Source organism: Vreelandella zhaodongensis (assembly GCF_013415115.1).
Lineage (GTDB): Bacteria > Pseudomonadota > Gammaproteobacteria > Pseudomonadales > Halomonadaceae > Vreelandella > Vreelandella zhaodongensis.
In genome coordinates, this window is sequence record NZ_JACCDD010000003.1 from 1 (window position 1) to 57,671 (window position 57,671).

The following is a 57,671-nucleotide window of genomic DNA, read 5'->3' on the forward strand; positions in this document are numbered from 1 at the left end:
TCTTTTAAACTCTCTTAACTTCCTGACAAACCGAAGGTTTTTACCTTCAATCACCGCTGGTAACGCTGTGCGTCCCCGGCAGCGGATGCGTACTTTACGGATTTGCTGCCGTCTTGGCAAGAGGGCTTGTAAAAAAAATCCAAAAAAAAGCGGCAGGTGTTGTTCATAGAACAAGCCTGCCGCAAACCACCGATCAGAATGCCTGACCAGAGAGTGCTCAGTTGCCGATACAGATTTATCTGTATCTCCGGAATTTCAAAAGCGAGATATCAGCAAATTAAATCTCAAAGCCCAAGCCAAAATCTTCACTCGATATTGCCATGAGGCTTCCCGCACCTGCTTGAATCATTTGCGCATGCGCTTTGGTGCGCGGTAGCAGACGCTGATAATAAAAACGGGCCGTATTCAATTTAGCGCTATAAAACGCTTTGTCATCGCCTTCTAACGTCACAGATGCCTGCTTAGCAGCGCGGGCGAAAAGGTAAGCTAACGTGACATAGCCGGAGTACATTAAGTAATCGACGCTAGCCGCCCCTACTTCTTCACGATCCTGCATCGCTTTCATACCCACACCCATGGTCAGCTCGCCCCACTCAGCATTCAGCTTCGCCAGCGGCTCAACAAACTCTTTTAGCGCAGGGTTATCAGCTTCTGTCTTGCAGAACTTATGAATCTCTTTGGTGAACACTTTTAGCGACTCACCCTGGCTCATCAGCACCTTCCGGCCAAGCAGGTCTAGCGCCTGAATACCCGTAGTACCTTCATAGAGGCGGGTGATACGCGCATCGCGCACCAGCTGCTCCATCCCCCACTCTTTAATAAAGCCGTGCCCACCAAAAATCTGCACGCCCTCATTGGTGCACTCAAAACCAACTTCAGTGAGGAACGCTTTCACGATAGGCGTTAATAGGCCGAGCAAAGTTTCAGCCCGCTCCTTCTCTTCGCCTGGCTTACCGTGCTCAACAATGTCAAGCATCTGAGCGGTGTATAGCACCAGCATACGACCACCCTCGGCAAATGCCTTCTGGGTCAGCAGCATACGGCGTACATCCGGATGCACAATAATCGGGTCTGCTGGCTTCTCAGGCGCCTGAGCACCGGAAAGCGAACGCATTTGCAGACGATCACGGGCGTAGCTCAGCGAGTTTTGGAAACTGGCTTCAATTAAACCTAGCCCTTGAATACCTACCCCAAGGCGTGCTGCGTTCATCATCGTGAACATGCACGCCAAACCTTTATTAGGTGCCCCAACCAAATAGCCCGTCGCGCCATCAAAGTTCATGACGCAGGTAGCATTACCATGGATGCCCATTTTGTGTTCGAGCGAGCCGCACGTGACGCCATTTCGGTCGCCTGGGTTACCTTGAGCATCGGGCATAAACTTGGGCACAACAAATAGAGAAATACCTTTCGAGCCCTCAGGAGCGTCAGGCAGCTTTGCCAACACAAGATGAACAATATTCTCAGCTAAATCATGATCACCGGCAGAGATAAAGATTTTGGTACCGGTAATGGTATAAGCGCCGCTTTCATCAGGCACTGCGCGGGTCTTGATCAATCCAAGGTCTGTGCCGCAGTGTGGTTCGGTGAGACACATGGTGCCTGTCCAAACGCCCTCTACCAGTTTGGTAAGATAGGCTTCTTTCTGCTCGTCAGTGCCATGATGCCGCAGTGCATCGGCAGCGCCATGGGAGAGCCCTGGGTACATACCCCATGCTAAGTTAGTTGCGCAGATCATCTCAGAGAGCATCATCGCCAATGAATGGGGAAGCCCCTGGCCACCCTGTTCAGGATCTGCCGCTAAACTTGGCCAGCCACCTTCTACATATTGCTGATAGGCTTCTTTAAAGCCTTTAGGCGCTTTAACGTCCCCACCTTCCAGTAAACACCCCTCTTCGTCACCGCTTTGGTTAATCGGCAACAATACATCGCGGGCGAAGCGCGCCCCCTCCTCCAGAATCGCGTTCACCACGTCTGGGGATGCCTCATCACCGTTTGGTAGCGCTGCGTAATGACTGGGATAATCAAACATTTCGTCCATAACGAAACGCATATCACGTAGAGGGGCTTGATAGCTGGGCATGTCACTTCTCCTAAACAAGGGGCTGAAAGCGGTTTAAGTTTACAAAACAACTTTCAAACACATGTTTGAAAACTAGCGCGCACCCACCCTATAGTCAAGCGGTCGTTTGAATATATCATCTAAAACCGCTACAACTTTGGTCGAAACCTATCTAGGCAGTTGATTTATAACATAAAAAAACCTGCCAACGAAAACGCTAGCAGGTCATCAGAGGATACTTATTTCCCAACCAATCACTGCATTCGAATGCCACCATCAAGCCGAATCACTTCACCGTTCAACATGGGGTTGGTGATAATCTGCTCTACCAACTGGGCAAACTCACCAGGCTTACCCAACCGCTTGGGAAAAGGCACCGCAGCGGCTAAGGCTTGGGCTGCTTCATCAGGAATTTCGCTCATCATGGGCGTTTCAAAGACCCCCGGCGCAATCGCCATAACGCGAATAGCATGGCGCGAAAGCTCTCTAGCCGCGGGCAAGCTCATTCCCACGACGCCTGCTTTCGACGCACTGTAAGCACACTGCCCCACCTGCCCATCGAATGCAGCTATAGAAGCCGTATTAATGATCACGCCTCGCTCACCACTTTCGTTGGGGGTATTTTTAGCCATGGCGGCTGCCGCCAATCGCATCACATTGAACGTGCCCACTAGATTGATATTGATCGTTTTCGCATAGCTTTCCAGATCTGCGGGATTGCCGTTACGATCAACCAGCTTGGCCACGCTCACTACACCAGCGCAGTGAATAACCCCCGAAAGGCCGCTTTCACCTCCTAGCACAATCGCTTCGTCAATCGCCTGCTGCATTTGCTCAGCAGAGGTAATATCAGCGATACAGGCCGCCGCACGGTCACCTAAGCGCTTGGCATGGTCTGCCACGCTATTATTCATATCGCACAGCACAACATTACCACCAGCAGCCACTAGACGTTCTGCTGTTGCCGCGCCTAACCCTGAAGCAGCTCCTGTAATTAAAAACGTACAATCCTTTACCTGCATTTCAACTTTCCTTTAATTATTTGTCGTTGCGTGCTTGCTCAGTTGCTTGGGCACGAAGTTTGAAGCGCTGGATCTTACCGCTAGGCGTTTTTGGCAGCTCATCGACAAACTCAATGGCTCTGGGAAACGCATGGGTAGAAAGACGTTCACGCACTTGCTGGCGGATTTCATCAGCAAGTGCCTCACTCGCCTCATACCCTTCACGTAGCACGATGTAAGATTTAATAATTTCACCGCGGATCTCGTCCGGCTGACCAACCGCGGCAGACTCAGCAACCGCGGGGTGCGTCATCACGCTGTTTTCAACGTCCGTGGGGCCAACCCGGTAACCCGCCGTGGTGATAATGTCGTCATCGCGTCCGGCAAACTGAAACGAGCCGTCTTCATTGCGGATAACCACATCGCCAGTCAGGTAGTAACCGTTCACAAAGGGATCTTTTTCCTGCCAGGTATACCCCTGGAAGAAGTGGGCGGGTGAGTTTTTAATGTCAACCGCAAGCACCCCTGGCTCACCGGGCGGCAGCTCGTTATATTCTGCGTCCAAAATGGCTAAGCGGTAGCCCGGCATTGGTACCCCCATCGCACCCACATGCTTGGGATGATCAAGGGAGTGATGGTTATTACAGGTCATGCCAGTTTCTGTTTGACCATAGTGATCCATCACCGGACAACCCAGCGATTTCTCAACCCAAGTCACTACTTCTGTATTGAGAGGCTCACCTGCTGAGCTTGCCGCGCGAAGCTCCAGCGTTTGGTGGGCATCATCGAACAGCCCTGACGCTTTCATTAGGCGATACGCCGTGGGCGCAGCAGCGAAGTTAGTAATATGGTGGCGCTTCATAAACGCCAAGGCACCTTCTGCACTGAAACCTGCCTCGCAGAAGTGTGTGGTAACACCGAGCAGTAGCGGCCCAGCAATCGCGTAATAAAGCCCGTATGCCCAACCGGGGTCAGCCATATTCCAAAAGCGGTCATCGTCACGAAGATCGACCGCCAGCTCCATATAGAGAGCAAACGCTGTCATACCGGAAAGCGGCACTGCCACTCCCTTTGGCTTGCCCACCGTGCCCGAAGTAAACATCTGGAGAAAGGGTTTTTCAGGGGAAAGCCGGGGTGGCTTTTCGCGCATTGACGTATGCGTCAATGCAGCCTGCCAATCATGATCATCAGGGTGCTCTCCAGTGGAGCCTCCGACTGCTAAAACGGGCGGGCACTGGCTCAGTCCATCAAATTTATAGCGGTTAGCGTGATCGGTAATAACCAGCTTGGTATCAGCGCGCCCCAGACGATAATCCACCGCATCGGGGCCAAACGCGGTAAATAACGGCTGGTAGACCGCACCAATTCGCCAAGTAGCAAGCACGGCAACTAGCAACGCTGTTGAGCGCGGCAACATGCAGGCAATACGATCTCCTTCGCCAAGCCCTTGGGCCTTAAACCAGCCAGCAAGTTTGCCACTCTGTTCGTCCAGCTCTGCATACGTCAGCGTATGGGTTTGCCCATTGATGTCTTCCTGCACGAGCGCAAGCACATCACCTCGCCCCTGGCGCACATGACGACCGCAGCATGCTTCAAAGGCATTGAAACAACCATCCTGGTGGTCATCCAACCGGGCAATCATGGTGTCAACCGTAAAGTCTTCCAGGAAGGTCGAATATGTTGGTAGTGACGCTGATGTTGCTGTCATGGTGGCTCTCTTATGTTGTTAGTCGTGAGCAGTGGTACGCAAACAGACAGGCCAGGGTTCCGATCTTACGTTTTATTATTGTCCGTTTACGTTAACGGAAACCTTGTAGTTGAACTAACGCTAAAAGCATTTACGCGGGAGCGCAAGCAATCAGCGTCGTAAATGGATTAGACGTTGGTCGAGCGAGGAGGTTAACGAGCCATAATCATTGCGACCAGCTCATCGGCTAGATCATCGGGTGTACGTGGCCCACTGGGGTCGTACCAGCGCACCGTCCAATTCAGCGCACCCAATATGAACCGCGACACCAGGAAGCGGTCTCCGTGAATAAGCTCTGCTGCCAGCGCATCGTCGATCACGTCTACCCACAGTGCTTCATAGGCATCTCGCAGGTGGCGTAAGTGGGCACTCGCATCAGGATCTAATCGCCGCCATTCAAATAACGCAACCACATGGGCATTGCGATCAGCAAACAGCGTTTCCAAATGCGCCCGTGCCATAGCATGTAGCCGCGCCTCAGGATCATCATCGCATTTTTGAAGCGCTGCTTTCGCGATAGAGAGAGCATTCTGGGTACCCTCCTCTATCACCGCGGCCAAGATCTCCTGCTTATCTTTAAAGTGATGGAACAAGCTGCCAGACTTGATACCCATTTCTTGCGCCAGCATACGCACCGTGGTGCGATCAAAGCCTTCTTGGACGAATAGCTGAGCCGCTAAACGCGTCAATTCCTTGCGGCGAGGGGAAGCATTCATTACATTCATGTCATTTACACTAGCGCTTGCTTGGTTACTTAGGAGAAAACCACAGCCCCGCCAGCGGGTCAACGCATCACTAAGCTCTCAGCAAGATAATCACAATAAATCCGTCAGGAGACGCACAAATGAGTAATGCCACCGAGGTTGTATTTTTATCCGCTACCCGTACGCCAATGGGCGGCATGATGGGCAGCCTTTCCAGCATGACAGCCCCCGAACTTGCGGCCGTTGCAATCCGCGCAGCCATAGAGCGAGCCAGTATCGAGGCCTCTGCTATCGAAGAAGGCATCATGGGGTGTGTACTACCCGCTGGCGTAAAACAAGGGCCAGCCCGCCAGGCCATGCGTCAGGCTGGCATTCCCGATGCCAATGGTGCTACCACCATCAATAAATTGTGTGGTTCTGGCATGAAAGCCACCATGCTAGCCCACGATTTGATCAAAGCGGGGACAGGCGAAATTCTGCTCGCAGGCGGCATGGAATCGATGTCTAATGCTCCACACGTACTCACTAAAGCACGCGGCGGCTACCGTTTAGGTCATGGTGAACTGAAAGATCACATGTTCCTTGACGGCTTAGAAGATGCCGAAACTGGCAAGTTGATGGGCGTTTTCGCCCAGGATGTTGCGTCAGAACGTGGCTACACGCGCGAGCGCTTGGACGACTTTGCCATTGCCTCCCTAGAGCGCGCCATGAACGCCACCAATAACGGCCACTTAACGGCTGAAATGGCACCGGTAACAGTAACCACTCGCCAAGGAGAAACGCTGGTCGAGCATGACGAACAGCCCTTCCAAGCCAAACTAGATAAAATCCGCCAGTTGCGCCCAGCGTTTGCCAAAGATGGCACCATTACTGCCGCCAACGCCAGCTCAATTTCCGACGGCGCTTCAGCGCTTATTTTGGCCAGCCATGAAGCCGCGAAGCGTCATGGTGTAAAGCCGCTAGCGAAAATGCTCGGCCATACCACCCACTCCCGCCATCCAAGCGAATTCACCATTGCGCCAGTAGGTGCGATTGAAAAACTAATGAAAAAGCTTGGCTGGGGCGTTAACGACGTTGACCTCTTTGAGATTAACGAAGCATTCGCGGTCGTCACACTAATGGCGATGGATGACTTAGGACTGCCTCACAATAAGGTGAACGTATTTGGCGGTGCTTGTGCCCAAGGGCATCCGATTGGCTCAACAGGTTCGCGGGTGATTGCGACACTTATCCATGCTTTACGCACCAAAGGCGGCAAACGCGGTATTGCCAGCCTGTGTATTGGTGGTGGCGAAGCCACCGCCGTGGCGGTTGAGCTCATCGATTAATACACACATCAATACGCCCACGCCTTGTGCCTAATTGCAGGCACAAGGCGCACAATAGATATTGTGCCCTCTCCTAACGGCTTGTACCGCGCACTTACTCATCAAAGATGACCTAGCAGAAGCATGCTTTAGGTTGGCTCTCACCACTAGATATATACGGAAAAACATATATTATTAAGCATCAGTAATCACTCCTTCGATGCAAAAGGAACACCACCAATGGCATTGCTTGACGATTTACCTCACGTGGACAGCAGCCTGTTTAAAGCCCCCAATCATGCAACATTGATGCTTCCTCCTAGCAACCAGCCAGCGCCCAAGATTCTGCTGCTCTATGGCTCCCTGCGTGAACGTTCATTCAGCCGATTAGCGGTTGAAGAAGCCGCTCGGCTACTCAATGCCATGGGCGCCAGCACAACGATTTTTGACCCAAGGGGCTTACCTCTACCTGATGCGGAAGATGCGAGCCACCCAAAGGTAGATGAGCTGCGTACACTGGCACAGTGGGCCGATGGCATGGTGTGGTGCTCGCCTGAGCGCCATGGTGCGATGACCGGCATTATGAAAGCACAAATTGACTGGATCCCTCTTGCGCTAGGCGGTGTTCGCCCTACCCAAGGTAAAACCCTTGCCGTGATGCAGGTATGCGGCGGCTCCCAGTCATTCAACACGGTAAATCAGCTGCGCATTTTAGGCCGCTGGATGCGCATGGTGACGATCCCCAACCAGTCATCGGTGCCTAAGGCTTTTATGGAGTTCGATGACAACGGCCGCATGAAACCGTCACCCTTTTATGACCGCATTATTGATGTCATGGAAGAGCTGGTGAAATTCACCCTGCTGGTTCGTGAGCGTAGCGATCTGCTCACCGACCGCTACTCTGAACGTAAAGAGAGTGCCGAAGAAGTCTCCAAACGCGTCAATCAACGCGCTATTTGATCAGGGAGTGGTTTTATGCCAACCGAGAACAACGCTTCCCCCACCAGCGCCGATATGGGACTGTTTGAACGCTACCTTTCCGTATGGGTAGCGATTGCCATTGTTGCCGGGATTGCACTTGGGCAGTTCGCCCCTGCCGTGCCAGAGGTGTTATCACGGTTTGAGTATGCCCAAGTCTCCATTCCCATTGCCGTCTTAATCTGGGCGATGATTTTTCCCATGATGGCGCAGATTGACTTCAGCGCTATTGCAGGAGTGCGCCGCCAGCCAAAGGGACTGACCATAACCACCACAGTCAACTGGCTGATTAAACCCTTCACGATGTTTGCTTTGGCCTGGTTGTTTTTCATGGTGATTTTTCGGCCCTTTATTCCTGAGGAACTGGCCAGTCAATATCTAGCGGGTGCCATATTATTAGGGGCAGCACCCTGCACCGCGATGGTATTTGTATGGAGCTACCTCACCCGTGGCGATGCGGCCTACACCCTCGTTCAGGTGGCTTTGAATGATCTGATCATGCTGTTTGCCTTTGCACCGCTGGTGGTTTTTTTACTCGGCATCTCGAATATCCAGGTACCGTGGGACACGGTTATTTTATCCGTGGTGCTGTACATTGTGATTCCACTTGCGGCGGGCTATTTCACCCGTAAAACACTGATCGCCAAGTATGGCACCGAGTGGTACGACAACGTGTTTATGAAGCGTGTCGGCCCTATCACGCCCATCGGGTTAATCGTTACCCTGGTGCTGTTATTCGCCTTCCAGGGTGACGTCATTCTGAATAATCCGCTGCATATTGTACTAATCGCCATTCCGCTGATTATCCAAACGTTTTTAATCTTCTTTATCGCCTATGGCTGGGCCAAAGCGTGGCGTGTGCCGCACAACATAGCTGCTCCTGGTGCAATGATCGGTGCCAGCAACTTTTTTGAACTGGCGGTCGCAGCGGCCATTGCCCTGTTTGGCTTACAGTCAGGCGCTGCTCTCGCCACGGTAGTTGGTGTTTTAGTTGAAGTACCACTTATGCTCGCGCTAGTACGTATTGCTAACAAAACACGTCAGCATTTTCCTGAAAACGCATAACAAAGAGATACTCGGATGGCACATTACTTAGTTTTTCTCGGTTCAACTCGAACCTCCACACCGCCCGCCCCCGCCCGCTTAGGCGAGCGGGTATCCCAAACGTGCAAACGTCTACTTAGCTCACTACCCGATACAACGGCAGAGGTTATAGACCCGCTAACGTTAGATCTTAACGGCCCTTTTAAGCCGCACTTTGCTTACGCAAAAAAAACGGTTCCCGATGATCTTGAAGCCCTTGCTGGCAAAATTGAACAAGCCGATGGCTACGTGATGGTCAGCCCTGAATACAACCACTCCATGAGCCCGGCACTAAGCCATTTGCTGAATCATTTTGGCGCGTCACTGTTTGCCTTTAAGCCCAGCGCCATCGTGACTTACTCCATGGGGCAATGGGGAGGCGCACGCGCCGCCGTTAGCATGCGCGCATTTCTCTCTGAGCTGGGGTGCCTGCCAGTGTCCGCCATGATTCATATACCCAAAGCCCAAGAAGCACTGAACGAAGATGGACAATTTGCCCAGGAGCAAGAACGCTGGGAAAGCTATTTTGGGCGCACGCTGGGCCAATTAACGTGGTGGGCAGAAGCGGCCAAGGCTCACAAAGCCGAGCAAGACCCTACAACGCTATCACCTGCGTTTAATAAATCGCCTGCTCAGCGTAATGCACCTAAAAATGATGATACTTTTTGAACGGCCATCAACAGAGCTGCATAAGAGAGGTTGAATTGACCAACATGATCCACATAGATAATGCTGCGATCGCTTTTGTTCAACAACAAGGAGGCGTTGTAACCGTGAGGTTATCGCCTAAGCACGGCTGCTGTGGTGGCCTTGCTAGCGTGGCGGTCGCGGAAACACAGGCCCCAAATAATCCGGAAGCTTTTCAACGACAGGTTTATCAAGGGATTACATTATGGGTCGCGCCTGAGTTGGCTGCTCAAGGGCTGCGCATCGGCGTGGAAGGCTGGTGGAAGTTGCGCCATCTTTATGTGGATGGTGCAGCGTTATCAGCAGGCTAGAAACTAGCCTTTAAGCAACCTGCTTTGGCAACGCTAGTGCCATCACGGAACTGGCTGCCACTAAGGCCGCCGATACCCAAAGACAGGCGCTCAACCCGTAAGCCATATACAACCAGCCTGACAGCAGCGTTCCCACCAAACGCCCCATGGCATTGGCCATATAGTAAAAGCCAACATCCATTGAGACGCCATCAGCACGGGCATAATGAACAATCAGGTAACTGTGCCAGCTAGAGTTAATCGCAAACAGCACACCAAACGCCAAAAGCCCAACCACCAGCCAACCCACCTGCGCCAGTGGTAACAACGCCAGTACAATCGCCAGAATCGCCAGGGCAGCTGCCCAGCCTGCGGTTAGCGCGCGGGCATCCCCTTTAATCAACCGAGTCAGCTTAGGCGCCTGGGTTTGTACCCCGCCATAGCCAATAATCCACGCCGCTAGTAACCCGCCTACCGTCCAGTGAGTCCAACCATGCTGGTCATATAAAAACACCGGCAACGCCACTACGAACCAGACATCCCTTGATGCAAATAGGCAAAAGCGCGCCGCTGAAAGCACATTAATCGCGCGGGACTTGGAGAAAATTTCCGAAAACTTAGGCTTTACCTTCTGGCGCCCTAAATCTGCCTTCAAGCGCCAAAAAGAGAGCAAGAGCACCCCACTAAGCATCACCGCCATGGCAATCACCGCACCACGGAAGCCAATCAGCGTTAGCAACACCCCGCCAATAAAAAAGCCGAGGCCTTTCAATGCATTTTTAGAGCCGGTCAGCATCGCAACCCAACGGTAAAGCGCGCTATTGGCGTTGGCGCTGTCTGTAGGCACCAGTACTTTAACCGCACTTTTAGCGCTCATTTTGTTTAGGTCTTTGGCGACCCCAGACAACGCCTGAGCCGCCATGACCCAAACAACCGTAAGCATTCCTGCGGGCACCATCAGCATGGCAAGGGCGATAATTTGCAGCCCCAGCCCCACATTCATCGTGCGGTTCAAGCCTAGCCGCGCACCGAGCCAGCCGCCTATCAGGTTAGTTACCACGCCAAATGCTTCGTAGAACAGAAACAGCATGGCGATTTGCAGCGGCGAGTAGCCCAGCTGGTGAAAATACATCACTACCAACATGCGCAGCGCGCCGTCAGTAATGGTAAATGCCCAGTAGTTGCCGGTAATCAGCATGTATTGGCGCACCTCGAAAGGCAGCGCTCGAACCCGGCTCAGCAGGGAATCACTCACCCCCATCGGCTCCACCCACTTTCATAGCGAGTTCAGCGGTACGGTTGGCATAGCCCCACTCGTTGTCATACCAGGCGTAAAGCTTAAGCTGGGTGCCGTTGACCACCATGGTGGAAAGCGCATCGATAATGGAACTGCGTGGGTCGGTGCGATAATCAATGGACACCAGCGGGCGTTCTTCGTAACCCAATATCCCGGCAAGTTCTCCCTCCGCGGCCGCTTTCAGCGCTTGATTGACCTCTTCCACTGTGACATCACGCTTAAGCTCAAACACCATATCGGTGAGTGATGCGTTGGCCAGCGGTACGCGAATGGCATGACCATTTAGCTTTCCCTCCAATTCAGGGAAAATTGCAGTGATCGCTTTCGCGGAACCGGTCGTTGTCGGAATCAAGCTCATGCCGCAGGCACGGGCACGACGCAGGTCTTTATGCGGCGTATCCAGAATAGTTTGAGTGTTGGTAATGTCGTGTACTGTGGTCATCGAGCCATGACGAATGCCGAAGGTTTCCTGAACCACTTTCACCACCGGTGCCAAGCAGTTAGTGGTACAACTTGCCGCGGTCACGATTCGGTGCTGAGCAGGATCGTAGAGATGATCATTAACGCCTACCACCACGTTCAGTACGCTGGCATCTTTGATTGGTGCACTTACCACCACCCGCGCAACCCCTTGGTCAAGGTATGCTTGAAGTGTGGCGGTGTCTTTCATTTTACCCGAGCATTCAATGACCACGTCACACGCTGACCAGTCACTGTCGGCAATCGCTTTATTAGCGCTAAATGCGACGGCGTGACCATCCAAAACAATCGCATCCTCGAAAGCACTAACCCCATTACCAGGCGACCAGTGACCATGTACCGAATCAAACTCAAGCAGGTGGGCAAACGTTGCCGCATCGCCGCCAGGGTCGTTAATACGTACAAACTCTACCGCCCCTGCTTCCACTTCAGCCCATAGGCTGCGCAGTGCCAGCCTACCAATACGACCAAACCCGTTAATACCGATACGTAATGCCATTTTACCCCCCTCTCTGCCCATTCATTAAAAACATATGAAAAATCATATAAACAAAGTCAAAAAAAGATTTTGACGAAACACCAGGGGCATTAAGTTCAGCCCCAGTGTTTTACTGTCTAACTCGCTCTAACTAATATGACCTAACTAATTTCCAAGCCTACCCATAGCGCCCAGTGATGTAGTCATGAGTTCGCTGGTTTTGAGGATTCGTAAATATCGTGTCGGTACTATCGACTTCTATCAGGTCTCCCATGTGGAAAAATGCCGTACGGTCAGCAACACGGGCTGCCTGCTGCATATTGTGGGTGACCATCACAATGGTGTAGCTCTCGCTCAGCTCGTCGATCAACTGTTCAACCTTGCCTGTTGCAATTGGATCAAGTGCCGAGCAAGGCTCATCCATCAGTATAATATCTGGACTTACCGCTATCGTTCTGGCGATACACAAACGCTGCTGTTGCCCGCCTGAAAGCCCCGTACCCGGTTGATCCAGGCGGTCTTTCACCTCTTCCCATAGACCTGCACGACGCAAGCTACTTTCTACAATGTCATCTAGCTCTGCTTTCCGCTTGGCCAACCCATGAAGGCGCGGTCCGTAAGCAATATTCTCGTAGATCGATTTCGGGAAAGGGTTAGGCTTCTGGAACACAATGCCTACCTGAGCACGCAGTAATACAACATCACGATCAGGGGCATAGATATCCTTTTGATCTAAAGTAATCTCTCCTTCAACGCGGCAAATATCAATCGTGTCATTCATACGATTCAAACAACGTAAGAACGTCGACTTACCGCAGCCTGAAGGACCAATGAACGCCAGCACTTCATTTTCATAGATATCAATGTCAATGCCGTTAATGGCCTGAGTATCGCCGTAAAAAACTTTGACATCTTTGGCACGCATCTTGACGTTGTTAGTCGCTTTACTAGTACGGCTCTCACCGCCGCCAACGCTCACCATGGAGGAAGGCATATTGGTCTTTGCTGAAGTATTCACTTACCACCTCGTCTCGAATTTTTTACGCAACCAAATCGCTAACGCGTTAAGGCTCAGCATTAGTGCCAGTAGTACAATGATGGCTGCTGAAGTGCGAGCTTCGAAGAAATTACGCAGCTCATTGCCCTGCCATAGATATATTTGCACTGGCAGAGCAGCTGATTGCTCAAACGGCGTACTAGGCACATTCGCGACAAACGCGTTCATACCGATTAACAACAGAGGAGCGGTTTCACCTAGCGCTTGAGCCACGCCTAATATTGACCCTGTTAAGATGCCAGGTAGTGCGATAGGCAACACATGGTGAAATACTGTTTGCACCTTCGATGCACCAATGCCTAACGCGGCTTGACGGATTGACGGTGGAATGGACCTAAGCGACGCGCGGGTTGCAATGATAATGGTCGGAAGGGTCATTAGCGTGAGCACTAACCCCCCAACTAACGGCGCAGATAGCGGTAGCCCCAGATAGCCAATAAAAATAGAGGCTCCTAATAAACCAAATACGATGGACGGCACAGCCGCCAAGTTATTGATATTAATTTCAATAATATCAGTTAAGCGATTTTTCGGAGCAAACTCTTCTAAATAAACTGCACTGGCAACACCAAGTGGCACTGAGAGCGCAATCACGATCACCATCATAAATAATGATCCCATGAACGCACCTGCAAGACCTGCAGAAGCGGGGGCACTACGGGAGTCAGTATTTAAAAACAGTGACGTGCTGAAAGCATTGCGAATCACTCCTGCATCGTAAAGCTGATCAGCCCATGCCCGCGTTTGCGCACTCAACTGCTGGCGTGCATCGGCCAAATCACGATCTATATTGCCTTTAATCCATACATCTACATTAGCGCTCGCCAGCATTTTAACTTCGATTGTTTGGCCAAGCAGTGATGGATCCTCTACAAACTTATTACGCAGTGTAAAACGCTCATTGGAGGAAAGCAGCGCACGCAGGTCTCTCAACTGGCGCGGCTCTATCTCCTCATCAAGCGTCTCTTGTAGCGCGGCATCAATGAGCGACTGCCAGTTTACTAACCCTACCTGGGTCTGCCAGGCAGCAAAGCGCTGATTAAATTCGGCCTGGCTCTCTCCACTAGCCTGCTGGGGTTTGTCTTCTACCTGAATAACCTCAGGGTCAAAGTAAAGCTCCATATAGAAAGTTGCTTGCCAAAATGCGGGCAAGCCGCGCATTAGGATACTGGCAAACAAAGTAGCAACCAACGTCATGCCGACAATCACCGCAGCTAAACCTAGGCGGCGAAAACGTCTCTCTTTGCGGTGCCGTGTCGACAGCGATTTTTCAATCGTCATAAGCCGATGCTGGCGACGCTGCTCAATCGTTATAGACATAGTCGCTTACTCGTATTGCTGGCGGTATTTACGCACTATAACCAGTGCAATGACATTTAAACCTAACGTGATGACGAATAACGTGAGACCCAAGGCAAATGCCACTAACGATTGTGGACTGGCAAAATCCATATCCCCGGTGAGCTGATTGACAATTGTCACCGTAATCGTTGATATCGCTTCAAAGGGATTTGCATGCAGCACGGGATTATTACCTGCAGCGAGCACCACAATCATGGTTTCACCGATAGCTCGACTTGCCGCTAGCAAAAAAGCACCCACAATGCCGGGCAACGCTGCGGGCAAAACAACCTGACGGATCGTTTCCGACTTGGTGGCACCTAGCCCCAACGCCCCATCACGCAGCGACTTGGGCACTTGAGTAATAATGTCGTCAGAAAGGGATGAGACAAAAGGAATAATCATGATTCCCATCACTAAACCTGCGGTCAACGCGCTAGTTGTACGGATGTTGATACCAACGAGATCGCCAACGCTGGATAAAAATGGCCCAATAACGATCAATGCAAAGAAGCCATAAACGATGGTCGGAATACCCGCCAAAATTTCAATAATGGGCTTCGCCACGTTGCGCAACCAGGAGGGCGCATACTCTGCCATGTAAATAGCCGTCATTAACCCAACTGGGATAGCAATTAGCAGCGCAATGGCGCTAACCATCATTGTGCCCCAAAGCAAAGGCAGCAAACCGAACTCACCCTGCGCATCGGTTCCAGAGGTGCTAAAACGAGGATTCCAGGTAGTGCCCAGAAAGAACTCAGCGGGACTAATAAAGCTGAAAAACTTTAGGGCCTCTCCAAGCATCGATAGCACAATACCTACCGTTGTGAAGATTGCTACAGCAGAACTAGCCGCCAATGCGATCGTAATGACTCGTTCTACTTGGTTACGCGCGCGCCACTGAGGGGAGATATTGCGCCGCGCGAATACCAAACCAGTGACAGCACAAACAGCCATCAGCGCAACTAAACTTAAATTCTCAAACGTTTGTAGCCTTGCCATATGAGCCGCAGCAGCAAGTTCTTCTGGTGTTCCACCGCCAGATACGCTTCGCTCATTTGCCAGTGCCGTCACTCGTCGCAAGAATGTCGCTAACTCGCGGTCACTCATGCCAGCGACCAAGTCAATGGGCAACTGCTGCGTTACCAGCATATCGATCAATTGAGGCGCTAAAAAAGACCATAATAAAAACAAAGTGAGCGCTGGCAAGCCACACCACAGCGCCACAAGCGCTCCGTAATAACCAGGACGCGAATGCATTCTTACATCATGCTCTGCCGCCACTGCGCGACTGCGAGTCAGCCCGAGATGGTATGCCAAGGCCATTATCAGCAGCAGTGTGGCTATCAAGGCAAGGTTGCTCATTATTTCTCCGCCTTCGATTTCCTGCATTTAAACGCCAGCATCAAGCACTTGATGCTGGCGAGTTCATTCAACTAACGAGGCCTTGCGGCAAATAAGCTTGTGGCTTACTCAGGGCTAACGACCGTGCGTGCTTGGAACTGCTCAAGCACTTGGCCGCGCTCTTCTTCATCCATTGGAATCAAGCCAGCATCTTCTAATAGACTTCCATAGCCAGACACCATCTCGTTCAAGAAGAACTCGGTGTACTCAGCTAAACCTGGGATAACATCCAGATGCTCGCCCTTCACATAGAAAAACAGTGGACGAGAAACGGGGTACTCACCAGAACCAATGGTTTCTAAGCTAGGACTTACACCATCGACAGTGGCAACTTGTAAACGGTCGCGGTTTTGATCGTAAAAGCTCAAGCCAAATACACCTACGGCATCTGCTTGAGCATCAAGGCGGGCTAGCGTCTCGGTATAGTCACCAGCAATTTCCACAATCCGACCATCACCGCGCAGATTATTACAGGCATCACCTTCAACTTCGGCAACGCTTTCACAGCCAATGTGGATCACTTTTTCTTCAAAAACTTCGCGAGTACCGTGGTTTGAGGCAGGAATGACCAGCACAATTTCTTGGTCAGGGAGGCTACTGTCAACGTCAGACCAGCGAGTGTAGGGGTTATCAACCAACTCACCATCAACAACTACCTGTGCAGCGGCAGCTTTAAACACATATTCGGGCGTTAACTCAAATTCAGCACGATCAATACGCGAAGCGAATACAATGCCGTCATAACCGAACATCACTTCAAGTATTTCACTCACGCCGTTTTCGTTGCAGTTGGCAACCTCGCCACCACGAATAGCACGTGAAGAGTTGGCGATATCGATGGTGTTTTCACCCACTCCCTGGCAGAACTGACGCAAACCACCACCTGAGCCACCAGAACCAACAACAGGGGTATTGAACTGGGAGTAAGTGTTACCAAACTCTTCTGCAACGATGCTAGAAAATGGCAGCACCGTAGAAGAACCAGCGATTTGAACCGTTTCACGCGCAGTTGCGGCAGTGGAAACACTTGCTGATAGAGCAGCAGCTATCGCAACACCTAACGCCTTTTTTGATACGTTCATCGTCATATTCCCCTCTGATTTAAAATCCGTTAAGTATTCACTTCTCGGACAATTAGGCCTGATGACCTGTCACAACGCAGAGTTTGCACACAGACGATTGCAGAAATATGACAGCGTGAAATTTTTGATAATTTTAAGCAGAAGTACTATGCCAAGCGCTCGATCGCTACAGTGCATGCAACACCACAAAGCAATTCATCTTTTAGCCAAGCCATGAGTAGGCTCAGGTTAGCGATAAGCACGAAATATGAGGGCTGTCTATTAGGGCCATCACGGCGCTAACGGGTCTTGGGTTAGTTGACGTACACCAATATTGCCAAGCAACGCGGCCGCCAGCATTGTCAGCACCATTGGCCATAGGTGCTCAACTTCAAAGAGTCCCACCATTAAACCTGCGAGCGCACCACAACTAAACTGAATACCGCCCAATAACGCAGTCGCTGTGGCACTCATATGGCCAAAATGATCCAACAACGAAGAGATGGCATTCGGTGTGATCAAGCCAATCATACCGGTGAACAGCATAACCAATGGCACCACCACATAAAGCGATGCAATATTCAATGCAGTGGCCAGCACCAAACCAATCGCCGCTACCAGCTGAATCGATAGACCTAATCGTAGATTTTGCTGAGGTGAGCGATGGCGTAGCAAGTGGATATTCACCCGATTAGACAGCGCAATCATGATGACGTTGACGCCAAACACCACGGGATAAATACCGGGTGAAAGTGAAAAGTAGTCTAAATAGAGAAAAGGCGATGCCGTTACAAATGCAAACAACCCAGCAAACGATGCCGCTACCGCGCAGATATACCCCATTCCTTCACGGTGACGTAACACGCTTGCGTAATTGCGCACTACTTGACGCGGTGAGGCCGCAGGTAAGCTAGTATCGCGAGTTTCCGGTAACAGGGTACCCAGCAACCAGAGCAAAAACGCTGCATAGACTGCCAGGAACACAAAAATCAGCCACCATCCGGCAATGTATAGCAGTAAACTTCCCACCGCTGGAGCCACTAATGGCGCAATCATCATGATCATCGCCATTGTCGACATAACTCTGGCAGCCTCTCGCCCGCTAAAGCAGTCGCGCACAATTGCCGCCGAGTTGACGACACAGGCACCACCTCCCAGCGCTTGAATAAACCGCCAAACCAACAGTGACGTGAGGCTATCGACGGTGGTAATCATCAGGCTGGCAAGCATAAATACCACCAAACCACCGAGCAAAACGGGCTTACGACCAATCCTGTCCGATAGCGGCCCAAAGCACAGCTGACCTATTGCGAACCCAAATAAAAACATACTGATAGAGAGTTCAGTATGATGGATACTCGCGTTGATACTTTCTGCCAGTATCCCCATCGCAGGTAAGTAGGCATCTATCGCGAAAGGTGCAAGCGCTGTATTGGCCGCCACCAATAGCGCCACCCGACGAGGATTAAGTTCCATAAGCATCCTTGAAATGGACGTTGGACAGCGGACGACACCGCCAAATAGATAGGCCGCTAATTATAATCGATTTTAAATCGTTTGTCGGTCTCTGTTCGCCGCGCGATGCCCTTGCTAAAGTAGCCCAATGACAACTATCTCAGTGATAACAAGGAGCGATGCATGGCCACCAGCCTACTGACCCAGTTAAAAGAAATGACCACGGTTGTCGCTGATACCGGCGACCTTGAGGCTATTCGCCGCTTTCAGCCACAGGATGCCACTACGAACCCATCACTAATCTTGCAGGCTGCCCAGCAGCAAGAGCGTCGGGCAAAACTCGCTAGCATCGCTAGGGATAGCACTGACCTTGAAGAAGCAGTCGATCGCGTCGCTGTAGATATCGGCAGTGAAATCAGCAAACTGGTACCCGGTTATGTCTCAACAGAGGTGAGCGCCCGGTTATCGTTTGATCGAGATGCAACCATTGCCAAAGCACACTCATTGATTGAGCGATACGCTGAGCACGGCGTTGGCGCTGAGCGCATTTTGATCAAAATGGCATCGACCTGGGAAGGTATCCAAGCCGCTCGTCAGCTTGAGCGCGACGGTATTCGCACTAACTTAACGCTGTTATTTGGCTTTGCCCAGGCGCAGGCCTGTGCGGATGCAGGTGCCACGCTTATTTCACCGTTCGTGGGCCGAATTCTTGACTGGCATAAAGCAAAAGACCCTAGCGCTGATTTTAGCGGTGCAAACGACCCAGGCGTGCAGTCAGTTAAACGTATTTATGACTACTACAAAGGTCATGGCTACCCCACTATCGTGATGGGAGCAAGCTTCAGAAACATCGGAGAAATTCAGGCATTAGCAGGCTGCGATCGACTAACGATTTCGCCAGCGCTGTTAAACGAGCTCGACGAACTGCAGGGGGACCTTCCGCAACAGCTAACACCAATGGGCACCAGCAGCTCGGCAGATGCAGCGTTGACACAGCCAGATTTCCGCTGGGCCATGAATGAAGACGAGATGGCCACTGACAAACTTGCAGAAGGTATTCGCAAGTTTATGGCCGACCAACGCAAGCTCGAAGAGTTGCTCAGCACGCTACGCAACGACTAACGTGCACAGTCTCAAAAGCCCTCTAGGAATCACATCCGTAGAGGGCTTTTATAATGGAGACATCTCAATACAACGCGTTAGTGAGTCGTCGAATTTTGTGCTTCTAGCATCTCCACCAACGGCTGAAACTGCTCGCGGTTATGCTCATTCATATGCATCAAAATTCGGTGAGCTTCTAAAATGCGCTCACGTAAATCTTCTTCGTCCGCTGGCTCGGCAGGGACGTCTTCTAATGCCGAACTCAATTTCGACGTTTGCTGCAGTGGTGCTTCCATCAGGGTAAAAAAACGTGCGAACCCCATAACATCTAGCATCTGCCGAACATCTGGGTTGTCAGCAATAATCGTAGGTGGGTGTTCCAACCGCCCTTTTACAGCCATCGCTACTTTGGCAAGAAAGCCAAGCGCTGTTGAATCGACGTTAGTCGCTTCACGCAGGTCTATCATTACCGCGGTTAGCCCAGGTGTTTCAGCAAGGCGCTGAGCTTGAGTATCAAGCGTGGCGCAAAGCGTTAGGCGCACATCGCCACATAATTTTAAAACAAAAACACCGGAATCGAACGCCGCTTTAATGCGGCCCTCTTCAATCAGCATGACCAAATCCGCTCACCATCATGATTGTCAGGTCATCGGGTAAAGCATCGCGGTCTTGGTTCGCCTCATCATCCGCGTCGCCTTCGATAAGAAGCGAGTTGGTGTTGGCTAGCCGGTCGCGCAACTGCTCAAGCGTGACACTTTCGCTTACTAGTTGCTCAAGTTCCTTGAGCCGCGTGTCGAGCGTCTTACCCGGCAAGCATTCCAATACACCGTCTGAACACAGCCACAAATGAAAATTGGCCGGTAAAGCACAGCTGAGCGAAGGATACTCTACATCAGGAAAAAGACCTACTGGCATTCCTTCACCTTCTAAGCGCACTAGCTTACCATCAGCGACCAATAGAGGCATAGGAAGCTGCGCACCGAGCGAATAGTGCAGTGTATGCGCCTCATGGTCAATGACACCAACAAACAAGGTCGCGTGCTTACCAATATCAGTATCTTGTAACTCTCGATTTAAAGCAGCCAACCAGTTAGGTGCCAAGCGCTCAGGCGCTTGGCCATCCCACTCATTGAGCCACCGGTTGCAAAGATACTTGAGCAGCACTGTCACAAACGCAGACGACGCACCGTGACCAGAGACATCAGCGAAATAGAACGCGCTATAGCGATCGTTAAAGCGCTGATAGTCGAGAAAATCTCCCGATAAATACAGCGAAGGCGCAAACCAGTAATCGTAGTACACACCGCTGATTACTTTAGGGTGAGCAGGCAGCAAACGTCGCTGAATGTGCCCACCACTCTGCTGATCCATGCGCAACAGAGCCAAATGAGTCTCTAAGCTTTCGTTGAGCTCAGCCAAACGCTCTCGATCACGATCACGCTCTTGGGCAAGCCTATGTAGCTCAATGGCTTTACGAATCATCCTACGCAGCAGCTCAACATGACGCAGCGGATGCACAATATAGTCCACCAACCCAACATCGACTGCCTCTATTAGATCAGCATCTTGCCGAGAGTCACTAACCACCAGTGTGGGAAGATGATGCGTGAGTTGCGTCCATTGCTGTCGCGGCACGGCCCTGGCATGGGCAACAATGAGCGCAGTATCATCGGGAAGATCCACGATATCTTCAGCTGCAAACACCGACAAGCCATGGCATGTGATTGCCTCTGCAAGCGCATCACGTTCCGGCCCCGGCTCATCGATTACCGCGATCAACTGCTTGGAATGATCCATATTAAGCCTCAATCGGCGAAATCGTCGTCACCAAAATCGGTATCGTCGAAGTCAAAATCATCCATGGCAAACGGGTCGTCCCCAAGCTCACCGTCATTAATTTCAAACTGACGACGTTGTAAGTAGGCATCACGGATAAACCGGTAACGGTCACCACGAATCAGCTCTTCTTGAGAAAGCAATCCTGCACGAATATGCACAATATCTAACGCTGCCAAGCCCGCCCGCCACGCTTGATCATCGATATAGGTAATGGGATGAGCAGCAATATCAACCGGCAGCCCGGTTGCGTCCCTCAGTGTGCTAGGGCCAAGTAATGGTAACACCAGATACCGAGAATCTTCCCAACCCCACACGGCCAGCGTTTGTCCGAAGTCTTCTTTATCAGCAGTAATTTCCATTAGCGTGGCATAGTCCAGCAGACCGCCTACGCCTACGGTGGAGTTAATCAAGAATCGTGAGGTGGCCAATCCTGCGTTAGCAGGCTTACCCTGAAGCAAACTATTTATAGCCGTGCGCACTTCGCCCAGGTTGGAAAAAAAGTTGCCAACGCCAGTTCTTACCGGGGCAGGCGTCACTGTTTGATACCCTCTAGCAACTGGCTTCAGTGTATAGCGATCGACGACGTCATTAAACGTAAAGACGCGGCGGTTGAAGCCTTCCCAAGGATCTTCAGGGTGGGCTTCCTGTTCAGCAACATTCGCCCCCGTGCTAGCACACCCCCCCAGGCTGAAAACAATGAGCAGCAACAGAGGTAATATCTTGGAACGCGCACTGAAGGCGTCTTTTTGCTTTACTAAGAACCTACGCATGATACTTCCTCTGTGAACCTGGGTGACACTTGCTTTCAACGAAACACTTCAAAAACAACAACGTATAGAGCAACCTAAAAAAGTGACAGCTATTGACGGCGCACCACGACACTACCTGCGCTGTAGCCTGCGCCAAATGAGCAAATGACACCAATATCCCCCTCCACTAAGTTCTCTCTGTGGAGGTGAAACGCGATGATCGAACCAGCTGAGCTAGTATTAGCGTAACGATCAAGAATAATTGGCGCTTGTGTTTTACTCGGCTCAGCACCCAGCACTTTCCTCGCAATCAGATCATTCATATGCTGATTAGCCTGATGCAACCACATACGCTTCAAATCACTGCCAGACAGCTCCAAGGAGGCGAGGTGGTTCAGAATCAACTGAGCTACCATCGGACAAACCTCACGGAATACCCGGCGCCCCTCTTGTACAAACAGTTTATCTAACGCCAGAGGATCGCTATCCGTGACGCGATTTAAAAAGCCAGCGTTATTACGAATAGCATTAGAGAACTTGGTCACCAAGCGGGTTCCCAGCACTTCGAATCGCTCTTCAGCGACAGCGCAATCACTGTTTTCAAGCACCATCGCGGTACATGCATCGCCAAAAATAAAGTGGCTGTCGCGATCTGTAAAGTTAAGGTGCGCTGAACAGATTTCGGGGTTTACTATCAACGCCCGCTTTACGCTACCAGACGCAATCGCATTAGCTGCGGTTTCCAGAGCAAACGTGGCAGAGCTACAGGCGACGTTCATATCAAACCCGTAGCCGCCTGTGCCAAGCGCTTGCTGCACTTCTACCGCCAAAGCGGGGTATGCACGCTCCAGGTTCGAGCACGCCACAATGACCAGCTCAATATCACCTGGATCAACTTTGGCGTTAGCCAGCGCTTGGTGCGCAGCCTGGGTAGCCATTTCGCACTGAATCGACGGTTCATCGTTACCACGCAAAGGCAGTTTAGGCCGCATACGCGCTGGGTCAAGAATTCCCGATGCGTCTAATACATAGCGGCTTTTAATACCTGAGGCTTTTTCAATAAACTCACTACTGGAATGCGCGAGTGGCACTCGCTCACCACGCGCGATTTCTTCAGCATAGTCAGCATTTTGAGTATCTACCCATGCATTAAATGCTTCCACCAACGACGCGTTATCAATGGCGTGTTCCGGCGTGAAGAGTCCTGTACCGGTAATCACCACATGTGTCATGCCTTTCTCCTTTTAACGGCTTGCAGAAGTCGTTGGCTACCAAATCGATATTGCCATCTTAACCATCGCCTTCGGATGCGAGCTTATCATCGTATAACAGCAAGCGTTAAACGCTAGCAATCTCTTCCCAGCGCTTTTCAAGGCGCTTCACGGAAACCGGCATTTTAGTGCCCAACTGCTGAGCAAATAGCGAGACCCTTAGTTCATGGATCCACCAGCCAAAAGCCACCAGCTCAGGGTCTTCCGCAGCGCCTCGACGTTCGCTTTTACGGCGTGCATCAAAGCGCGCTTCCAATGATTGGATATCATGCATCATCATTTGATCCCGCCCCCGCTCCCGCGCGGCTTTTTCAAGCCGGATTAACGCTGCTTCTGTATACCGAGGATACTCCGTTAACCACTCTCCCGCATCGCGAATAAAACCAGGGTAGACCAAGCGCTGCATCTGCGCGCTAACGTCGCTGTAAACAAGTGCTAACGCAAAGTTGAGCTTACCTTTCAAAACTTTAGTGACGGCTAAATGGCCTTTCAGGGCGGCCTCTACAGTCGTTAAAAGCGTTTTCGCATACTCCAGCAAGTTAGCCTCCGATGCCTCTAGGCGCTCCCTAAGAGCTTTTTCAGAGCGCGGAAGAGGATGTTGTGCCACCACCTGGGTAAATACCGCTAGCAGCAAGTCGTCGACTAATGCCTGTTTACTGCCAACCTTGGCAAACAGCAGTGCGCACTTCTCAACACCGGGCAGGCGCTTAATCGCTTTCACTTGTTCTGGCTGATGTGCGATCGCCAAACGGGCCACGCCATCTTGGTGCGCGACCGCTGCTTTTGCAGGATGATCAAAAAGGGCCACTTTAAAACGAGCCCCCTCTGTCACCAGGGCTGGATAAGCCTCGACTCGGATGCCTGCCTGCGTCGTGACACGCGACTCAGGTAGCGGCTCACTGGGCAAGCCTTCAAGCGCGGGAGCTTGACTGGCCTGATCTGCCAAGACTTGAACACCGGCACTGGCAGCTGCTTCAAAACGCCTTTCCAGTGCACGTACATCGCGCCCTTGTCCTAGCGTCTTACCGGCGTGATCCACCACCCGCACGTTCATGAGTAAATGGGGGGCTAACAGATCTAGCCGCCAGTCGTCAGGATGTACTCGGGTGCCCGTACGCCGCCGAATAAACTCAGCCAATGCTTCGGTGAGCGGGCGTTGGTCAGGCACCAGAGTTTCCAGCGCAGCATCGACCCAATCGGGAATAGGCACCACCTGCCGACGAATGCTTTTCGGCAGGGATTTAAGTAGTGCAATGCACTTTTCACGCAATAATCCTGGCACCAGCCACTCAAGTGCATATACCGGCAGTTGGGGCAACATGGCAGCAGGTACGGTCAGCGTTACGCCATCGTCTTCAGCATCAGGATCAAAGTGATAGCTCACCGGATAAGCAACGCCTGCTAGCGTGAGATGGTCTGGGTACTGCGCCTGAGTAACATCGTTGGCGTCCCGCGTCTTAAGTGCGTCGATATCGAACTTTAGTAGGTCGGGAGACTCACGTTCGACCTGCTTACGCCAGTGTTCAAACCCTTTGCCATTAACAATATCGTGAGGAATTCGTTCGTCATAAAAAGCAAACAGCGTCTCTTCATCGACCAGAATATCGCGCCGCCGCACACGGTCCTCTAGCGCTTCGACCTCTTCAATCAGCACTCGGTTGTGGGCAAAAAACTCACCTTTGGTCTGAAACTCACCTTCTACTAGCGCACGGCGAATAAACAGCTCACGAGACTCTTGAGGCGCAATCGGACCGTAATGCACTCGGCGGCGAGCTACAATAGGCAGTCCAAACAGCGTTACTTGCTCAAACGCGACCACCTGGGCACGCTTCATTTCCCAGTGAGGCTCACTGTAGCTGCTTTTCACTAAGTGCTGCGCTTGAGGCTCAATCCACTGGGGGTCAATTTTCGCCACCGTGCGGGCAAACAGTTTCGTCGTTTCAATTAGCTCAAATGCCATTACCCACTTCGGCGTTTTTTTCGCCAACCCTGAACCTGGGTGAATCATAAACTTACGGTTACGCGCGCCCAGGTATTCACGGTTTTCTAATAGCGTACCCAAATTAGACAGCAGCCCCGATAGCAGCGCTTGGTGCAACTTACCAGACGTTTTGCGGCGCATTTGCTTGGCCTGCTCTTCGCTCTCATCTTCATCCTTGACTGGCGGTGCGGGTACGTTGATATCCATATCACGCAGCAGCTGACGCAACTGACGGAACGTGTCATGCCACTCACGCATGCGTAGGTAGTTAATATAGTGCTCGCGGCACCAGCGACGCAGCTGGTTACCGGAGAGAGCCTCGCGGGCATTTTCAATACCGTGCCACAGGTTAAGTAGCGCGACAAAATCAGAGTCAGGGTCATGCCAGCGCTGATGCGCCTGATCCGCCGCCTGGCGTTTGTCGGCAGGTCGATCCCTAGGGTCCTGAATTGCCAGCGCTGAGACCACAATCAGCACATCCCGCAGGCTGCCCCGCTCGGCACCTGCTAGCACCATGCGCGCCAGACGTGGGTCGATAGGTAGCTTGGCAAGCTTGCGACCCAGCGGGCTAAGGCGCTGCTGCTCATCTACCGCCCCCAGTTCGAACAGCAAGCGAAAGCCATCTTTTACAAAGCGGCTATCGGGCGGATCAACAAAAGGAAAAGCTTCTATACTGCCAAGCTTTAGCGCCAGCATGGAGAGGATGACCGACGCTAAATTCGTACGCTGAATTTCTGGGTCGGTAAACGCTGGCCGCGCCAGGAAACCTTCTTCATCATAAAGACGAATGCACACCCCTTCTGCGACACGCCCACAGCGACCTTTACGTTGGTTGGCACTGGCTTGGCTAATCGGCTCAATCGGTAGCCGCTGTATTTTCGCACGGTAGCTATAACGGCTGATGCGTACCAAGCCTGGGTCAATCACGTAGCGAATTCCCGGCACCGTGAGCGAGGTTTCAGCAACGTTAGTGGCCAACACAATTCGCCGCCCTCGGTGGGAAGCGAAGACACGATTTTGCTCTTCGTTGGAAAGCCGAGCATAGAGTGGCAATATTTCGGTGCCGGGTAAGTCAGCCCGTCGCAGCGTATCAGCCGTCTCACGGATCTCCCGCTCACCCGGTAAAAACACCAGCACATCGCGAGGGCCATGCAGCCAGCCTTTCTCACGTTCAATGGTTTCGATTTCGCGCACGGCATGCAAAATACCTTCTTGCAGTGTGCGGTCATCTTCATCCTCTTCACTGCGCGCCAGTGGGCGATAATGAACATCCACAGGAAACGTGCGGCCAGACACCTCCACCACCGGCGCAGGTCTCTTAGCACTGCCAAAGTGGGCAGCAAAGCGATCCACATCGATGGTGGCTGAGGTAATAATAACTTTTAAATCAGGACGTTTCGGCAGCAGACGCTTTAAATAACCCAGCAAAAAGTCGATATTCAGGCTACGCTCATGGGCTTCATCAATAATCAGCGTGTCGTAACGCAGTAGCAAGGGGTCATGCTGAGTTTCCGCCAGCAGAATGCCATCTGTCATCAGCTTCACAAGTGTATTGGGCGAGCTTTGATCATTAAAACGTACTTGATAGCCGACCTGCTCACCCAGCGGCACACTCATCTCTTCTGCCAACCGCCCAGCCACACTGCGCGCCGCTAAACGACGGGGTTGGGTATGGCCAATAAGCCCTTTACGACCACGGCCAAGCTCTAAACAAATCTTAGGCAGCTGGGTGGTTTTCCCAGACCCAGTCTCCCCCGCCACGACCACTACCTGGTGGTCGCGGATAGCCTTTAGGATATCCTCACGCCGCTCCACCACGGGCAACTCAGCAGGATAATCCAGCGCCACCTTTAATGCTTCTCGGTTGGCAAGCAACTGCTTCGCTTTCTCAAGGTCACGCTGCACCTGCCGGACACCGTGGTCAATCGGCTTACTGTCTCGTTGACGCCGCTTAAGGCCTGCCACGCGACGCGCTAGCTGCTGTGCATCACGCAGCATGACATGGCCTATCTCCTCATCTAATACGGTGAGTGGATCAGCGGTTTGGGCGTCAGCATGGGAAGTTTGCGTGTCGGTGGTCACGTTAGGCTCGGTTTCCATCTCAGAATAAAATCGGCCCACTCCATGAGTGGGCCGACTATTGTAACGCCTTCGATAACAGGACGCCTAACAGCCGCCTGATAGCGAGCTCATCAAGCGCTTATGCGTTATTTGTTTCCTCATCGCGGAGCTGCCGACGCAGCACCTTGCCAACATTGGTTTTAGGAAGCTCATCCCGAAACTCGACGAACTTAGGCACTTTGTAACCCGTTAGCTCTTTTTTGCACCACTGGCGCAGCGTCTCCGCATCTAACTCACTGTTTTTGGAAACAACAAATAGTTTGATCGCTTCTCCGGCATCTTCATCAGGTACTCCAACCGCCGCAGCTTCCAGAATATCTGGATGGGCTGCTACCACATCCTCAACTTCATTTGGGTACACATTAAAACCAGACACCAGAATCATATCTTTTTTACGGTCAACGATTTTGATGTAGCCATCGTCCTGCAACACGGCAATATCGCCCGTATGGAACCAGCCGTTTTCATCAATAGAATTGCGGGTTTCATCATCGCGTTGCCAATAGCCCTTCATTACCTGCGGACCTTGAACGCACAACTCACCTGGCTCTCCCATTGCAACATCATTGCCGTCAGCATCAATCACCTTTACGGAGGTACCCGCAACTGGCTTGCCAATGGTGCCAAGCTGAATAGCATTGGTCGGGTTGAAGCTAACAATAGGCGACGTTTCTGTTAACCCATAGCCTTCTGCAATTGGGCAACCCGTTGTCTCTTCCCAACGCTGAGCCGCCGCTTTAGTCAGTGCCATACCGCCGGAAATGGTCAGTTTCAGCTTGGAAAAATCGAGCTGTTTGAAGTCGTCTCGATTGCACAGTGCGTTAAACAGCGTGTTGAGACCAATAAACCCTGTAAACGGCAACCCTTTAAGCTCTTTGACAAAGCTAGGTAAGTCGCGGGGGTTGGTAATCAGCAGCGAATGGTTACCTGTTTCCATTAAGAACAAGCAGTTAACCGTAAACGTATAGATGTGATAAACCGGTAACGGTGCGACTACCAGCTCTTCACCATCGGTTAAGTGCTCGCCAATGGCCGCGCGCGCCTGGAGCATATTGGCCACTAAGTTGCGGTGGGTCAGCATGGCACCTTTCGGCAAACCCGTAGTACCACCGGTGTACTGGAGCGCGGCTAAATCATCCATGGTGCGACTCACTTCGTTATGGCTCAGCGAAGCACCTTTTTTTAGAACGTCGCGGAAGCTAACGGCGCTAGGTAACGAGTAGGCCGGCACCATCTTTTTAACATGCTTCACAACCGCGTTAATTAGCCAGCGCTTGGGCACATCATGCAGGTCGGCAAGCTGCGTGACCATCACATGCTTAATCTCTGTTTTATCCAATACTTTTTCGAGCTTATCGGCCATGTTGGCCAAAATCAAAATAGCCTTAGCGTTTGAGTCTTTAAACTGGTGTGCCATCTCCCGCTCGGTGTACAGCGGGTTTGTGTTAACGACCACCAAACCTGCGCGCAACGCACCAAATACCGCAACCGGAAACTGCAGCACATTAGGTAGCTGAATAGCGATACGATCGCCGGGCACCAAATCGGTTTCGTGCTGCAACCAAGCAGCAAAATCGGCAGATAGACGATCGAGTTCAGCAAACGTAATCGTTTTTCCCATGCAGGTAAACGCTGGTTTATTTGCGAAACGTTTTACCGCTGAGTGAAAAACATCCGTAACTGAGTTGTATTGATCCAAGCCTTCAAGGGCTGGGCCACGTAAAATATGGGTATTGGCGTGTTCGCTCATGGGCAATCTCCGCTATCCGTGTCGATATTAGATCGACCTTGTTATTGTCGCGAGGCTAAGGAAGCAACGATATACGACGAACAGCGCGCTGTAAAACGATCGATTGAAACTTACGTTTCAACTTTAGCTTACAACGGTTAATGCCTTCAGCTATTCATCCTTGATCGCTCGTCAAAAATACTGACTACTGACTGTAGCGGCTAACTCCACGACTTGCCTAAGAAATCTCTGATGAACTGTTGCGTTTGACCATACTGCGTTAATCAGAGGCCTCCCCGTTACGACCATAACGCGCTTTAATTTCTCCCTCTCGCCATACCAATAACTCACCGGGCACCATGCGTTGCCAAGCCTCATTTTGGGTAAGCGGCTCGGTGGCGATAACAGAGACAATATCGTTAGGCGTTGTGTGTTCGATGAAATTAACCGTCATCTCAGCATCAGAAAGCTCAGCCTCACCAAAGGGGGCGCGACGGGTAATATGCGCCAGTTTGGTTGAACAGTAGCTATATAGATAAACACCATCTGATAACAAGAGATTAAAAACGCCTAATCCCCGCAGCTGCTCACACAACCCATGCAGCCGTTCCCACAACGATTCTGGAGAGGCTGGTGGCGTGGGAAAGCATCGGCGTAGCTCTCCCATCAACCAGCAGAAGGCGTGTTCACTGTCAGTATTACCCACGGGTATATAAACCCCTAGCGGTAGCGGCTGCCAATCACTGAGCTGACCATTATGGGCATAACACCAAGGGCGCCCCCACATCTCACGAGTAAACGGGTGAGTATTTGCTAGACGCACTCCGCCAACATTGGCCTGGCGAATATGGCTAATCACCACATTCGACTTGATGGGGTAGTCGCAAATTAAGCGAGCGATCGGTGAATTTACCGATGGGTGAGGGTCGCGAAATTCGCGATAACCTCCCTCCTCGTAAAACGCGATGCCCCACCCATCGCGGTGGGGCCCGGTGCCCCCACCGCGATGTAAAAAGCCGGAAAAGCTAAAGCAAATATCGGTAGGTACGTTGGCGCTCATGCCTAGTAACTCACACATTGCCCGACTCCCTAGCAGCGCCTTGAACACGCATCAATTAATAACCGGCTCTCGACGACGCGTGGGCTGGGGGTCTTCTTCTACGTCGCGGCCTTGATCTGACTCCTCAACGAACTGAGGCCTACGCCACCACCACAGTGCAATACCAACACACGCCCCAAGCGCGACGCCGAGCATCAGCCACAGCAGGCCGCCACGTAATGCGTTCGTGCTATGCTCTAAAAAAGCCACCGCAGACACCATGGCAGCGGGTGCCCAGCCGGTATAAAACTCGCCCTCTTCTACCAATGGTAAGCGATACCCAGCTGGTACCCACATTGCTCCAGCGATACTCCAAGTCAGCAGCAGGCGCGCCAGACGTGGCAAAAATGCCAGGGCAAAGTAAACCGCTACCAGCACAAGTAACGAAAGTCCGTAATAACTTAACCACAGCAGTGACATTGAGTCTTCAAACAGCATAATACCCCTCATGTGGGTGTAACCACCCGACGTTGATTTCCCGTTATGGTACCTGTCAATTTATGAAAGCACAGCCTGGTATGCACGAAGGCTCACCCATAGCGCACTATTATCGCGCTAATGACCCTGAATGGCACTGGTTAGAAGCACGTGATGCGCCTGATGTGAACCAATTTTTAAAAGCCGCTAACCGTGAGCACGCCAATTGGTTTGCACCATTACTACCGCTGGCCGAAACGCTTTACCAAAGCCACTTGGCACGCCGCGAACTAGCCGTTAAAAGTCTTAAGACAGCGTTAGACCACTTTACGTTCTGGAGCGACACCGCCGCCGAGGATGATTACCCCTGCTGGTGGCGTCACCCGAACGACCAGCCCGATGCTCATGAGTGCTTTCTTGACGTGCGTGACCGTGCCGCCGATCAGCCCTTTTATGACATGGGCGATATGGCACTTTCTCCTAATGAACAGTGGCTTGCCTGGACAGAAGATACCCAGGGTGACGAACGCTTCACACTGTGGTTAAAAGCGTTACCCGACGGAAAACCGCAGCAATTACTTAGCGATATTGGCGCCGGCATATGTTGGGCAGAGGATGAGACAACAGGCGGCGCTACGCTGCTATTTACACGTTTTGATGACACCCAGCGCCCAGATTCTATCTGGCGTGTGTGGATATCATTTTCAGCGCCCGAGCGTTTTACTGAGCCAACATTAGTCATGCGCGAGAACGACCAAGAGTTTTGGCTGGGTATCGGCAAAACGCGCTCTAAGGCTTGGTTATTCATTGAAAGTGGCTCAAAAGACACAACGGAAATTCATGCCCTGCCCGCCGCCCAGCCAGATGCCACACCGATGTGTCTGCATGCGCGCCAACCCGGCGTTGAAGTCAGCATTGACCATCGCCCGGGCGCATTTTATCGCCTGCAAAACGCCGCAGGCCCTCATTTCCAACTCGATTATATAAGTGACGCTCATCATCGCGACACTACTACCCACTGGCAGCCGCTGATTGCTCACCGTGAGGACACCACCTTAGAAGGCGTCGATGCATTTGCATGGGGCTTGATAGTGGCTGAGCGAAGCCATCGCGATGCCCAGGTCTTGCTTCGTCGCCTAGTGCTGGATAAAGACCATACCCCCACCTTAGATAAGCATATCGAACTGCCCGAAACGCCTTGTTCACAACTGCTGGAAGACTCGCCGCATTTCGATGCCAAAAGTGTTCAGCTGCGCGAAGAGTCGCTCACCCGTCCTCCTCACTGGTATTCACTGGATCTGGAAAGCGGCGAGCGTAAATTGCTAAAACAAGTGCCCGTTTACGGACAGCTTTCACCTGAACAGCTCACCAGCCGTCGGATATGGGCCACCAGTGTCGACGGAGAACAGATCCCTGTGTCAGTGGTCATGCGTGCTGATTTAGCCGACCAACCTCTACCCACCTTACTCTATGGCTACGGCGCGTATGGAGAAGCTCTCGATCCATGGTTTTCGATTGCTCGGCTTGAACTACTAGAGCGCGGCGCAGCGTTTGCTGTCGCCCACGTTCGGGGTGGCGGCGAACGCGGCGAGCCGTGGTATCTAAACGGCAAAATGGCGCATAAAGAGAACAGCTTTCACGACTTTTTAGCCGCCAGGGATGCGTTGGTGGAAACAGGCATAAGCCAGCACCAACGCATTGTTGCCTGCGGGGCAAGCGCCGGAGGCATGTTGGTGGGTACGTGTGTTAATCGTGCACCCGACGCTTTCTGTGCTGCGGTGCTGGATGTACCGTTTCTAGATGTACTGCGTACCATGCTAAATCCCGAGTTACCCCTTACCACCGCCGAATATAGCGAATGGGGCAATCCAGAAGATCCAGAAGTCGCCGAGCGGATACGTGACTACTCCCCCCTCGATAACATTCGCCCACAACGCTATCCGGCACTATGGATCGAGGGCAGTTGGTTCGATACTCGCGTCAGTTACTGGGAACCTGCCAAGTTTTATGCTCGGGTTACCCAGGCGCAGCAAGGCGACTCCCCTGTGCTGCTGCATACCGACATGAGCAGCGGCCACGGCGGCGCATCCGGCCGATTTAAAGCCTGGCGAGACACTGCCCGTCAGGATGCATTTATTTTGTGGGCTCTCGGTTTAGCCCCCATAAGCAAGACAAACCAGCAGCAATAGCTTTTTTCTCACCGTATTAAAAGGCTCACACGTTACGTTTAAGCAGTGCTCACGCGCTGCTTTTTTTGGCAAAAAACTTATTTATGGAAACACTTTCCATAAATAAGTTTTTACGCTATATTACCCGTAAGTTTTATAGACAAAAGTCTCAATCACACCCAGGAGCCCACCATGAGTTACCAGGAAAAATTTCTAACCATTTGGGACACCCCGCTGAAAGCGACGGACTCTTCCCAGCAACCAGCCAAGCTTGAAGCTGCAAACAAGCCGCACCCCTCTGCGCTTAAAGAAGTGTTTTTAACCATTTGGGATAGCACGAAAAGCAAAACCGCCAGCTAATGTTCTTACCATTAGCCAGCGGTCATTAAGCACGCCTGGAAGAGCTACTGTGGGATTCAGGACATCGGCAGCACGGCAATAATATGCTCTTCCAACAGGCGCTCAGGCACTTCATCCTGGGAAACCGCAAAATTTCTTACGCTGACACCCTTCCGGTGAACACGCTCAGCATCATTGCTTAGCAAAGGATGCCACCCCGCTAGCTTGCGCCCTTCGGCAACACGCCGGTAGCCACATGTATGGGGCAACCAAGTAAACTCTTTGACCAGCTCAGGGGTTAGCTGGGTGCAGTCAGGCACGCTATCAAAGCGATTTTCGTAGTCACTACACTGACAACTGCCGATATCCAGCAGACGGCAGGCAACATTAAGAATAGCTAACTCTTGTGTTTCATCATCGTGAAGCTTCAATAGGCAACATTGACCACAACCATCACACAGCGCTTCCCACTCCTGGGGTGTTAACTCTTCCAGTGAGTACCTTTCCCAGAAACGCTCACGCATGGCGGTGTCCATTGTTGATTCTCTCTTTTTTGAACATATTCACGGTTTGATCCTGCTAGTCGAAAGACCTTCGCTCTCAGCAGCCCCTCCGCCACTGGTTAGCGTGTCACGACACTCTTCCCATAGCGCAGTAAAATCGACTTCTAAACACGGGTAGTCTTCATACAGCCAGGGAACTAATTCGGCCAAACGGTTGGGCCCTGTTAGCCGTTTTCCGACCCCAGCCACCGCACGGCAGGTAAAGTCGAAATCAGCGTAGCGCCGTAGCCAATCATGCTCAACCAGCAGCGGCATCATGGTCGACAGTCGCTGCGGTGCCGGCCAAACACGTAGTAAGTGATAGCAACGTTCGATTAACTGATGTTGCTGCTCCCCCGCCTGCTGCCGGGCAAGAAAGTGATCCCACACAATATCTAGCGCGATCCCCGCATAGCGTCGCTGAGCCTTTGGCGCTCGCTGCTTAGCTTTTAGAACGCTAGGGTGACGATCCACCCAGGCATCCACCCGACGATGATGGCGAATACCGCTAGCAACCGCTGGTGACCATGCCGTTAAATCTTGCCCCTTCACACCATCAGCAATTAAGTTGCCGTAGAGAAACTCATCACTGCCGGGATGAGCCAGCCAGGCATGGGCAAGAAAGTTCATGACACGCTCACTTCCGCTCAGCGGCTTGTGCGCGATGTACATCCAACAAATAAGCTTCCTTAGCGGGCGGCATTTGCAGATAAAACCCTTGTTCTTGAATCGCTGTCATCACATCGGCAGCGTTAACTCGCGCCAGCTTTTTATCGGCTGTCAATATCATCGTCAGCACTGGCACCGGCTTACCAAAGGTGTCCATCAACGCGTCGGGCACCGATGACATCCCCTTCTGCTTGTCTATGTAGAGATACATTTCATCTTTACGTGAGCTTTTTAAAATCTCACAAAGCAGTTTCTCGCTCATTGCGATGAATCCTCAAGCGCCTGGTAAATGTCTTGCGTTAAACAGATATCACGCCAGCCATTGAGTGGGGTTAATGGCTGATTGGCTAACCGCTGCATGACAAGCGCCTCAATATCACGACGTCGCAACAGCATTTCAGGCGCTATTTGCAAAGCGTCCGCCTTCTCTGCCACCACCTTTTTAAGTGCCTTAAAGCGCCGTTTAAACGTAGGATGCATAGGGTCTGGCCAGCGCGCAGGCAAGTCGGCTTCAGGGCAGTGCTGGGCTTGTTTCACTAAAGCCAATAGCGCATCGCCTTCTTTTTTGACCAGCACGGGTTTAACCCCCTCAACCTCCGCAAGCTCATAGCGATTTTGGGGCATTTTTTCCGCTACCGCGAACAGCAGCTTATCGCTAACCAACCAGTTACGCGGCAAATCGCGGCGACGGGTTTCCCCTTCGCGCCAAATAGTCATTAGGCGGTAGGCTTCTAGCTGGCGAGGCTCAAGGCGCCACAGCTGACGCTGGCGGGTATACCACTGGCCGTCGCTTTCAACACTGCGGCCCGCCTGCTCGATCAAGCTAGCGCACTCGTCGTCAAGCCATTCGCGTCGCCCTAGTTCCGCTAACTTTTCAGCCTGTAACGCCCATACCTTAAGCAGGTAAATAACATCTAAAGCGGCATACTGACACTGGGAAGGCCTCAGCGGACGCTCCAGCCAGTTAGAACGCGTCTCCTCTTTGGGCAACGTCTCGCCAACCCAGTGCTCCACTAGCTTTTGATAGCCCATACCAGGGTTTTCACCCAAAAATGCCTGTGCCACCTGGGTATCCACAAGCGGTGCTGGCAGTACGCCTGCCCAGTGCTGGAAGACTTCGAGGTCTTCACTACAGGCATGTAATAGCTTTATCGCACTGTTTTGCAATAAATTGCGAAATGCTTCGGTGCAAGGCGTGCTCAATGGATCGACTAAATAGGCCATTTCACCGGTGGTGAACTGAATGAGCGCGGGCACCGGAAAAAAGGTGTTCTCGCGAAAAAACTCAGTGTCTAAGGCAATCACACTGGCACCTGCAACTTGCTCGCAGGCCGCATCCAGAGCCTCGGCACTATCAATCCATTGATATAAAGAAGGAGCTAAAGAGGACAAAGCAATCTTCCGGGTTGGCACAATCGCAAAAGCGCTTGCGTTTTTGGTAAGGGTCAATCGCTGGCGAAGGGCTGGCGACCGTTAAAGGCGCGGCTTAGCGTGCCACCATCCACGTACTCAAGCTCTCCCCCCATGGGAACACCATAAGCAAGACGAGAAAACGTGACGCCATAGTGAGCAAGCTGAGCGGCGATGAAGTGGGCAGTGGCCTCGCCCTCTACCGTGGGGTTTGTCGCAAGCACTACTTCACGAATATTGCCTTCTGCAATACGGCTTTCGAGCAAATCCAGACCGATAGCATCAGGGCCAATACCATCTAACGGCGAGAGATGGCCATGCAGAACGAAATAGCGCCCCTGAAAACCACCCGCCTCTTCAATGGCAATCTGATCAGCAGGCGACTCCACAACACACAGCAGCGCATCATCACGGCGCGGGCTTTCACACAGCGCACAAATATCAGCCTCAGTGAGCGTACGACAGCGCTGACAATAACCCACCTCTTCAATGGCTCGCTGGATGATTGCCGCCAGTCGCTGCCCACCAGGGCGCTCACGCTCTAACAGGTGCATTGCCATGCGTTGGGCTGTTTTAGGCCCAACGCCAGGTAATACACGAAAAGCTTCCATCAACTGCTCGACAAGCGGGGAAAAGCGCATCGGTTAGAACGGCATCTTAAAGCCAGGCGGCAAGTTCAAGCCGGCCGTTGCTTCTTGCATTTTCGCCTTGGAGTTCGCTTCTACTTTACGCACTGCGTCATTCACGGCAGCCGCGAGCAGGTCTTCCAGAAGCTCTTTGTCTTCCTCAAGAACGCTAGGATCAATGGTGACGTCGGTGACATCGTGGCGACCATTCATGGTAATTTTGACCATACCGGCACCCGCTTCACCCTGCACTTCCGCCTTCGCAGCTTCTTCTTGAACCTGCTGCATTTTCTCCTGCATTTCTTGGGCTTGCTTCATGATGTTGCCCATTCCACCTTTAAACATGCGGGTATCTCCTTAACGATCAAAATTAATAAAAGGGTGCTGCTGGTCAACCATCAGCCGCTAGGAACGTGATTCGGGCGTTGGTTTGACGCTTGACTCAATGAGCGTAGCTCCAAATGCCTGCTGTAGCTTCTGAATATTGGGGTCACGATGTAATAGATCAACGGCCTCCGCATGACGCTCTTGCTGCAGCCGCTCCTCCTGCTGGCGAGGTGTTTCCAGTGCAGTCGAAAGCTCGGCTGTCATAAACTCAATCCGCCGTGGCATGCCATAACTCGTTAACGCACGCGCTATGCGCTCATTATGCACATCAGCCTGCATCGCCGCTTGATTGGGGTCTAGCCGCAATACAACCGTATGCCCATCGTCACTTTCGAGCTGGCAATGCGCCGCCAAGCTGCGGGTCAGCCCGCCTAACCCAAGGGCATTGAAGCACGCAAGCCACCCGGCATGATCTAGCCAACCAGCAGGTGCGCTTGAGCTGTCCACAACATGCACTGGCGCCTCAGAAGAAATGGGCTCTGGCTCTGGCTCTGGCTCTGGCTCTAGCTCTGGCTCTGGCTCTGGCTCTGGCTCTGGCTCTGGCTCTGGCGAGAGCATAGCCGCACTCTCCACCTCATCAAGCGACCACGGCGGTGCCTGTTGCTCGGATGAGGCATCTAGCGCGCTGGATGCCTCATTCGTGACTGGCTCAGCATTTTCCTGCACAGCGGCTGGTTCAGGTGCATTGACCTGATTGATCGGCGGCGCAGGCTCAGGCTTTTTTGCTGTTGACTCATTAGAAACAGGTGCATGAGACACCGCTTCTTGAGAAGCAGCGTTACTGGAAGTTTCACGGCGCAGCGGAAGTGGTGTCGCTGAAGGCTTGGGCACCCCCTGCGGGCGGAACGCCAACATACGCAACAGGGTCATTTCCAGGGCGCTACGCAGGTCAGGCGCATGCACCATGTCGCCGCGGCCTTGAATGCCGATCTGGTAATAGAGCTGAATATCCTCGGCGGTAAAACGGCTAGCCAGCTGTTGAATCAGTTGACGATCACCGTGGCTGTTATCTACGGCATCAGGCACCATCTGAGCCACTGCCAAGCGGTGTAAAACCGCGGTCAGCTCATCCAGCACCGCGGCAAAATCAGGCCCCTGTTCAGAAAGCTGTGCGACCTCGGCTAGCAGTTGTTGAACATCCACATCCGCCAGTGCCTCCACCAGCGCCAGCACGTGACGATGATCCAATGTGCCGAGCATGGCAGCGACATCTGCATGGCGAACTGCGCCCTGGCCAAAGGCAATGGCTTGATCGGTTAGGCTCATTGCATCACGCATGGAGCCTTCTGCGGCCTTACCTAACAGCCATAAAGCGCTCTCGTCGTATGCGACACCTTCCTCACCCAGCACATAGGTTAGGTGCTCCACCACCCGCTCAGGAGGCATATGCTTAAGCGTGAACTGTAGGCAGCGTGACAGCACGGTAGCCGGTAGCTTCTGCGGATCCGTGGTCGCAAGCAAGAATTTCACATGAGGCGGAGGCTCTTCCAAGGTTTTCAACAGCGCATTAAAGCTACTGGTCGACAACATGTGCACCTCGTCAATCAGGTACACTTTATAGCGCCCTTGCGTCGGGGCGTACTGCACGTTGTCGAGCAGTTCACGTGTGTCTTCCACCTTGGTACGCGAGGCAGCGTCGACTTCGATCAAGTCAACAAAGCGACCTTCGTCAATCGCTTGACAGCTATCGCACTGACCACAGGGGGTAGAGGTAATACCTTCGTCACCACGGCCATTAGCGGTACAGTTAAGGCATTTCGCTAGGATACGCGCAAGGGTCGTTTTACCCACGCCGCGAGTACCCGTAAATAGGTAAGCATGATGCAGTCTGCCCTGGTCAAGGGCATTCACTAAGGCGCGTTGAACATGGGCCTGGCCCACGAGCTCGTGGAATGTACGCGGCCGCCATTTGCGGGCCAGAACCTGATAGCTCATTGAGCAATACTTCCTTTGGCGGGCTTAACTGTCGAGGCGAAATAAAACACCATTCTAGCGGCTGCGCTGCAGCCCGCCAACCGCCCAGCCCAAGAGACCAAGCGGTGTGGGGCAATAAGCGATTTATGCGTTGTCGCCGCTCTCCGCTGCGCCAGCACGCTGAGCGGCTTCTTTAATCAGCTTTTCAAGCTCGCCGCTTTGGTGCATCTCAATCACGATGTCGCAGCCGCCAACCAGCTCGCCTTCTACCCACAGCTGCGGGAACGTTGGCCAATTAGCAATTTTTGGCAGCTCGGCGCGGATATCTGGGTTGTCCAACACGTTAACAAAGGCAAAACGCTCGCCGCAGGCCATAAGCGCCTGGACTGTTTGCGCAGAGAAACCGCATTGCGGCAATTGGGGCGTGCCTTTCATGTAGATAAGAATAGGATTTTCGCTAATTTGACGCTGAATATTTTCGGCAGTCGTGCTCATGATGTGCTCCTAAAACAAGTGATGTTATCTAGCCAGTTTACGCAATTCATTAACTAGCTTTAACCCTACAACCGAAGATTACTGCGTATTGCTGTGTAAACGAATACTTGAGCAAACTACTCGGCCTTACCGTGTGGAGCAACATTCTACGCATGCCGAGTGCGTTGCGCATCCCCTGCCGCATCGCTAGGATAGTGTTTTTGCGCGGAGAGATATCATCATGGCGACACGCCATTTCCTAACCTTGCTGGATTTAACCCCAGATGAGCTGGCGTACCTGATTCAGCGTGCCATTAAGATCAAAACCGAGCTGAAGGCTAACGGCCCTGTTTATACGCCGCTGCCTAATCGCACGCTAGCGATGATTTTTGAGAAATCATCCACCCGCACACGGGTGTCGTTTGAAACTGGCATGGCACAGTTCGGCGGTCACGCGCTCTTTCTCTCCCCCCGCGACACTCAGTTAGGACGCGGCGAACCGATTGAAGACACCGCCCGCGTGCTGTCCGAAATGGTCGATGCTGTGATGATCCGCACCTTTTCACACGCAGGTTTGGAAGCCTACGCCAGCGCTAGCAGCGTGCCCGTCATTAACGCCTTAAGTGACGATTATCACCCCTGCCAACTGCTGGCAGACGTGATGACCTGGACCGAGCTGCGCGGCAGCGTAAAAGGACGTACAGCCGTTTGGGTTGGGGATGGCAATAACATGTGCCACTCCTGGATTAACGCCGCACGCCAATTTGGCTTTCAACTCCGCGTTTGCTGCCCGAAAGGTTATGAACCTCGTGCCGACATTATGGAAGCCGCTGGAGATTGCATCACACTACTTCACGACCCCCACGAGGCCGCCAAAGGCGCCGACTTGATCACGACGGATGTATGGGCATCCATGGGGCAGGAAGAAGAGCAGGCCAAGCGCGAAGCAGACTTTGCAGGCTTCCAGGTTACCGAAGCGATGCTTGATAGCGCACAACCTGATGTGCTTTTCCTGCACTGCTTGCCTGCTCACCGCGGTGAAGAGATTAGCCACTCTCTGCTCGACGACCCCCGTGCCGTCGTATGGCAAGAAGCGGGTAACCGCCTGCACGCCCAAAAAGCCTTAATTGAGTTTTTACTGCTTGGTAAAATCGCTGAGGAATAGCGCCGGAGAGTGCAAGTTTTTAATTGACGCACAATTGGCATAAAAAAACGCCTCGTTACTAGTAACGGGGCGTTTTTATGAATTCTATCTATGTAAATATAATATCTATGTAAATATAAATGGTGGAGCCTAGCGGGATCGAACCGCTGACCTCAACACTGCCAGTGTTGCGCTCTCCCAGCTGAGCTAAGGCCCCACAAGCCGCTCTCTTCCTACAAGCAGCGCCGAGATACTACGCCAGCCGTTTGCTTGGCGTCAAGCTAATGATGAACAAGCATCAACTAAATTCTCCTTTGATAACAGCTGTGGCACTCTATAGCGAGTAACGTTATAGCTAGCAATGTGGCCTTCGCCCACAACCACGATGATTACATGCAGGAGCCTGCGCCTTGATCAAAGTTTTAATCGCCGATGATCATCACCTGGTGAGGACCAGCATCGCCCACCTGTTAAACGAAGAGTGCGATATCAAAATCGTAGGCGAGGTTGACGATGGCGAAAGCGCAGTCGCGCAATGCCGTCGTTTGAAGCCTGACATTGTCGTGATGGATATTCGCATGCCAGGCATTGGCGGGCTGGAAGCAACACGACGCATTCATAGAACTATGGAAGACGTCAAAGTGCTCATTCTGACCGCTCATATGGAAGATAGCGCGCTACGACTCATGCTAGAAGCCGGCGCCTCAGGGTTTCTTAGTAAAGGAGCCGACACAGCGGAAATGACCGACGCTATCCGACAAGTGTTCCATGGCGGGCGCTTTGTCAGTAAAGAGATCGCCCAGCGGTTAGCGCTCTCACATTTTACCGACGAAAATAACCCGTTTAGCCACCTGTCACATCGCGAACTGCAGATTGCTCTTATGATCGTTAACTGCCAACGCGTCCAAGTGATCTCAGACCGTTTGCACCTTAGTCCAAAAACAGTGAATACCTACCGCTACCGGCTGTTTGAAAAGCTACAAGTTGCCACCGATGTAGAGCTTACCCACCTAGCCCTGCGCCATGGTTTAGTCGAGGGCTTTGACGCCATCATGGGATAGACCTACCATCGCTGCTTCTGCCGTCTAGAAGCGCCGATGCCCAGCTATGACTTTTGATGCCAAGCAGTTTTTAAGCTCCGTCAGTACCTCACCCGGCGTTTACAGAATGCTGGATGAGCAGCGCAACACCCTGTATGTTGGTAAAGCCAAGCGCTTAAAGGCGCGACTTGCCAGCTACTTCCGTGGACAGCTTAATACCAAAACCCAAGCGATGGTGGCACGGATTGCCGACATTCAAATCACCGTTACCCGCAGTGAAACCGAAGCACTGTTGCTAGAACAGACACTGATCAAAGAGCTGCGCCCGCCTTACAACATTCTGTTAAGAGACGACAAATCCTACCCGTTCGTGTTTGTAACCGACCGACACCCCTACCCCGCGCTTGAGTACAAGCGGGCGCGACAGCGTAAGGGAGATGGGCGCTACTTAGGCCCCTACCCGAGCAGCGGCGCTGTTAAAGAAAGCTTGACGCTAATGCAGAAAATTTTCCGCATACGCAACTGCGAAGACAGCGTATTCGCTCACCGCTCTCGGCCATGTTTGCAATACCAAATTCAGCGCTGTAGCGCGCCTTGTGTCGACTACATTTCAGCAGCGGACTACCGCCGTGATGTCGAGCATGCAGTGATGTGTTTGGAAGGTAAAAGTGAGCACGTCACCCAGCTTCTTAGCGAAGAGATGGAAACCGCCAGCCACGCACTGAATTTTGAAGAAGCAGCAAGGCTGCGCGACCAGATACAGCAGTTACGCCAGCTTCAGCAGCGTCAGTTTGTCGATAATGAGAGTGGCGATGCCGACGTTTTTGCGCTTGCCCAACGCCCAGGCGCACTAGGCATATCCATACTTAGCGTACGCGATGGCCGGTTACTGGGCGCTCGCCATCACACGCCTAAAAACGACCTGGACTTACCCCCAGAGATGCTGCTGACGGAGGTCGTTAGCCAGTACTATTTCGGACAGCCTCACAATGTGCCAAGCGAAGTGATTACCAGCCATCCACTTGATGACAGCGCGCTGATTGCTGAAGCACTCTCTCAACAAGCAGGTAAGCGCATCCGCGTGACCAGCCAAGTTCGAGGCCATCGCGCTCAGTGGCAGCACCTGGCCATGACCAATGCAGAACAACAGCTTGCATCGCAGCTTGCCAACAAAACACAGCTCACCCAGCGCTTTGAAGCGCTCCAAAAAGCGCTCGCTTTGGAAAAAATACCCGAACGCCTTGAGTGTTTTGACATTAGTCACAGCCATGGAGAAGCAACCGTCGCTTCCTGCGTAGTGTTTGATCATCAAGGCCCACGAAAAAGCGATTACCGTCATTTTCGGATTGAAGGCGTTGCCGCTGGCGATGACTATGCCGCTATGCAACAGGCGTTAACGCGTCGCTTGAAGCGCGTAAAGAGCGGCGAAGCCGTGGCTCCTGACATATTGATCGTCGATGGTGGCAAGGGGCAGCTGAACATGGCTCGCGGCGTATTAACTGAGCTGGAAGTTTCCAATATAATTTTGCTGGGCGTTGCCAAAGGCACTACTCGCAAAGCAGGGCTAGAAACGCTTTTTTTGGAAACGACCGACAATCCACTTCCCCTGGATCCTGCCTCTCCTGCGCTGCATCTAATTCAGCACATTCGCGATGAGTCACACCGCTTTGCCATTGCAGGCCACCGAGCTCAGCGTGATAAGGCACGCCGAACCTCAACGCTACAAGACATACCCGGCATCGGGCCTAAAAGACGCCGCGAACTCTTACGTTTCTTCGGCGGCTTGCAGGGTGTGCAGAAAGCCAGCCGTGATGAGCTTGCGCGTGTTCCTGGTATTAATGCGTCGCTCGCCGAAACAATTTACCAATCTCTGAATGGATAAACCTGCTGTTAACATGGATGCTAGGCACCAAGGGAGATAGAATGTCCCCCACGACACTCTGTCTCCCATGATTCTCCGGCAAGGATCGCGCCCTGCGATGAACATACCCAACATACTGACTCTGGCAAGAATCGCCTTCATCCCGCTACTGGTAGTGCTTTTTTATCTGCCATTTAGCTGGAGCATGCCTGTCGCTGCAGGCTTATTCGCCCTGGCATCCATCACCGACTGGCTGGATGGCTACCTAGCCCGCCGCTGGGATCAATCAACACCATTTGGGGCTTTTCTAGACCCTGTGGCAGATAAGCTGATGGTCGCCGTTGCGCTGGCCCTGCTGATTGAGCGCTTTGACACATGGGTATTAACGCTACCTGCCCTGGTCATTATTGGCCGCGAAATTGTTATTTCTGCGCTGCGTGAGTGGATGGCAGAGATGGGCAAACGTGGCACGGTCGCGGTGTCATGGATCGGCAAGCTAAAAACGACCTTACAAATGGTCGCCTTGCTCATACTGCTCGCCTTCCCACCTGGGCATCAATTAGCGCTACTGGGTATTGCGGTGCTTTACGCCGCAGCGATGCTTACGCTTTGGTCAATGGCACAGTACCTAAAAGCGGCATGGCCACATTTAAGTCGTTCAATGTGAGTTGCTCGCTACGCGACTGAACCTGAAGAGAAATTCATTAATTGACAAGCTCGTAGCGATGCGTATAATTCGCCCTCGAGTCAAGCGGGAATAGCTCAGTGGTAGAGCATCGCCTTGCCAAGGCGAGGGTCGGGAGTTCGAATCTCCTTTCCCGCTCCAATGACTTGTTAGGCTGGATGGCAGAGTGGTTATGCAGCGGACTGCAACTCCGTGTACGCCGGTTCGATTCCGACTCCAGCCTCCATTTTAAGTGTGGCGACGAATAGCACTATTCTTTCGATACACTGCCCGGATGGCGAAATTGGTAGACGCAAGAGACTTAAAATCTCTCGGAGGCAACTCCGTGCCGGTTCAAGTCCGGCTCCGGGCACCATATCCTGTATTGCCTTTCCTGTTTGTTACTGCAGACAGAGCTCGTTAGAGTTAACTCTTACAGACGCTCACCCCAATCAAACTCCCCCGATTACCTCTAACTCGATCAAACGAACTCCCTTGTGCGTATCGACTTTTGTTCGCATTAGTCTATGTTTGCTCAAATCTATGTTTGCTTAAATCTATGTTTGCTTAAATCTATGTTTATTCAAATCTCTGAATATTTTTGATATGTCCATACGCCTTTATCTATCCGCATTGACAGCGATTTTTTGATTGCACTCATCGCCAAGTGACAGCGGTCACGCTATGATGCCTCCCTTTGTTGTCTACAGCGTATGCTGTCTAAAGCGTTTAGCACCTACCGCGTTTGAATGTGAAAAGAGGAACCGGCCCCATGAGCACGCCAACATCCGACGTACTTATCATCGGCGGCGGCGTCGCCGGCTTAACGTTAGCCCTTGAAGTTGCTGACCACCTGTCGGTAACGCTAGTACGGCCAGCTCTAGATGACCAAGGAGCCAGTCGCTGGGCGCAGGGTGGAATAGCAGCCGTACTCTCGCCTGAAGACGATCTAGACGCTCATGTACGAGATACCCTCATTGCCGGCGACGGCCTATGTGATGAAGACGCTGTCCGCTTTACCGTCACTCATGGCCCCGATGCCATTCAGTGGCTAATCGATAACGGCGTACCATTCACTCCAGACCCAGACCCCAGTGCTAGTTATCCCTACCATTTAACACGCGAGGGGGGGCACAACGCGCGACGTATTATTCATGCCGATGACGCGACTGGTCGCGCGGTGGTCGACACGCTCTACCAAAAAGTTAGCGCCCACCCCAATATTATTCAGCGTAGCGACTTAACCATCCTGCACCTCATCAGCGATACCGCAGGCCACTGTGTTGGCGCGAGAGGCGTCGATCAACAGCATCATCAACAGGCACTTTTTGCGAAGCACACTGTTCTGGCAACAGGTGGTGCCAGTGGCCTTTATCGCCACACCACCACTCCCTCCCCCAGCAGTGGAGAGGGCATGATAATGGCCGCTGAACTGGGTGCCAATCTCATGAATCTTGAGTTTCAGCAGTTTCACCCCACCTGCCTGTTTGACCCAGAAGGGCCCGCTTTTTTAATTAGCGAAGCCGTGCGAGGAGAAGGCGGTTATCTACTCAATGAGGCTGGACACCGCTTCATGCCCGACATTGACCCTCGCGCTGAGCTAGCGCCTCGCGATGTCGTTGCCCGGGCCATTGATGCTCAAATCCAGCAAAGCACCCAAGGACATGTCTGGCTGGATATCAGCCACCTTAGAGAAACCGCTATTCGCAGCCACTTCCCCACCATTCTGGCTCACTGCATCTCTCGGGGAATTGATATTACGCGCCAGCCGATCCCAGTGGTTCCCGCAGCCCACTATAGCTGCGGCGGCGTTGCCACTGACCATCATGGCGCCACCCATGTCCCCAACCTCTATGCGATTGGTGAAACCGCTTACACTGGCCTACATGGCGCAAACCGTATGGCCAGCAACTCGCTACTGGAGTGCCTGGTCTACGCAAGAAGTTGTGCAAAGTATTTGTTGTCGCAGGCAAAGCATCCGCAGGCACAAGCCGAGGGCCTGCCGAGCACGCTTCTCGACGCAACACAGTCGCCAGAGCAGCAAAAGCACTCACTATCTTTAGCAGCCTTAAACAAGATACGTAGCGAGATGCGTTCCGTTATGAGCCAATATGTCTCTATCGTGCGTAGCCATCAGGGGCTATGCACCGCACGGGACAAATTGACCGAGCTTGAAACACAGCTTGATGAACTAGATGGAAGGCGGATACATCCAGAAAGCGTACGCCTACAACAAGCGCTCTGGCTTGCTCAGTTGACGGTTCTAGCTGCACTTCAAAGGAAAGAGTCGCGCGGGCTGCACTACACTACCGATTGGCCAGAGCGCCAGCACAATGCAACCGCCTCGCTGTTGTCGCTTAGCCAGTTATCGCCCAGGGCGATGGCATAAACGCCTCAACGCTCTTTGGCTCTGACTTGGCAAACTATCTGGCCACAGCCAAAGCCGTTGCGGCCCTATATAAAGCCCTATTAGCCATGGGCCGATGTAATCCGCATTAACAGGCTGCTCGTTGCCAAGTTCACCGCTTTGAGATAACCACTGGGCACTTATTTGATGATCACTTTTTGAGACGACTAACGCCCCCGTAGGCTGCTGACGATACTCTCGGCGCAACAGCAAAGCGGCGGCTCCCGCGATCAATATCGCCAACAGAGGGCTTAATAGCCACGCCGCAGTGGCGCATAAACTTAGCGCCAACGCAGCATGAAAGGCACATTGAATCTTAGAGCGTGCGATAAGCAGAGTTATCGGTATTTTCTGCATGTTCAACTATCATCTGCACAATGCGCTTTAATGATGGCTCCTCGGGCCATTCACGACGCATCAGCCATCCAAAAAGGTCTTGATCCTCCTCCTCAATCAAACGCTGATAAGCTAATTGGTCATCTTCACTCAGCTCATCAAAACGGTGCTCAAGAAACGGAATCAGCAGTAAGTCCAGCTCCCACATGCCACGACGGGAATGCCAGTAAAGGCGCTTACGCAGTATGGCTGCAGGGGAAGTATCGTCGTTCAACGCAAGCCTCTCCAGATATAAAAATGAGGAGCCAGTATACCTAAGCCACAGGGTCGCGCCAGCGCCTCGCATCGCCTATGCTGATATTCATTCTAGTACCTTGTTTTATCTGAATTGTTTTATGCTGTTATGCGCAGTATGCTGATTCTGTTGTTATCGAGGTCGCAAGCGCGTCACGGCCTTTAAAGTTCGCAGGGAGCCAACCGATGACCAAGTCTGAATTAATCGAACAAATTGCTATGCGTCAACCGGAGCTATCCGCCAAGGAAGTTGAAACGGCGGTACGTATCATTTTAGACGATATGACCGATGCTCTTGCCAGTGGAGGGCGAGTTGAAATCCGTGGGTTTGGTAGTTTTTCGCTACATTACAGGGAACCGCGTACCGGGCGTAACCCCAAAACGGGTGATCCCGTCGACTTAGATGGCAAGTACGTGCCGCACTTTAAGCCGGGCAAAGAATTACGTGAGCAGGTAGACGCAAGCCGCGCGCTTGGCTACTAGCAAGCTAATAGAGACTCTGCACACTCGGCGTCGTTAGTAACGTGATTATTTATAATCACGTTATCCGACTTTCTGCGGGATGACGCCACGCTGCGACTCATACACAATAGAGCTATTATGAATGTCACTGACTAGGAAACTCTCATGCGTTGGATCAAAGGGCTGATTCTGGCCGTCATATTGCTGGTTGTTCTACTGGTAGGCATTTTATTTGCCGTCAACAACCAGCAAACTATTGCCTTGAACCTGATCTGGGCAGAACTGCCTCCCGTCTCTCTCTCTGTATGGCTACTCGCCACGTTAGCATTGGGTGTCGTCTTGGGTATGCTCGCCATGCTAGGCGTGTATGTTCGGCTGAAAGCGCGGCTAGCACGCAGTGAACGCCATAATAAGCAGCAGCGCAAAGAGTTGGACCGCCTTCGCACTCAGGAGCTCAAGGAACTAGCTTAAATGCGTGATGCCGTGCTGCTAGGCGTACTGTTGGCAGCCATTGCCATCGGATTTGGTTTGGGCGTTCGCTACACCGCCCGACGTCTACGCACCCATACTTCTCGCTCTACAGACTTATCGAAAGAGTACTTCGTCGGGCTTAATTATCTGCTTAACGAGCAGCCCGACGAAGCCATCAATACGTTTGTCAATGCCCTGGATATAAATAGCGACACGGTAGAAACTCACATTGCCTTAGGCAAATTGTTTCGAGCACGCGGTGAAGCGGATAAAGCCGTTAGCATCCACCAAAACCTACTCGCTCGCCCTGCCCTATCCACCTCCACCAATGAACATGTGCAGCTTGAATTAGCGCGTGATTTTGTGGCGTTAGGCGTTCATGACCGTGCGCAACGGTTACTGCAAACATTACTAGACCAGTCCGCCAATGACACCTACCGCGAGGAAGCCAAACGGCTCTTGATTGACTTATTAGAGCGTGAAAAAGGCTGGCTGGATGCCCTTGATGTGGCTCAATCACTGTTCAAGCAGCAACCCGGCATGCGTCGCCCAGCTGCCCACTGGCTATGTGAACTTGCCCAAGAGGAAATTCATCAAGCCAGTCGAGCACTGGCTCGCAAACACCTTAAAAAGGCGCTACAACTGGATGAGCGATGTGTCCGCGCGACATTACTACTCGCCGACTTAGAAATGGATAATGGTCATTACACGCGAGCGATCGAGCGACTAGACCATATCCCTAACCAGGATATCGCCCATATCCCAACCATGCTGCCGGCACTTCAGCGCGCCTACGAGCGCAACGACGATATCCAAGGCTTTGAAACTCACCTGTATCGATTGCTAGGCCAAGCGCCCTACACCAGTATCATTATCACCTTAGGCGAACTCATCCACCATCGGGATGGTGTGGATTGCGCCATTGAGCGCACTGGCGAATGGCTCAGGGAAGCCCCTAGTCTTGGCGGGCTAGACTATTTAATCGACCTCTACCATGAAAGCCACCGCTTAAGTGGAAGAGCGCTCCCCGATACACGCCTGTTGCTATTAAAACACCATACCAATGCGCTGCTAGAGGGCCGACCGCGTCACCGTTGCCGCCGCTGTGGTTTTTCCAGCGACAGCCTCGCCTGGCAATGCCCTAGCTGTCGTCGCTGGGGCACCATTAAACCCATTACCGGCGTCGATGGTGAGTAACCAAACCGTTAGTTAGACGCAAGTTCAGCATCAATAGCGGCCAGTGCTGCCATGGGGTCTTCTGCCTGGGTGACCGGACGCCCAACCACCAGATGTGTGCTACCGGCACGCATTGCATCGCTAGGGGTCATAATGCGCTGCTGGTCATTGGCAGCAGCAAAACTAGGCCGAATACCTGGCGTCACTTTCAAGAAATCAGTGCCACAAAGCGTTTTGATTTGCGCAGACTCTTGGGCGGAACAAACAACACCACTCAGGCCGCTCTGCTGGGTTAATGCCGCTAAACGTAACACATGCGCTTCTGGGGTAGCTCCAATGCCTGTTTCGCTTAGATCGTCGGCTTGCATGCTGGTGAGTACCGTGACAGCGATGAGGTGGGTGTGTAAACCGTTGTCATCTAAGCGTTTAACCGCCGTTTCCATCATCTTACGCCCACCAGAAGCATGCACGTTAACCATCCACACACCCTGCTCGGCCGCCGCCTGCACCGCGCTCGCCACCGTATTGGGAATATCATGAAATTTTAAATCTAGAAAAATCTCAAAACCACGCCCATGTAACGCTTCCAGCACTGCTGGGCCACTGCGGGTAAATAGTTCTTTGCCTACCTTTACGCGGCAGCGCTTAGGGTCTAACTGGTCTGCCATACACAGTGCTGCATCCAGCGAAGGGTAATCCAAAGCAATAATCAACGGGGAATCAGTAGCCACTACGCTTAACTCCATTTTTCATTTCAAACATTATACCAGCCAACTCCTACTCACTGTGTAAGCGATTAACCATTTTCACATGGTTAAAATCTTACAAACTCTATCGTTAATGGCTTACAGAACTCTCCTCTAAAACGTATTAATTTAGTCAAAGCAAAGGGCGAAGAAGAGAGACTCTCACCTTTTGCGTATGCAAACCGCCGCAATGCATAAGTGCGTAGTCAGGAGCGGCGACTCCAGGGAAAACTAAAGAGGATATCAACAATGAAAACAATGCTAAAAGGACTGTTGGCTGCACTATTACTGAGCTTAAGCTTAGGGGTATCAAGCATCGCTATGGCACAAAACATAGCCCCCATTAATATCAATACGGCTGATGCTGAACTGCTTGCCGAACTACCGGGCATCGGACCAAGCCGTGCAGCCGCCATTATTGAAGAGCGCGACAATAATGGGACGTTTGTGGATGCCGATGACCTCACCCGCGTGAGCGGCATTGGTCCTGCCACTGTTGATCAGATGCGTGACCAGGTCACGGTTAATGAGTGAGTAACGCGGTTAATGAATAAGTAGATAAGCCAGACGTTACCTACAAAACTCACCGCCAAATCAAGTGATACAGCCGCCTGGGAAACCCTCAAGCGGCTGTCATGTCTAGCACACTATGGTCGATCAAAAGCTATCGCCAGGTATCCGTACAGAGCCCTCCATTAACACCCGCGCACTTCGGCTCATGACGGCTTGATCAATCTGCCAACGCCCATCCGTCAGGCTGGCTTTTGCACCGACACGCAACGAGCCAGAAGGATGCCCAAAGGTAACCGCTTCGCGCTCCTCACCACCTGCGGCTAAATTTACTAACGTGCCCTGAATGGCTGCCGCCGCGCCAATAGCCACCGCTGCGGTACCCATCATTGCGTGGTGCAGCTTGCCCATTGAAAGCGCCCTTACCACAAGGTCAATGTTTTCCGCGCTCACCGCTTTGCCACTCGATGCCGTATAGCTGGCAGGTGGAGCAACGAAGGCCACCTTAGGCGTATGCTGTCGGCTAGCCGCTTCATCAACGTGCTTAATCAACCCCATACGCACTGCACCGTGAGCACGAATAGTCTCGAACATGGCAAGCGCTTTGGTATCGCTATTAATCGCATCCTGAAGTTCACAGCCGGTATAACCAATATCCTGGGCATTAATAAACACGGTGGGGATACCTGCATTAATCAGCGTTGCCTTCAGAACGCCTACCCCTGGCACCTCTAAATCATCGACCAGATTGCCGGTTGGGAAAATGGCTCCCTCACCATCCGCAGGGTCCATAAAGGCTACAGGGATCTCAGCGGCAGGAAAGGTCACACCATCTAGCTCAAAATCACCGTTCTCTTGTACCTGCCCATTAACAATAGGCACTTGAGAGACAATGGTTTTACTGATATTGACCTGCCAAATGCGCACTTCAGCGACACCGTTTTGCGGTATTTTGGCGGGATCAACTAACCCATTGGCTATCGCGTAAGGACCTACTGCTGCAGATAAGTTGCCGCAGTTGCCACTCCAATCCACAAATGGCTTATCGATAGAGACCTGGCCAAACAGGTAGTCCACATCGTGATCCGGCGACTCGCTCTTGGAAAGAATGACGGTTTTACTAGTGCTGGACGTCGCTCCTCCCATCCCATCGATCTGTTTCTCATAGGGGTCTGGGCTACCAATCACCCTCATCAGCAGCCTATCCCGCGCTTCTCCCGGCACTCTAGCTGCCTCGGGTAAGTCATTTAGGGTAAAGAACACCCCTTTACTAGTGCCACCTCGCATATAGGTGGCGGGAATACTGATTTGCGCAACATGAGACATAAACAACGCTCCCTAACCATTTTCGATGACGATGCCTAATGACCATGCTCAATGTCGTTTCTCAATGACCATGTTCACTAACCGCATGCCGAAAAAAGAGCCCGGCGCTTAGCGACGGGCTCCTTCATTAATCGCCTTGGCGCACCACGTTACACGCCTGCTTGGCTACGCCGTGGTGGACTCAAGAAAGTCCTGGGCGAAACGCTGCAATACCCCACCGGCAGAGTAGATTGTGACCTCTTCGGCAGTATCAATGCGGCAAATCACTGGCACCCGTTCAGTCGTGCCACTTTGACGATGAATAATCAGCGTCAGCTTGGCTCCCGGCTGCGGCACACCTTCTACGTCGAAGACTTCCGTACCGTCCAGCGCTAGGGTTTTCCGTGTGGTGCCCTCTTCAAACTGTAGCGGCATCACCCCCATACCAATTAAGTTGGTACGATGAATACGCTCAAAGCCCTCGGCTACTATGGCTTCCACACCCGCCAGGGCAACGCCTTTCGCCGCCCAGTCACGCGAGGAACCCTGACCATAATCCGCACCGGCAATGATGATCAGCGGCTGCTTACGGGCCATATACGTTTCAATGGCTTCCCACATCCGCGTAACGGTGCCCTCAGGCTCAACACGTGCCAATGACCCCTGCAGAACATTACCCTGCTCGTCGTGCACCATTTCATTGAACAGCTTGGGGTTGGCCAACGTCGCCCGCTGGGCGGTTAAGTGGTCGCCACGATGGGTCGCATAGGAGTTAAAATCCTCCTCGGGCAGGCCCATTTTATCCAGGTACTCGCCTGCTGCGCTGTCCAGCATAATCGCGTTAGAGGGGGACAAGTGGTCGGTGGTGATATTGTCCGGCAAAATCGCCAACGGACGCATACCTTTCAGACCACGTTCGGCAGCCATATTGCCTTCCCAGTAGGGCGGGCGACGAATATAGGTACTCTGGGGCCGCCATTCGTAAAGCGGGCTTACCTGGGCGCGGGCGCTCTTGTCGAGGTCAAACATCGGAATATAGGTTTGGCGGAACTGCTCAGGCTTCACCGACGCCTTCACAATCGCATCGATTTCGCTATCGTCGGGCCAGATATCTTTCAGCGTGACGGGGTTACCGTCATGGTCGGTACCCAGCACGTCTTTCTCAATATCAAAGCGAATAGTGCCCGCAATCGCGTAAGCAACCACTAATGGCGGCGATGCCAAAAATGCCTGCTTAGCATAGGGGTGAATGCGCCCGTCAAAGTTACGGTTACCGGAAAGCACCGCCGTGGCGTACAGATCACGATCGATAATCTCTTCCTGAATCGTCGGGTCTAAAGCGCCAGACATACCGTTACAGGTCGTACAGGCGTAGGCCACGACACCAAAACCAAGGTTTTCCAGCTCATCCATCAAGCCAGCTTCTTCTAAGTACATCTTGACGGTTTTCGAACCCGGCGCCAGCGACGACTTTACCCACGGCTTACGGGTTAACCCTAAGCGATTGGCATTTCGGGCAATTAAGCCTGCTGCCACCATGTTGCGCGGGTTAGAGGTATTCGTACAGCTAGTAATAGCGGCGATGATGACCGCGCCATCCGGCATTCTGCCCGCTTGCTCGTCGGCACGTGCTTTATCCAGATCAATTGCAATACCGCGCTGGGCAAGCTCCGAAGTAGGCAAGTGAGCATGAGGATTGGAAGGCCCTGCCAAAGTGCGGGTAACGCTTGAAAGATCGAAGCGCAGTATCCGCCCATACTCGGCAGTTTTTAGACTATCGGCCCACAGCCCCGTGTGCTTGGCGTAGGCTTCGACCAGGGCTATCTGTTCATCTTCACGACCCGTGAGCTTCAGGTAATCAATGGTTTGGTTATCGATGTAGAACATCGCCGCCGTGGCACCATACTCCGGCGTCATGTTGGAAATGGTCGCCCGATCACCAACGGTTAACGCGTCGGCACCTTCTCCGTAAAACTCCAGGTAAGCACCGACTACTCGCTCTTTGCGTAGAAATTCAGTAATCGCCAATACCATATCGGTACTGGTGATGCCTGGCTGCAGTTTGCCAGAGAGTTCTACACCGACAATATCCGGCAGGCGCATCATCGAAGCACGGCCCAGCATTACGCTTTCCGCTTCAAGGCCGCCAACACCGACGGAAATGACGCCAAGCGCATCGACCATTGGCGTGTGGCTATCGGTGCCTACGCAGGTATCTGGGTAAGCAATACGCACGCCTTGTTCATCAGGGCGGCACTGCACCACCGGCGACATTTTTTCCAGATTGATCTGGTGCATAATGCCGTTGCCCGGTGGAATCACATCGACGTTCTCAAAAGCCACTTTGGTCCAGTTAATAAAATGGAAGCGGTCATCGTTACGGCGATCTTCCACCTGACGGTTTTTCTCGAAAGCGTCTTTCTCGAACCCAGCGTGCTCAACAGCCAATGAGTGATCAACGATCAGCTGTGTAGGCACCACAGGATTCACTTTAGCCGGATCACCGCCCTTCTCAGCAATGGCATCCCGTAGGCCAGCGAGGTCGACTAACGCGGTTTGCCCCAGGATGTCGTGGCACACGACGCGTGCCGGGTACCAGGGAAAATCCAGATCCTGCTTACGCTCGATAAGCTGCTTCAGTGCATCAGTTAACAACGCAGGGTCGCAGCGTCGAACCAGCTGTTCGGCTAACACCCTGGAAGTATAGGGCAGCGTCGCGTAGGCGCCGGGCTTGATATCTTCAACGGCTTGGTGCGCATCGAAGAAATCTACCGGAGCGCCTTCTGCTGTCACGCCTGGCAGCGGCTTGCGATAATTCGTGTTCATAATGCCTCTCACTTAATCACGGCCCGTTAAGGGTTAGTCACGCGCTTCGATGGGCACCCACTCGCTCTTCTCAGGGCCAGTGTAGTCGGCGCTGGGGCGAATAATGCGGTTATTGGCGCGCTGCTCAAATACGTGGGCTGCCCAGCCCGTCAAGCGGGACATCACGAAAATCGGCGTGAACAGCTTGGTCGGAATATCCATGAAGTGGTAAGCACTGGCATGGAAGAAGTCCGCGTTGCAAAACAGCTTCTTCTCACGCCACATGACGTCTTCACAGCGCACAGAAACGGGGTAAAGCACGCTGTCGCCTACGTCATCGGCAAGCTTCTGCGACCACTCTTTGATGATTTCATTACGCGGGTCTGACTCGCGGTAAATCGCATGACCAAAGCCCATGATCTTCTCTTTACGCTCAAGCATACCGAGCATTTCGCGCTCGGCTTCTTCCGGCGATGCCCAGTTCTCGATCATTGCCATAGCCGCTTCATTAGCACCGCCATGCAACGGGCCCCGCAGTGAACCAATCGCACCGGTGACACAAGAGTGCATATCGGAAAGCGTCGAGGCACAAACCCGCGCCGTGAACGTTGATGCATTAAACTCATGCTCGGCGTATAGAATCAGCGATACGTTCATGACCCGTGCATGTAACTCAGAGGCCGGCTCACCGCGCAGCATATGCAGGAAGTGACCACCTACCGAGGCATCATCGGTTTCGGTATCGATGCGGACACCGTCGTGGCTGAAACGGTACCAGTAGCAAATAATCGAAGGCAGCACCGCTAACAGACGATCAGAAACATCCTGCTGCTGGTCAAAGCTCTCTTCCGTTTCCAAGTTACCCAGCATGGAGGTGCCTGTGCGCATCACATCCATCGGATGCGCATCTTTGGGAATTTGCTCCAGCACGGTTTTCAGGGCATCGGGTAAACCGCGCAGCCCCTTCAGCTTGGTGATGTAGCTATCAAGCTCGGCTTGGTTGGGCAGCTTGCCTTTCAGTAACAAATACGCAACTTCTTCAAACTTCGCCTTCTCGGCCAGCTCTTTAATATCATAGCCACGATAGGTTAATCCGGAGCCCGTTTTACCCACCGTACACAGCGCTGTTGAACCAGCGCTTTGTCCACGAAGTCCTGCGCTGTTTTGTGGTTTATCAGCCATGTCGTGTCTCCTGTTAGCTCTTTTTATATGTTTTAGTATTGATGATGGTATCAACGGCTATTAAGCGTCTTTCTGCTCAGCAAATAGCGCATCGAGCTTTTGCTCGAAATCGTGATAATTCAAAAAGTCGTAAAGCTCATCGCGGGTCTGCATAGTATCAACCACGTCTTTTTGATGACCGTTATCCAAAATGCTCTGATACACCTTTAATGCGGCAGCATTCATGGCGCGGAATGCAGAGAGCGGATAAAGCACCATGCGACAGCCCACCTCGCCCAGCTCCTGCTGAGAGAACAGCGGTGTTGCGCCAAATTCAGTGATGTTGGCCAGAATCGGGGCATTCACGCGCGAACAGAATGCACGATAGTCATCCAGTGTGTGCACGGCTTCGGCGAAGATCGCGTCTGCTCCCGCTTCCACGCAGGCGTTAGCGCGCTCGATGGCAGCGTCTAAGCCCTCTTTCTGGAACGCGTCGGTACGCGCAATCAGATAAAAATCAGGATCTAATTTGGCATCTGCCGCGGCCTTAATGCGGTCAACCATTTCCTGCTGGGACACAATGGCTTTATTAGGGCGATGACCGCAGCGCTTTTGAGCCACTTGATCTTCTAGGTGAACGGCAGCAACGCCTGCGCGCTGCATCTCTTTAACGGTACGCGAAATATTAAAGGCACCGCCCCAGCCCGTGTCGATATCCACCAACAGCGGAAGGTCGGTAGCACCGCAGATACGGTGTGCATCTTCCACCACGTCATTCATGCTGGTCATTCCCAAATCCGGCAAGCCAAAGGAAGCGTTAGCCACGCCACCACCCGACAGATAAATCGCTTGATGTCCCACTCGCTCGGCCATCATCGCGGTATACGCGTTAATCGTGCCTAGAATCGGTAGTGGGCGGTTCGCTTCTAGTGCAGCACGAAAGCGAGCACCTGGCGTGAGAATAGATGAGGTGGACATTGGCGTTGCTCCTTTAAAAGGCTTGGCGGATAGGCGTATCGAACTAATCCGCTGATGACGTTGATTGTTGTTCAAGAATGGCGGCATAGCGGTCGGCGACGTTTGCCCGAGAAGCGCTTACGTGGCGTCGCATCAGCAACTCAGCCAACTCGGCATCACCGGCTTCAATGGCATCCACAATACGGTGGTGCTCTACAAAAGCGAGCTGGGGTCGCTTACCGCTGGCACTAAACTGAGTGCGATAAAGACGCACTAAGTAGTAGAGGTCATCGCAAAGCAGGTTCATCAGCATTTTGTTGTGGCTGCCTTGCACAATGCGATAGTGAAAGTCGAGATCACCTTCGCGCTGGTAGTAGGCTTCGCCACGTTTGAGGTCTGCCTGCTCTTCATGGAGTGCAAGCACCTCTCGCAGCCCTTGAATTTCTTCGGCAGACATATGCTCTGCAGCCAAGCGTGCTGCCATACTCTCAAGCGCTTCGCGCACATCAAACAACTCAAGCAGCTCTTTCATCGAGAGTTTGACAACCCGTGCGCCAACGTGAGGCACACGCTCAATTAGGCGGTGCGCCTCTAAACGCCGCATGGCTTCGCGCAACGGCCCGCGAGAAATACCGTAGGTTTTAGAAAGTCCCGGCTCGGTAATTTTGCTGCCCGGCGCCAGCTCTCCACGTACAATAGCGTCTTGAAGCTGATGAAATACCCGCTCAGCCAGTGTTCGGACTTCAGGCGAGATCTGGTCACTGGGCGTATCAGCAGTAGATCGAGAAAGCGTAGTCAGTGAGGTCATGGCTAATTGTCGACAATTATGGGGTAGAAGAACTTTAGCCTGCCATTTTTGTGTCGTCAACTAGTCAAAATGCTCGATTTTATTCGCCTTTCGTGTAACGTCACGTTTCACCCCCACTTAAATGTCAACAATCGCCCCTTTCCGTTCATTATTTTTTACCAACCGTGAGAAATGCGTCGGTGTACTCTACTGGTGTCATCGATTAACGACCTCTAAAATGCATGGCCCCCCACTGGCCAGGCGTTTGCTTCATGAC

General features: G+C 52.4%; 53 protein-coding genes and 4 tRNA genes (1 of these 57 running past the window's edge). 21 read left to right on the top strand and 36 right to left on the bottom strand.

Annotated elements, in window-relative coordinates; translation table 11 throughout:
- Positions 1 to 277 precede the first annotated feature (277 nt).
- From HZS79_RS06475 to HZS79_RS06490, 4 genes are all read right to left on the bottom strand, one after another.
- Entirely contained in the window at positions 278 to 2,083 is a 1,806-nt protein-coding gene (locus HZS79_RS06475) for an acyl-CoA dehydrogenase C-terminal domain-containing protein (RefSeq protein ID WP_162219749.1), read from the bottom strand.
- A 233-nt stretch (positions 2,084 to 2,316) separates the two neighbouring features.
- Positions 2,317 to 3,084: an SDR family NAD(P)-dependent oxidoreductase gene (locus HZS79_RS06480; protein ID WP_179927378.1), complete on the bottom strand. Its 768-nt coding sequence runs from the start codon at positions 3,082 to 3,084 to the stop codon at positions 2,317 to 2,319.
- Positions 3,085 to 3,100: 16 nt separating this feature from the next.
- The gene (locus tag HZS79_RS06485; RefSeq protein WP_179927379.1) at positions 3,101 to 4,771 is read right to left on the bottom strand and encodes an AMP-binding protein; all 1,671 of its coding nucleotides are present in this window, start codon (positions 4,769 to 4,771) and stop codon (positions 3,101 to 3,103) included.
- Between the two features lie 191 nt (positions 4,772 to 4,962).
- Entirely contained in the window at positions 4,963 to 5,526 is a 564-nt protein-coding gene (locus HZS79_RS06490) for a TetR/AcrR family transcriptional regulator (RefSeq protein WP_179927380.1), read from the bottom strand.
- 128 nt (positions 5,527 to 5,654) lie between these two features.
- Between HZS79_RS06490 and HZS79_RS06495 the strand changes: the two genes are divergently transcribed.
- From HZS79_RS06495 to HZS79_RS06515, 5 genes are all read left to right on the top strand, one after another.
- On the top strand, positions 5,655 to 6,842 hold the full coding sequence (locus tag HZS79_RS06495) for an acetyl-CoA C-acyltransferase (RefSeq protein WP_179927381.1): 1,188 nt from the start codon (positions 5,655 to 5,657) through the stop codon (positions 6,840 to 6,842).
- Positions 6,843 to 7,061: 219 nt separating this feature from the next.
- Entirely contained in the window at positions 7,062 to 7,781 is a 720-nt protein-coding gene (gene arsH, locus HZS79_RS06500) for an arsenical resistance protein ArsH (protein ID WP_179927382.1), read from the top strand.
- Between the two features lie 15 nt (positions 7,782 to 7,796).
- Positions 7,797 to 8,864 (top strand): ACR3 family arsenite efflux transporter, encoded by a 1,068-nt coding sequence (gene arsB, locus HZS79_RS06505; RefSeq protein ID WP_179927383.1) that lies wholly within the window; start codon positions 7,797 to 7,799, stop codon positions 8,862 to 8,864.
- Positions 8,865 to 8,879: 15 nt separating this feature from the next.
- Entirely contained in the window at positions 8,880 to 9,551 is a 672-nt protein-coding gene (locus HZS79_RS06510; protein ID WP_179927384.1) for an NADPH-dependent FMN reductase, read from the top strand.
- A gap of 44 nt (positions 9,552 to 9,595) precedes the next feature.
- The gene (locus HZS79_RS06515; protein WP_281373467.1) at positions 9,596 to 9,880 is read left to right on the top strand and encodes a CC/Se motif family (seleno)protein; all 285 of its coding nucleotides are present in this window, start codon (positions 9,596 to 9,598) and stop codon (positions 9,878 to 9,880) included.
- Positions 9,881 to 9,890: 10 nt separating this feature from the next.
- On the opposite strand, the gene arsJ is transcribed toward HZS79_RS06515, so the two are convergent.
- From arsJ to HZS79_RS06550, 7 genes are all read right to left on the bottom strand, one after another.
- Positions 9,891 to 11,057 (bottom strand): organoarsenical effux MFS transporter ArsJ, encoded by a 1,167-nt coding sequence (gene arsJ, locus HZS79_RS06520; RefSeq protein WP_246311432.1) that lies wholly within the window; start codon positions 11,055 to 11,057, stop codon positions 9,891 to 9,893.
- A gap of 49 nt (positions 11,058 to 11,106) precedes the next feature.
- Positions 11,107 to 12,135 (bottom strand): ArsJ-associated glyceraldehyde-3-phosphate dehydrogenase, encoded by a 1,029-nt coding sequence (locus tag HZS79_RS06525; RefSeq protein WP_179927387.1) that lies wholly within the window; start codon positions 12,133 to 12,135, stop codon positions 11,107 to 11,109.
- Between the two features lie 157 nt (positions 12,136 to 12,292).
- Complete coding sequence (pstB, locus tag HZS79_RS06530; protein WP_179927546.1) at positions 12,293 to 13,096, bottom strand: phosphate ABC transporter ATP-binding protein PstB; 804 nt, start codon at positions 13,094 to 13,096, stop codon at positions 12,293 to 12,295.
- Positions 13,097 to 13,132: 36 nt separating this feature from the next.
- Positions 13,133 to 14,491: a phosphate ABC transporter permease PstA gene (gene pstA, locus HZS79_RS06535; protein ID WP_179927388.1), complete on the bottom strand. Its 1,359-nt coding sequence runs from the start codon at positions 14,489 to 14,491 to the stop codon at positions 13,133 to 13,135.
- Positions 14,492 to 14,497: 6 nt separating this feature from the next.
- Positions 14,498 to 15,877 carry a phosphate ABC transporter permease subunit PstC gene (gene pstC / locus HZS79_RS06540; protein ID WP_179927389.1) on the bottom strand — a complete coding sequence of 460 codons (1,380 nt, stop codon included), beginning with the start codon at positions 15,875 to 15,877 and terminating at the stop codon, positions 14,498 to 14,500.
- A gap of 104 nt (positions 15,878 to 15,981) precedes the next feature.
- On the bottom strand, positions 15,982 to 16,998 hold the full coding sequence (locus tag HZS79_RS06545) for a substrate-binding domain-containing protein (RefSeq protein WP_179927390.1): 1,017 nt from the start codon (positions 16,996 to 16,998) through the stop codon (positions 15,982 to 15,984).
- A gap of 270 nt (positions 16,999 to 17,268) precedes the next feature.
- The gene (locus HZS79_RS06550) at positions 17,269 to 18,453 is read right to left on the bottom strand and encodes a Bcr/CflA family multidrug efflux MFS transporter (RefSeq protein WP_179927391.1); all 1,185 of its coding nucleotides are present in this window, start codon (positions 18,451 to 18,453) and stop codon (positions 17,269 to 17,271) included.
- Positions 18,454 to 18,615: 162 nt separating this feature from the next.
- On the opposite strand from HZS79_RS06550, the gene tal reads away from it, so the two are divergent.
- Positions 18,616 to 19,554: a transaldolase gene (tal, locus tag HZS79_RS06555; protein ID WP_179927392.1), complete on the top strand. Its 939-nt coding sequence runs from the start codon at positions 18,616 to 18,618 to the stop codon at positions 19,552 to 19,554.
- Positions 19,555 to 19,631: 77 nt separating this feature from the next.
- On the opposite strand, the gene HZS79_RS06560 is transcribed toward tal, so the two are convergent.
- The 8 genes from HZS79_RS06560 to HZS79_RS06595 all read right to left on the bottom strand — a co-directional run bounded on the left by HZS79_RS06560 (position 19,632) and on the right by HZS79_RS06595 (position 30,760).
- Positions 19,632 to 20,147, bottom strand: coding sequence for an STAS domain-containing protein (locus HZS79_RS06560; RefSeq protein WP_162219765.1), 516 nt, complete (start codon positions 20,145 to 20,147; stop codon positions 19,632 to 19,634).
- Positions 20,137 to 21,330, bottom strand: a complete 1,194-nt coding sequence (locus HZS79_RS06565) for a PP2C family protein-serine/threonine phosphatase (protein WP_162219766.1) — start codon at positions 21,328 to 21,330, stop codon at positions 20,137 to 20,139. The genes HZS79_RS06560 and HZS79_RS06565 overlap by 11 nt, the downstream gene beginning before the upstream one ends.
- 8 nt (positions 21,331 to 21,338) lie before the next feature.
- Positions 21,339 to 22,142 (bottom strand): MlaA family lipoprotein, encoded by an 804-nt coding sequence (locus HZS79_RS06570; RefSeq protein ID WP_179927393.1) that lies wholly within the window; start codon positions 22,140 to 22,142, stop codon positions 21,339 to 21,341.
- 89 nt (positions 22,143 to 22,231) lie between these two features.
- The gene (locus HZS79_RS06575; RefSeq protein WP_179927394.1) at positions 22,232 to 23,353 is read right to left on the bottom strand and encodes a beta-ketoacyl-ACP synthase III; all 1,122 of its coding nucleotides are present in this window, start codon (positions 23,351 to 23,353) and stop codon (positions 22,232 to 22,234) included.
- Between the two features lie 106 nt (positions 23,354 to 23,459).
- Entirely contained in the window at positions 23,460 to 27,473 is a 4,014-nt protein-coding gene (hrpA, locus tag HZS79_RS06580) for an ATP-dependent RNA helicase HrpA (protein WP_179927395.1), read from the bottom strand.
- Between the two features lie 100 nt (positions 27,474 to 27,573).
- Positions 27,574 to 29,244: an AMP-binding protein gene (locus HZS79_RS06585; protein ID WP_162219770.1), complete on the bottom strand. Its 1,671-nt coding sequence runs from the start codon at positions 29,242 to 29,244 to the stop codon at positions 27,574 to 27,576.
- Between the two features lie 259 nt (positions 29,245 to 29,503).
- The gene (locus tag HZS79_RS06590) at positions 29,504 to 30,301 is read right to left on the bottom strand and encodes a class II glutamine amidotransferase (RefSeq protein ID WP_162219771.1); all 798 of its coding nucleotides are present in this window, start codon (positions 30,299 to 30,301) and stop codon (positions 29,504 to 29,506) included.
- A gap of 33 nt (positions 30,302 to 30,334) precedes the next feature.
- Positions 30,335 to 30,760 carry a hypothetical protein gene (locus tag HZS79_RS06595; protein WP_162219772.1) on the bottom strand — a complete coding sequence of 142 codons (426 nt, stop codon included), beginning with the start codon at positions 30,758 to 30,760 and terminating at the stop codon, positions 30,335 to 30,337.
- Positions 30,761 to 30,822: 62 nt separating this feature from the next.
- Here HZS79_RS06595 and HZS79_RS06600 point away from each other — a divergent pair, with 62 nt between their 5' ends.
- The gene (locus HZS79_RS06600) at positions 30,823 to 32,928 is read left to right on the top strand and encodes a S9 family peptidase (protein ID WP_179927396.1); all 2,106 of its coding nucleotides are present in this window, start codon (positions 30,823 to 30,825) and stop codon (positions 32,926 to 32,928) included.
- A gap of 171 nt (positions 32,929 to 33,099) precedes the next feature.
- On the top strand, positions 33,100 to 33,267 hold the full coding sequence (locus HZS79_RS06605; RefSeq protein ID WP_179927397.1) for a hypothetical protein: 168 nt from the start codon (positions 33,100 to 33,102) through the stop codon (positions 33,265 to 33,267).
- Positions 33,268 to 33,323: 56 nt separating this feature from the next.
- On the opposite strand, the gene HZS79_RS06610 is transcribed toward HZS79_RS06605, so the two are convergent.
- The 8 genes from HZS79_RS06610 to grxD all read right to left on the bottom strand — a co-directional run bounded on the left by HZS79_RS06610 (position 33,324) and on the right by grxD (position 39,289).
- Entirely contained in the window at positions 33,324 to 33,782 is a 459-nt protein-coding gene (locus tag HZS79_RS06610; RefSeq protein WP_162219774.1) for a YcgN family cysteine cluster protein, read from the bottom strand.
- Positions 33,783 to 33,809: 27 nt separating this feature from the next.
- Complete coding sequence (locus HZS79_RS06615; protein ID WP_162219775.1) at positions 33,810 to 34,418, bottom strand: acyl carrier protein phosphodiesterase; 609 nt, start codon at positions 34,416 to 34,418, stop codon at positions 33,810 to 33,812.
- Positions 34,419 to 34,425: 7 nt separating this feature from the next.
- A complete protein-coding gene (locus HZS79_RS06620) occupies positions 34,426 to 34,719 on the bottom strand; it encodes a YcgL domain-containing protein (RefSeq protein WP_162219776.1) in 294 nt (97 codons plus the stop codon).
- A complete protein-coding gene (gene rnd / locus HZS79_RS06625) occupies positions 34,716 to 35,849 on the bottom strand; it encodes a ribonuclease D (RefSeq protein ID WP_218927957.1) in 1,134 nt (377 codons plus the stop codon). Before rnd ends, HZS79_RS06620 begins: the two co-directional genes overlap by 4 nt.
- A gap of 53 nt (positions 35,850 to 35,902) precedes the next feature.
- Complete coding sequence (recR, locus tag HZS79_RS06630) at positions 35,903 to 36,508, bottom strand: recombination mediator RecR (RefSeq protein WP_179927398.1); 606 nt, start codon at positions 36,506 to 36,508, stop codon at positions 35,903 to 35,905.
- A 3-nt stretch (positions 36,509 to 36,511) separates the two neighbouring features.
- Positions 36,512 to 36,838: a YbaB/EbfC family nucleoid-associated protein gene (locus HZS79_RS06635; protein ID WP_179927399.1), complete on the bottom strand. Its 327-nt coding sequence runs from the start codon at positions 36,836 to 36,838 to the stop codon at positions 36,512 to 36,514.
- A gap of 60 nt (positions 36,839 to 36,898) precedes the next feature.
- Positions 36,899 to 38,815, bottom strand: coding sequence for a DNA polymerase III subunit gamma/tau (dnaX, locus tag HZS79_RS06640; protein WP_179927400.1), 1,917 nt, complete (start codon positions 38,813 to 38,815; stop codon positions 36,899 to 36,901).
- Between the two features lie 123 nt (positions 38,816 to 38,938).
- Positions 38,939 to 39,289 carry a Grx4 family monothiol glutaredoxin gene (grxD, locus tag HZS79_RS06645; protein WP_162220090.1) on the bottom strand — a complete coding sequence of 117 codons (351 nt, stop codon included), beginning with the start codon at positions 39,287 to 39,289 and terminating at the stop codon, positions 38,939 to 38,941.
- Positions 39,290 to 39,509: 220 nt separating this feature from the next.
- On the opposite strand from grxD, the gene argF reads away from it, so the two are divergent.
- The gene (gene argF / locus HZS79_RS06650) at positions 39,510 to 40,433 is read left to right on the top strand and encodes an ornithine carbamoyltransferase (RefSeq protein ID WP_179927401.1); all 924 of its coding nucleotides are present in this window, start codon (positions 39,510 to 39,512) and stop codon (positions 40,431 to 40,433) included.
- A 120-nt stretch (positions 40,434 to 40,553) separates the two neighbouring features.
- Here the strand turns inward: argF and HZS79_RS06655 are convergent.
- Positions 40,554 to 40,629, bottom strand: a tRNA-Ala gene (locus HZS79_RS06655).
- 193 nt (positions 40,630 to 40,822) lie between these two features.
- Between HZS79_RS06655 and HZS79_RS06660 the strand changes: the two genes are divergently transcribed.
- The 7 genes from HZS79_RS06660 to nadB all read left to right on the top strand — a co-directional run bounded on the left by HZS79_RS06660 (position 40,823) and on the right by nadB (position 46,366).
- Positions 40,823 to 41,473, top strand: coding sequence for a response regulator (locus HZS79_RS06660; protein WP_162219353.1), 651 nt, complete (start codon positions 40,823 to 40,825; stop codon positions 41,471 to 41,473).
- 46 nt (positions 41,474 to 41,519) lie between these two features.
- Complete coding sequence (gene uvrC, locus HZS79_RS06665; RefSeq protein ID WP_162219354.1) at positions 41,520 to 43,334, top strand: excinuclease ABC subunit UvrC; 1,815 nt, start codon at positions 41,520 to 41,522, stop codon at positions 43,332 to 43,334.
- Between the two features lie 97 nt (positions 43,335 to 43,431).
- Positions 43,432 to 43,980, top strand: a complete 549-nt coding sequence (pgsA, locus tag HZS79_RS06670; RefSeq protein WP_162219355.1) for a CDP-diacylglycerol--glycerol-3-phosphate 3-phosphatidyltransferase — start codon at positions 43,432 to 43,434, stop codon at positions 43,978 to 43,980.
- Between the two features lie 84 nt (positions 43,981 to 44,064).
- Positions 44,065 to 44,139 (top strand) — tRNA-Gly (locus tag HZS79_RS06675).
- Positions 44,140 to 44,150: 11 nt separating this feature from the next.
- Positions 44,151 to 44,224, top strand: a tRNA-Cys gene (locus tag HZS79_RS06680).
- Positions 44,225 to 44,266: 42 nt separating this feature from the next.
- A tRNA-Leu gene (locus HZS79_RS06685) sits at positions 44,267 to 44,353 on the top strand.
- Positions 44,354 to 44,749: 396 nt separating this feature from the next.
- Positions 44,750 to 46,366: an L-aspartate oxidase gene (gene nadB / locus HZS79_RS06690; protein WP_179927402.1), complete on the top strand. Its 1,617-nt coding sequence runs from the start codon at positions 44,750 to 44,752 to the stop codon at positions 46,364 to 46,366.
- On the opposite strand, the gene HZS79_RS06695 is transcribed toward nadB, so the two are convergent.
- Positions 46,343 to 46,741 (bottom strand): hypothetical protein, encoded by a 399-nt coding sequence (locus tag HZS79_RS06695; protein WP_246311426.1) that lies wholly within the window; start codon positions 46,739 to 46,741, stop codon positions 46,343 to 46,345. The genes nadB and HZS79_RS06695 overlap by 24 nt on opposite strands.
- Positions 46,701 to 46,994 (bottom strand): FAD assembly factor SdhE, encoded by a 294-nt coding sequence (locus tag HZS79_RS06700; protein WP_162219357.1) that lies wholly within the window; start codon positions 46,992 to 46,994, stop codon positions 46,701 to 46,703. Before HZS79_RS06700 ends, HZS79_RS06695 begins: the two co-directional genes overlap by 41 nt.
- 206 nt (positions 46,995 to 47,200) lie before the next feature.
- Here HZS79_RS06700 and HZS79_RS06705 point away from each other — a divergent pair, with 206 nt between their 5' ends.
- The 3 genes from HZS79_RS06705 to lapB all read left to right on the top strand — a co-directional run bounded on the left by HZS79_RS06705 (position 47,201) and on the right by lapB (position 49,144).
- Positions 47,201 to 47,497 (top strand): integration host factor subunit beta, encoded by a 297-nt coding sequence (locus HZS79_RS06705; protein WP_030070297.1) that lies wholly within the window; start codon positions 47,201 to 47,203, stop codon positions 47,495 to 47,497.
- Between the two features lie 144 nt (positions 47,498 to 47,641).
- A complete protein-coding gene (locus HZS79_RS06710; RefSeq protein ID WP_179927403.1) occupies positions 47,642 to 47,947 on the top strand; it encodes a lipopolysaccharide assembly protein LapA domain-containing protein in 306 nt (101 codons plus the stop codon).
- Positions 47,948 to 49,144 (top strand): lipopolysaccharide assembly protein LapB, encoded by a 1,197-nt coding sequence (lapB, locus tag HZS79_RS06715; RefSeq protein ID WP_179927404.1) that lies wholly within the window; start codon positions 47,948 to 47,950, stop codon positions 49,142 to 49,144.
- Between the two features lie 8 nt (positions 49,145 to 49,152).
- Here the strand turns inward: lapB and pyrF are convergent, their stop codons facing one another.
- Positions 49,153 to 49,854 carry an orotidine-5'-phosphate decarboxylase gene (gene pyrF / locus HZS79_RS06720; protein ID WP_179927405.1) on the bottom strand — a complete coding sequence of 234 codons (702 nt, stop codon included), beginning with the start codon at positions 49,852 to 49,854 and terminating at the stop codon, positions 49,153 to 49,155.
- Between the two features lie 264 nt (positions 49,855 to 50,118).
- Between pyrF and HZS79_RS06725 the strand changes: the two genes are divergently transcribed.
- Positions 50,119 to 50,403 carry a ComEA family DNA-binding protein gene (locus tag HZS79_RS06725; RefSeq protein ID WP_162219361.1) on the top strand — a complete coding sequence of 95 codons (285 nt, stop codon included), beginning with the start codon at positions 50,119 to 50,121 and terminating at the stop codon, positions 50,401 to 50,403.
- Between the two features lie 123 nt (positions 50,404 to 50,526).
- Here the strand turns inward: HZS79_RS06725 and prpF are convergent, their stop codons facing one another.
- The 5 genes from prpF to HZS79_RS06750 all read right to left on the bottom strand — a co-directional run bounded on the left by prpF (position 50,527) and on the right by HZS79_RS06750 (position 57,415).
- Positions 50,527 to 51,705 (bottom strand): 2-methylaconitate cis-trans isomerase PrpF, encoded by a 1,179-nt coding sequence (prpF, locus tag HZS79_RS06730; RefSeq protein ID WP_179927406.1) that lies wholly within the window; start codon positions 51,703 to 51,705, stop codon positions 50,527 to 50,529.
- A 165-nt stretch (positions 51,706 to 51,870) separates the two neighbouring features.
- Positions 51,871 to 54,510 (bottom strand): Fe/S-dependent 2-methylisocitrate dehydratase AcnD, encoded by a 2,640-nt coding sequence (gene acnD, locus HZS79_RS06735; protein ID WP_179927407.1) that lies wholly within the window; start codon positions 54,508 to 54,510, stop codon positions 51,871 to 51,873.
- 33 nt (positions 54,511 to 54,543) lie between these two features.
- A complete protein-coding gene (gene prpC, locus HZS79_RS06740; protein WP_162219364.1) occupies positions 54,544 to 55,671 on the bottom strand; it encodes a bifunctional 2-methylcitrate synthase/citrate synthase in 1,128 nt (375 codons plus the stop codon).
- Between the two features lie 60 nt (positions 55,672 to 55,731).
- Entirely contained in the window at positions 55,732 to 56,628 is an 897-nt protein-coding gene (gene prpB, locus HZS79_RS06745) for a methylisocitrate lyase (RefSeq protein WP_179927408.1), read from the bottom strand.
- A 43-nt stretch (positions 56,629 to 56,671) separates the two neighbouring features.
- Positions 56,672 to 57,415 (bottom strand): GntR family transcriptional regulator, encoded by a 744-nt coding sequence (locus tag HZS79_RS06750; RefSeq protein ID WP_162219366.1) that lies wholly within the window; start codon positions 57,413 to 57,415, stop codon positions 56,672 to 56,674.
- Positions 57,416 to 57,666: 251 nt separating this feature from the next.
- On the opposite strand from HZS79_RS06750, the gene pabB reads away from it, so the two are divergent.
- Positions 57,667 to 57,671, top strand: the 5' portion of a protein-coding gene (pabB, locus tag HZS79_RS06755; protein ID WP_179927409.1) for an aminodeoxychorismate synthase component I. Its footprint extends 1,354 nt past the window's final position; only the first 5 of its 1,359 coding nucleotides appear in the window; it begins with the start codon at positions 57,667 to 57,669; its stop codon lies off the right edge, out of view.

Coding starts and splice junctions, on each gene's coding strand:
- HZS79_RS06475 (WP_162219749.1), bottom strand. CDS start 2,083: ATGCCCAGCTATCAAGCCCCTCTACGTGATATGCGTTTCGTTATGGAC.
- grxD (WP_162220090.1), bottom strand. CDS start 39,289: ATGAGCACGACTGCCGAAAATATTCAGCGTCAAATTAGCGAAAATCCT.
- arsB (WP_179927383.1), top strand. CDS start 7,797: ATGCCAACCGAGAACAACGCTTCCCCCACCAGCGCCGATATGGGACTG.
- uvrC (WP_162219354.1), top strand. CDS start 41,520: ATGACTTTTGATGCCAAGCAGTTTTTAAGCTCCGTCAGTACCTCACCC.
- argF (WP_179927401.1), top strand. CDS start 39,510: ATGGCGACACGCCATTTCCTAACCTTGCTGGATTTAACCCCAGATGAG.
- HZS79_RS06560 (WP_162219765.1), bottom strand. CDS start 20,147: ATGCTGATTGAAGAGGGCCGCATTAAAGCGGCGTTCGATTCCGGTGTT.
- pgsA (WP_162219355.1), top strand. CDS start 43,432: ATGAACATACCCAACATACTGACTCTGGCAAGAATCGCCTTCATCCCG.
- pstA (WP_179927388.1), bottom strand. CDS start 14,491: ATGTCTATAACGATTGAGCAGCGTCGCCAGCATCGGCTTATGACGATT.
- nadB (WP_179927402.1), top strand. CDS start 44,750: ATGAGCACGCCAACATCCGACGTACTTATCATCGGCGGCGGCGTCGCC.
- acnD (WP_179927407.1), bottom strand. CDS start 54,510: ATGAACACGAATTATCGCAAGCCGCTGCCAGGCGTGACAGCAGAAGGC.
- HZS79_RS06575 (WP_179927394.1), bottom strand. CDS start 23,353: ATGACACATGTGGTGATTACCGGTACAGGACTCTTCACGCCGGAACAC.
- HZS79_RS06565 (WP_162219766.1), bottom strand. CDS start 21,330: ATGGATCATTCCAAGCAGTTGATCGCGGTAATCGATGAGCCGGGGCCG.
- HZS79_RS06590 (WP_162219771.1), bottom strand. CDS start 30,301: ATGTGTGAGTTACTAGGCATGAGCGCCAACGTACCTACCGATATTTGC.
- HZS79_RS06620 (WP_162219776.1), bottom strand. CDS start 34,719: ATGAGCGAGAAACTGCTTTGTGAGATTTTAAAAAGCTCACGTAAAGAT.
- HZS79_RS06515 (WP_281373467.1), top strand. CDS start 9,596: ATGATCCACATAGATAATGCTGCGATCGCTTTTGTTCAACAACAAGGA.
- HZS79_RS06615 (WP_162219775.1), bottom strand. CDS start 34,418: ATGAACTTTCTTGCCCATGCCTGGCTGGCTCATCCCGGCAGTGATGAG.
- arsH (WP_179927382.1), top strand. CDS start 7,062: ATGGCATTGCTTGACGATTTACCTCACGTGGACAGCAGCCTGTTTAAA.
- arsJ (WP_246311432.1), bottom strand. CDS start 11,057: ATGCTGATTACCGGCAACTACTGGGCATTTACCATTACTGACGGCGCG.
- HZS79_RS06510 (WP_179927384.1), top strand. CDS start 8,880: ATGGCACATTACTTAGTTTTTCTCGGTTCAACTCGAACCTCCACACCG.
- HZS79_RS06710 (WP_179927403.1), top strand. CDS start 47,642: ATGCGTTGGATCAAAGGGCTGATTCTGGCCGTCATATTGCTGGTTGTT.
- HZS79_RS06480 (WP_179927378.1), bottom strand. CDS start 3,084: ATGCAGGTAAAGGATTGTACGTTTTTAATTACAGGAGCTGCTTCAGGG.
- HZS79_RS06695 (WP_246311426.1), bottom strand. CDS start 46,741: ATGCAGAAAATACCGATAACTCTGCTTATCGCACGCTCTAAGATTCAA.
- lapB (WP_179927404.1), top strand. CDS start 47,948: ATGCGTGATGCCGTGCTGCTAGGCGTACTGTTGGCAGCCATTGCCATC.
- HZS79_RS06605 (WP_179927397.1), top strand. CDS start 33,100: ATGAGTTACCAGGAAAAATTTCTAACCATTTGGGACACCCCGCTGAAA.
- HZS79_RS06570 (WP_179927393.1), bottom strand. CDS start 22,142: ATGCGTAGGTTCTTAGTAAAGCAAAAAGACGCCTTCAGTGCGCGTTCC.
- pstB (WP_179927546.1), bottom strand. CDS start 13,096: ATGGTGAGCGTTGGCGGCGGTGAGAGCCGTACTAGTAAAGCGACTAAC.
- HZS79_RS06585 (WP_162219770.1), bottom strand. CDS start 29,244: ATGAGCGAACACGCCAATACCCATATTTTACGTGGCCCAGCCCTTGAA.
- HZS79_RS06725 (WP_162219361.1), top strand. CDS start 50,119: ATGAAAACAATGCTAAAAGGACTGTTGGCTGCACTATTACTGAGCTTA.
- HZS79_RS06545 (WP_179927390.1), bottom strand. CDS start 16,998: ATGAACGTATCAAAAAAGGCGTTAGGTGTTGCGATAGCTGCTGCTCTA.
- prpB (WP_179927408.1), bottom strand. CDS start 56,628: ATGTCCACCTCATCTATTCTCACGCCAGGTGCTCGCTTTCGTGCTGCA.
- pstC (WP_179927389.1), bottom strand. CDS start 15,877: ATGAGCAACCTTGCCTTGATAGCCACACTGCTGCTGATAATGGCCTTG.
- HZS79_RS06610 (WP_162219774.1), bottom strand. CDS start 33,782: ATGGACACCGCCATGCGTGAGCGTTTCTGGGAAAGGTACTCACTGGAA.
- recR (WP_179927398.1), bottom strand. CDS start 36,508: ATGCGCTTTTCCCCGCTTGTCGAGCAGTTGATGGAAGCTTTTCGTGTA.
- HZS79_RS06490 (WP_179927380.1), bottom strand. CDS start 5,526: ATGAATGCTTCCCCTCGCCGCAAGGAATTGACGCGTTTAGCGGCTCAG.
- HZS79_RS06600 (WP_179927396.1), top strand. CDS start 30,823: ATGAAAGCACAGCCTGGTATGCACGAAGGCTCACCCATAGCGCACTAT.
- HZS79_RS06495 (WP_179927381.1), top strand. CDS start 5,655: ATGAGTAATGCCACCGAGGTTGTATTTTTATCCGCTACCCGTACGCCA.
- prpC (WP_162219364.1), bottom strand. CDS start 55,671: ATGGCTGATAAACCACAAAACAGCGCAGGACTTCGTGGACAAAGCGCT.
- HZS79_RS06750 (WP_162219366.1), bottom strand. CDS start 57,415: ATGACCTCACTGACTACGCTTTCTCGATCTACTGCTGATACGCCCAGT.
- hrpA (WP_179927395.1), bottom strand. CDS start 27,473: ATGGAAACCGAGCCTAACGTGACCACCGACACGCAAACTTCCCATGCT.
- HZS79_RS06525 (WP_179927387.1), bottom strand. CDS start 12,135: ATGGCATTACGTATCGGTATTAACGGGTTTGGTCGTATTGGTAGGCTG.
- HZS79_RS06635 (WP_179927399.1), bottom strand. CDS start 36,838: ATGTTTAAAGGTGGAATGGGCAACATCATGAAGCAAGCCCAAGAAATG.
- HZS79_RS06595 (WP_162219772.1), bottom strand. CDS start 30,760: ATGCTGTTTGAAGACTCAATGTCACTGCTGTGGTTAAGTTATTACGGA.
- HZS79_RS06485 (WP_179927379.1), bottom strand. CDS start 4,771: ATGACAGCAACATCAGCGTCACTACCAACATATTCGACCTTCCTGGAA.
- HZS79_RS06550 (WP_179927391.1), bottom strand. CDS start 18,453: ATGGAACTTAATCCTCGTCGGGTGGCGCTATTGGTGGCGGCCAATACA.
- tal (WP_179927392.1), top strand. CDS start 18,616: ATGGCCACCAGCCTACTGACCCAGTTAAAAGAAATGACCACGGTTGTC.
- HZS79_RS06705 (WP_030070297.1), top strand. CDS start 47,201: ATGACCAAGTCTGAATTAATCGAACAAATTGCTATGCGTCAACCGGAG.
- dnaX (WP_179927400.1), bottom strand. CDS start 38,815: ATGAGCTATCAGGTTCTGGCCCGCAAATGGCGGCCGCGTACATTCCAC.
- prpF (WP_179927406.1), bottom strand. CDS start 51,705: ATGTCTCATGTTGCGCAAATCAGTATTCCCGCCACCTATATGCGAGGT.